General features: G+C 65.8%; 63 protein-coding genes and 3 pseudogenes (1 of these 66 only partly in view). 40 read left to right on the top strand and 26 right to left on the bottom strand.

What is annotated here, in order from left to right; translation table 11 throughout:
* On the top strand, positions 1-1,796 hold the 3' portion of the coding sequence (recB, locus tag VNJ47_10005) for an exodeoxyribonuclease V subunit beta (protein ID HXG29161.1). The gene continues 1,750 nt to the left of window position 1, outside the view; 1,796 of the gene's 3,546 nt are visible here — the last part of the coding sequence; its start codon lies beyond the left edge, outside the window; it ends in the stop codon at positions 1,794-1,796.
* Positions 1,797-1,970: 174 nt separating this feature from the next.
* Here the strand turns inward: recB and VNJ47_10000 are convergent, their stop codons facing one another.
* From VNJ47_10000 to VNJ47_09980, 5 genes are all read right to left on the bottom strand, one after another.
* On the bottom strand, positions 1,971-2,609 hold the full coding sequence (locus tag VNJ47_10000) for a LysE family translocator (protein HXG29160.1): 639 nt from the start codon (positions 2,607-2,609) through the stop codon (positions 1,971-1,973).
* A gap of 119 nt (positions 2,610-2,728) precedes the next feature.
* Entirely contained in the window at positions 2,729-2,974 is a 246-nt protein-coding gene (locus VNJ47_09995) for a hypothetical protein (protein HXG29159.1), read from the bottom strand.
* Entirely contained in the window at positions 2,971-4,887 is a 1,917-nt protein-coding gene (ftsH, locus tag VNJ47_09990) for an ATP-dependent zinc metalloprotease FtsH (protein ID HXG29158.1), read from the bottom strand. The genes VNJ47_09995 and ftsH overlap by 4 nt, the downstream gene beginning before the upstream one ends.
* Positions 4,888-4,930: 43 nt before the next feature.
* Positions 4,931-5,239 (bottom strand): chaperone modulator CbpM, encoded by a 309-nt coding sequence (locus tag VNJ47_09985; protein ID HXG29157.1) that lies wholly within the window; start codon positions 5,237-5,239, stop codon positions 4,931-4,933.
* A 3-nt stretch (positions 5,240-5,242) separates the two neighbouring features.
* Positions 5,243-6,190, bottom strand: coding sequence for a DnaJ C-terminal domain-containing protein (locus VNJ47_09980; protein ID HXG29156.1), 948 nt, complete (start codon positions 6,188-6,190; stop codon positions 5,243-5,245).
* A gap of 171 nt (positions 6,191-6,361) precedes the next feature.
* On the opposite strand from VNJ47_09980, the gene VNJ47_09975 reads away from it, so the two are divergent.
* The 3 genes from VNJ47_09975 to VNJ47_09965 are packed head-to-tail and all read left to right on the top strand — an operon-like array spanning position 6,362 to position 7,764.
* Positions 6,362-6,799: an Hsp20/alpha crystallin family protein gene (locus VNJ47_09975; GenBank protein ID HXG29155.1), complete on the top strand. Its 438-nt coding sequence runs from the start codon at positions 6,362-6,364 to the stop codon at positions 6,797-6,799.
* Between the two features lie 20 nt (positions 6,800-6,819).
* The gene (locus VNJ47_09970) at positions 6,820-7,200 is read left to right on the top strand and encodes an Hsp20/alpha crystallin family protein (protein ID HXG29154.1); all 381 of its coding nucleotides are present in this window, start codon (positions 6,820-6,822) and stop codon (positions 7,198-7,200) included.
* Positions 7,201-7,257: 57 nt separating this feature from the next.
* Positions 7,258-7,764, top strand: a complete 507-nt coding sequence (locus VNJ47_09965; GenBank protein HXG29153.1) for an Hsp20/alpha crystallin family protein — start codon at positions 7,258-7,260, stop codon at positions 7,762-7,764.
* Between the two features lie 99 nt (positions 7,765-7,863).
* Here the strand turns inward: VNJ47_09965 and VNJ47_09960 are convergent.
* From VNJ47_09960 to VNJ47_09940, 5 genes and pseudogenes are all read right to left on the bottom strand, one after another.
* Positions 7,864-8,086 (bottom strand): annotated as a pseudogene (locus tag VNJ47_09960) (GDCCVxC domain-containing (seleno)protein).
* 60 nt (positions 8,087-8,146) lie between these two features.
* Complete coding sequence (alkB, locus tag VNJ47_09955; protein HXG29152.1) at positions 8,147-8,800, bottom strand: DNA oxidative demethylase AlkB; 654 nt, start codon at positions 8,798-8,800, stop codon at positions 8,147-8,149.
* 876 nt (positions 8,801-9,676) lie between these two features.
* Complete coding sequence (locus tag VNJ47_09950) at positions 9,677-9,961, bottom strand: hypothetical protein (protein HXG29151.1); 285 nt, start codon at positions 9,959-9,961, stop codon at positions 9,677-9,679.
* A 566-nt stretch (positions 9,962-10,527) separates the two neighbouring features.
* Entirely contained in the window at positions 10,528-11,145 is a 618-nt protein-coding gene (locus VNJ47_09945; GenBank protein HXG29150.1) for a LysE family translocator, read from the bottom strand.
* A gap of 116 nt (positions 11,146-11,261) precedes the next feature.
* On the bottom strand, positions 11,262-11,885 hold the full coding sequence (locus VNJ47_09940) for an FMN-binding negative transcriptional regulator (GenBank protein HXG29149.1): 624 nt from the start codon (positions 11,883-11,885) through the stop codon (positions 11,262-11,264).
* A gap of 89 nt (positions 11,886-11,974) precedes the next feature.
* On the opposite strand from VNJ47_09940, the gene VNJ47_09935 reads away from it, so the two are divergent.
* The 9 genes from VNJ47_09935 to VNJ47_09895 all read left to right on the top strand — a co-directional run bounded on the left by VNJ47_09935 (position 11,975) and on the right by VNJ47_09895 (position 23,990).
* Positions 11,975-13,465 carry a PLP-dependent aminotransferase family protein gene (locus VNJ47_09935; GenBank protein ID HXG29148.1) on the top strand — a complete coding sequence of 497 codons (1,491 nt, stop codon included), beginning with the start codon at positions 11,975-11,977 and terminating at the stop codon, positions 13,463-13,465.
* A gap of 788 nt (positions 13,466-14,253) precedes the next feature.
* Complete coding sequence (locus tag VNJ47_09930; GenBank protein HXG29147.1) at positions 14,254-16,185, top strand: hydantoinase/oxoprolinase family protein; 1,932 nt, start codon at positions 14,254-14,256, stop codon at positions 16,183-16,185.
* Positions 16,186-16,197: 12 nt separating this feature from the next.
* Positions 16,198-16,599, top strand: coding sequence for an acetone carboxylase subunit gamma (locus VNJ47_09925; protein HXG29146.1), 402 nt, complete (start codon positions 16,198-16,200; stop codon positions 16,597-16,599).
* A gap of 21 nt (positions 16,600-16,620) precedes the next feature.
* Positions 16,621-18,765 carry a hydantoinase/oxoprolinase family protein gene (locus VNJ47_09920; GenBank protein ID HXG29145.1) on the top strand — a complete coding sequence of 715 codons (2,145 nt, stop codon included), beginning with the start codon at positions 16,621-16,623 and terminating at the stop codon, positions 18,763-18,765.
* 110 nt (positions 18,766-18,875) lie between these two features.
* Positions 18,876-21,152, top strand: a complete 2,277-nt coding sequence (locus VNJ47_09915; protein ID HXG29144.1) for a hydantoinase B/oxoprolinase family protein — start codon at positions 18,876-18,878, stop codon at positions 21,150-21,152.
* A gap of 71 nt (positions 21,153-21,223) precedes the next feature.
* Complete coding sequence (locus VNJ47_09910; protein HXG29143.1) at positions 21,224-21,652, top strand: MerC domain-containing protein; 429 nt, start codon at positions 21,224-21,226, stop codon at positions 21,650-21,652.
* A 52-nt stretch (positions 21,653-21,704) separates the two neighbouring features.
* Positions 21,705-22,787 carry an NAD(P)-dependent alcohol dehydrogenase gene (locus VNJ47_09905; protein HXG29142.1) on the top strand — a complete coding sequence of 361 codons (1,083 nt, stop codon included), beginning with the start codon at positions 21,705-21,707 and terminating at the stop codon, positions 22,785-22,787.
* Between the two features lie 262 nt (positions 22,788-23,049).
* Positions 23,050-23,529: a M48 family metalloprotease gene (locus tag VNJ47_09900; protein ID HXG29141.1), complete on the top strand. Its 480-nt coding sequence runs from the start codon at positions 23,050-23,052 to the stop codon at positions 23,527-23,529.
* Positions 23,526-23,990 carry a hypothetical protein gene (locus VNJ47_09895; GenBank protein HXG29140.1) on the top strand — a complete coding sequence of 155 codons (465 nt, stop codon included), beginning with the start codon at positions 23,526-23,528 and terminating at the stop codon, positions 23,988-23,990. The genes VNJ47_09900 and VNJ47_09895 overlap by 4 nt, the downstream gene beginning before the upstream one ends.
* A gap of 180 nt (positions 23,991-24,170) precedes the next feature.
* Here VNJ47_09895 and VNJ47_09890 read toward each other — a convergent pair whose 3' ends face one another.
* Positions 24,171-27,017: a LuxR C-terminal-related transcriptional regulator gene (locus VNJ47_09890; GenBank protein HXG29139.1), complete on the bottom strand. Its 2,847-nt coding sequence runs from the start codon at positions 27,015-27,017 to the stop codon at positions 24,171-24,173.
* Positions 27,018-27,354: 337 nt separating this feature from the next.
* Here VNJ47_09890 and VNJ47_09885 point away from each other — a divergent pair, with 337 nt between their 5' ends.
* From VNJ47_09885 to VNJ47_09860, 6 genes are all read left to right on the top strand, one after another.
* On the top strand, positions 27,355-27,693 hold the full coding sequence (locus VNJ47_09885) for a hypothetical protein (protein HXG29138.1): 339 nt from the start codon (positions 27,355-27,357) through the stop codon (positions 27,691-27,693).
* 11 nt (positions 27,694-27,704) lie between these two features.
* Positions 27,705-27,932 carry a hypothetical protein gene (locus tag VNJ47_09880; protein HXG29137.1) on the top strand — a complete coding sequence of 76 codons (228 nt, stop codon included), beginning with the start codon at positions 27,705-27,707 and terminating at the stop codon, positions 27,930-27,932.
* 117 nt (positions 27,933-28,049) lie between these two features.
* Positions 28,050-28,907, top strand: a complete 858-nt coding sequence (locus VNJ47_09875; GenBank protein HXG29136.1) for a hypothetical protein — start codon at positions 28,050-28,052, stop codon at positions 28,905-28,907.
* On the top strand, positions 28,908-30,938 hold the full coding sequence (locus VNJ47_09870; protein HXG29135.1) for an acetoacetate--CoA ligase: 2,031 nt from the start codon (positions 28,908-28,910) through the stop codon (positions 30,936-30,938).
* A 29-nt stretch (positions 30,939-30,967) separates the two neighbouring features.
* Positions 30,968-32,152, top strand: a complete 1,185-nt coding sequence (locus VNJ47_09865) for an acetyl-CoA C-acyltransferase family protein (protein ID HXG29134.1) — start codon at positions 30,968-30,970, stop codon at positions 32,150-32,152.
* A 29-nt stretch (positions 32,153-32,181) separates the two neighbouring features.
* A complete protein-coding gene (locus VNJ47_09860) occupies positions 32,182-32,295 on the top strand; it encodes a 3-hydroxyacyl-CoA dehydrogenase NAD-binding domain-containing protein (protein HXG29133.1) in 114 nt (37 codons plus the stop codon).
* A 12-nt stretch (positions 32,296-32,307) separates the two neighbouring features.
* On the opposite strand, the pseudogene VNJ47_09855 reads toward VNJ47_09860, so the two are convergent.
* The 3 genes and pseudogenes from VNJ47_09855 to VNJ47_09845 all read right to left on the bottom strand — a co-directional run bounded on the left by VNJ47_09855 (position 32,308) and on the right by VNJ47_09845 (position 33,478).
* A pseudogene (locus VNJ47_09855) lies at positions 32,308-32,474 on the bottom strand (ISL3 family transposase).
* Between the two features lie 431 nt (positions 32,475-32,905).
* Positions 32,906-33,272: pseudogene (locus tag VNJ47_09850) on the bottom strand (transposase).
* 35 nt (positions 33,273-33,307) lie between these two features.
* Entirely contained in the window at positions 33,308-33,478 is a 171-nt protein-coding gene (locus VNJ47_09845) for a hypothetical protein (GenBank protein ID HXG29132.1), read from the bottom strand.
* Positions 33,479-33,574: 96 nt separating this feature from the next.
* Here VNJ47_09845 and VNJ47_09840 point away from each other — a divergent pair, with 96 nt between their 5' ends.
* From VNJ47_09840 to VNJ47_09825, 4 genes are read left to right on the top strand one after another with little or no spacing between them, the layout of a single operon-like run.
* Complete coding sequence (locus VNJ47_09840) at positions 33,575-33,970, top strand: GFA family protein (GenBank protein ID HXG29131.1); 396 nt, start codon at positions 33,575-33,577, stop codon at positions 33,968-33,970.
* Positions 33,967-34,605: a TetR/AcrR family transcriptional regulator gene (locus VNJ47_09835; GenBank protein ID HXG29130.1), complete on the top strand. Its 639-nt coding sequence runs from the start codon at positions 33,967-33,969 to the stop codon at positions 34,603-34,605. Before VNJ47_09840 ends, VNJ47_09835 begins: the two co-directional genes overlap by 4 nt.
* Before the next feature lie 5 nt (positions 34,606-34,610).
* A complete protein-coding gene (locus VNJ47_09830) occupies positions 34,611-35,054 on the top strand; it encodes an SRPBCC family protein (protein ID HXG29129.1) in 444 nt (147 codons plus the stop codon).
* Entirely contained in the window at positions 35,051-35,614 is a 564-nt protein-coding gene (locus VNJ47_09825; protein ID HXG29128.1) for a VOC family protein, read from the top strand. Before VNJ47_09830 ends, VNJ47_09825 begins: the two co-directional genes overlap by 4 nt.
* Before the next feature lie 157 nt (positions 35,615-35,771).
* On the opposite strand, the gene VNJ47_09820 is transcribed toward VNJ47_09825, so the two are convergent.
* On the bottom strand, positions 35,772-36,218 hold the full coding sequence (locus VNJ47_09820) for a hypothetical protein (GenBank protein HXG29127.1): 447 nt from the start codon (positions 36,216-36,218) through the stop codon (positions 35,772-35,774).
* Between the two features lie 203 nt (positions 36,219-36,421).
* On the opposite strand from VNJ47_09820, the gene VNJ47_09815 reads away from it, so the two are divergent.
* The 4 genes from VNJ47_09815 to VNJ47_09800 are packed head-to-tail and all read left to right on the top strand — an operon-like array spanning position 36,422 to position 37,685.
* Positions 36,422-36,616 carry a hypothetical protein gene (locus VNJ47_09815; GenBank protein HXG29126.1) on the top strand — a complete coding sequence of 65 codons (195 nt, stop codon included), beginning with the start codon at positions 36,422-36,424 and terminating at the stop codon, positions 36,614-36,616.
* Positions 36,617-36,637: 21 nt separating this feature from the next.
* A complete protein-coding gene (locus VNJ47_09810) occupies positions 36,638-36,838 on the top strand; it encodes a hypothetical protein (GenBank protein ID HXG29125.1) in 201 nt (66 codons plus the stop codon).
* Positions 36,835-37,464 carry an RNA polymerase factor sigma-70 gene (locus VNJ47_09805; protein ID HXG29124.1) on the top strand — a complete coding sequence of 210 codons (630 nt, stop codon included), beginning with the start codon at positions 36,835-36,837 and terminating at the stop codon, positions 37,462-37,464. Before VNJ47_09810 ends, VNJ47_09805 begins: the two co-directional genes overlap by 4 nt.
* Positions 37,458-37,685, top strand: a complete 228-nt coding sequence (locus tag VNJ47_09800; protein ID HXG29123.1) for a zf-HC2 domain-containing protein — start codon at positions 37,458-37,460, stop codon at positions 37,683-37,685. Before VNJ47_09805 ends, VNJ47_09800 begins: the two co-directional genes overlap by 7 nt.
* Here the strand turns inward: VNJ47_09800 and VNJ47_09795 are convergent.
* From VNJ47_09795 to VNJ47_09770, 6 genes are all read right to left on the bottom strand, one after another.
* A complete protein-coding gene (locus tag VNJ47_09795; protein ID HXG29122.1) occupies positions 37,676-38,470 on the bottom strand; it encodes a YiiX/YebB-like N1pC/P60 family cysteine hydrolase in 795 nt (264 codons plus the stop codon). The genes VNJ47_09800 and VNJ47_09795 overlap by 10 nt on opposite strands.
* Positions 38,471-38,482: 12 nt before the next feature.
* Complete coding sequence (locus VNJ47_09790) at positions 38,483-38,980, bottom strand: DoxX family protein (GenBank protein ID HXG29121.1); 498 nt, start codon at positions 38,978-38,980, stop codon at positions 38,483-38,485.
* Between the two features lie 12 nt (positions 38,981-38,992).
* Positions 38,993-39,760, bottom strand: a complete 768-nt coding sequence (locus tag VNJ47_09785; GenBank protein HXG29120.1) for a DNA-binding domain-containing protein — start codon at positions 39,758-39,760, stop codon at positions 38,993-38,995.
* Positions 39,760-40,656, bottom strand: coding sequence for a DUF692 domain-containing protein (locus tag VNJ47_09780; GenBank protein HXG29119.1), 897 nt, complete (start codon positions 40,654-40,656; stop codon positions 39,760-39,762). Before VNJ47_09780 ends, VNJ47_09785 begins: the two co-directional genes overlap by 1 nt.
* A gap of 66 nt (positions 40,657-40,722) precedes the next feature.
* Positions 40,723-41,028, bottom strand: coding sequence for a DUF2282 domain-containing protein (locus tag VNJ47_09775; protein HXG29118.1), 306 nt, complete (start codon positions 41,026-41,028; stop codon positions 40,723-40,725).
* Positions 41,029-41,154: 126 nt separating this feature from the next.
* Positions 41,155-41,727 carry a carboxymuconolactone decarboxylase family protein gene (locus VNJ47_09770; protein ID HXG29117.1) on the bottom strand — a complete coding sequence of 191 codons (573 nt, stop codon included), beginning with the start codon at positions 41,725-41,727 and terminating at the stop codon, positions 41,155-41,157.
* Positions 41,728-41,935: 208 nt separating this feature from the next.
* Between VNJ47_09770 and arsS the strand changes: the two genes are divergently transcribed.
* The 7 genes from arsS to VNJ47_09735 are packed head-to-tail and all read left to right on the top strand — an operon-like array spanning position 41,936 to position 48,851.
* Complete coding sequence (arsS, locus tag VNJ47_09765) at positions 41,936-42,907, top strand: arsenosugar biosynthesis radical SAM (seleno)protein ArsS (protein HXG29116.1); 972 nt, start codon at positions 41,936-41,938, stop codon at positions 42,905-42,907.
* Entirely contained in the window at positions 42,904-45,063 is a 2,160-nt protein-coding gene (locus VNJ47_09760; GenBank protein ID HXG29115.1) for an FAD-dependent oxidoreductase, read from the top strand. Before arsS ends, VNJ47_09760 begins: the two co-directional genes overlap by 4 nt.
* On the top strand, positions 45,060-45,734 hold the full coding sequence (locus tag VNJ47_09755) for a TIGR04283 family arsenosugar biosynthesis glycosyltransferase (protein HXG29114.1): 675 nt from the start codon (positions 45,060-45,062) through the stop codon (positions 45,732-45,734). Before VNJ47_09760 ends, VNJ47_09755 begins: the two co-directional genes overlap by 4 nt.
* Positions 45,731-46,357: a TIGR04282 family arsenosugar biosynthesis glycosyltransferase gene (locus VNJ47_09750; GenBank protein ID HXG29113.1), complete on the top strand. Its 627-nt coding sequence runs from the start codon at positions 45,731-45,733 to the stop codon at positions 46,355-46,357. The genes VNJ47_09755 and VNJ47_09750 overlap by 4 nt, the downstream gene beginning before the upstream one ends.
* Positions 46,354-46,698, top strand: a complete 345-nt coding sequence (locus tag VNJ47_09745; protein ID HXG29112.1) for a hypothetical protein — start codon at positions 46,354-46,356, stop codon at positions 46,696-46,698. The genes VNJ47_09750 and VNJ47_09745 overlap by 4 nt, the downstream gene beginning before the upstream one ends.
* 20 nt (positions 46,699-46,718) lie before the next feature.
* Positions 46,719-47,759: a methyltransferase domain-containing protein gene (locus tag VNJ47_09740; GenBank protein HXG29111.1), complete on the top strand. Its 1,041-nt coding sequence runs from the start codon at positions 46,719-46,721 to the stop codon at positions 47,757-47,759.
* A gap of 15 nt (positions 47,760-47,774) precedes the next feature.
* Positions 47,775-48,851: an inorganic phosphate transporter gene (locus VNJ47_09735; GenBank protein HXG29110.1), complete on the top strand. Its 1,077-nt coding sequence runs from the start codon at positions 47,775-47,777 to the stop codon at positions 48,849-48,851.
* 127 nt (positions 48,852-48,978) lie between these two features.
* Here the strand turns inward: VNJ47_09735 and VNJ47_09730 are convergent, their stop codons facing one another.
* Complete coding sequence (locus tag VNJ47_09730; GenBank protein HXG29109.1) at positions 48,979-49,158, bottom strand: hypothetical protein; 180 nt, start codon at positions 49,156-49,158, stop codon at positions 48,979-48,981.
* Between the two features lie 248 nt (positions 49,159-49,406).
* Here VNJ47_09730 and VNJ47_09725 point away from each other — a divergent pair, with 248 nt between their 5' ends.
* Genes VNJ47_09725 through VNJ47_09700 form a run of 6 tightly spaced genes read left to right on the top strand, consistent with a single transcriptional unit; the run spans position 49,407 to position 51,994 of the window.
* Positions 49,407-49,670 carry a thioredoxin family protein gene (locus tag VNJ47_09725; GenBank protein HXG29108.1) on the top strand — a complete coding sequence of 88 codons (264 nt, stop codon included), beginning with the start codon at positions 49,407-49,409 and terminating at the stop codon, positions 49,668-49,670.
* Positions 49,670-50,092, top strand: a complete 423-nt coding sequence (locus tag VNJ47_09720) for a heavy metal-responsive transcriptional regulator (protein HXG29107.1) — start codon at positions 49,670-49,672, stop codon at positions 50,090-50,092. The genes VNJ47_09725 and VNJ47_09720 overlap by 1 nt, the downstream gene beginning before the upstream one ends.
* Complete coding sequence (locus VNJ47_09715) at positions 50,089-50,343, top strand: cytochrome c biogenesis protein CcdA (GenBank protein HXG29106.1); 255 nt, start codon at positions 50,089-50,091, stop codon at positions 50,341-50,343. The genes VNJ47_09720 and VNJ47_09715 overlap by 4 nt, the downstream gene beginning before the upstream one ends.
* A 9-nt stretch (positions 50,344-50,352) precedes the next feature.
* Complete coding sequence (locus VNJ47_09710) at positions 50,353-50,751, top strand: hypothetical protein (protein HXG29105.1); 399 nt, start codon at positions 50,353-50,355, stop codon at positions 50,749-50,751.
* 29 nt (positions 50,752-50,780) lie between these two features.
* Positions 50,781-51,098, top strand: a complete 318-nt coding sequence (locus tag VNJ47_09705) for a heavy metal-associated domain-containing protein (GenBank protein ID HXG29104.1) — start codon at positions 50,781-50,783, stop codon at positions 51,096-51,098.
* The gene (locus tag VNJ47_09700; GenBank protein ID HXG29103.1) at positions 51,095-51,994 is read left to right on the top strand and encodes a transporter; all 900 of its coding nucleotides are present in this window, start codon (positions 51,095-51,097) and stop codon (positions 51,992-51,994) included. Before VNJ47_09705 ends, VNJ47_09700 begins: the two co-directional genes overlap by 4 nt.
* A gap of 37 nt (positions 51,995-52,031) precedes the next feature.
* Here VNJ47_09700 and VNJ47_09695 read toward each other — a convergent pair whose 3' ends face one another.
* From VNJ47_09695 to merD, 4 genes are read right to left on the bottom strand one after another with little or no spacing between them, the layout of a single operon-like run.
* Entirely contained in the window at positions 52,032-52,238 is a 207-nt protein-coding gene (locus tag VNJ47_09695) for a DUF3330 domain-containing protein (GenBank protein ID HXG29102.1), read from the bottom strand.
* 2 nt (positions 52,239-52,240) lie between these two features.
* Entirely contained in the window at positions 52,241-53,020 is a 780-nt protein-coding gene (locus VNJ47_09690) for an EAL domain-containing protein (GenBank protein HXG29101.1), read from the bottom strand.
* Positions 53,017-53,250, bottom strand: coding sequence for a broad-spectrum mercury transporter MerE (gene merE / locus VNJ47_09685; GenBank protein HXG29100.1), 234 nt, complete (start codon positions 53,248-53,250; stop codon positions 53,017-53,019). The genes VNJ47_09690 and merE overlap by 4 nt, the downstream gene beginning before the upstream one ends.
* A complete protein-coding gene (merD, locus tag VNJ47_09680; GenBank protein ID HXG29099.1) occupies positions 53,228-53,581 on the bottom strand; it encodes a mercuric resistance transcriptional repressor MerD in 354 nt (117 codons plus the stop codon). Before merD ends, merE begins: the two co-directional genes overlap by 23 nt.
* Positions 53,582-53,745 lie beyond the last annotated feature (164 nt).

Genomic DNA, 53,745 nt, shown 5'->3' with positions numbered 1-53,745 from the left:
TCGAGCGGGTGCTGCTGGCCCTGGCCGAGCCCGGCCGCGAGGCCCTGGTGCGCGCCGCCCTGGCCGGTTCGCTGATGGGCGCTGACGGCGCCAGGCTCTATGCGCTATCCCAGAACGAGTCGGCCTGGGAGGCGGTGCTGGAGGATTTCCACCGCTATCACCGGCTGTGGCGGGAGCGCGGTTTCATGCCCATGTTCCGCGCCTGGCTGGCCGAGCAGGGCGTGGCATCGCGGCTGCTCGCCCATCGCGACGGCGAGCGGCGGCTGACCAATCTGCTGCATCTGGCCGAGCTCTTGCAGAAGCAGGCCAGCGCAGCGCGTCTGGGGCTGGAGGGACTGGTGAAGTGGTTCGCCGACCGTCGCGCCAGCCGCGGCGGCGCCGACGAGGAGGCGCTGCTCAGGCTGGAAAGCGACGAACAGCTGGTGAAGATCGTCACCATCCACAAGAGCAAGGGCCTGCAGTACCCCATCGTGTTCTGCCCGTTCCTGTGGGACGCCGTGGGCAAGGAGGACGAGGACGCGCCGTTTACCTTCCACGAGCGCGACGAGGCGCGCAGCGCGGTGCTGGAGCTCGGCTCGGAACGCGCCGCCGCGTGCCGGCCGCTGGCGCGGGAGGAGGCGCTGGCCGAGGACCTGCGCCTGCTCTACGTGGCCCTGACCCGCGCCCAGTACCAATGCAGCGTGGTCTGGGGCAAGATCAGCCAGGCCCAATACAGCGGCCTGGCCTGGCTGCTGCACGCCCCCGGCGGCCGTCCCGCCGATCCGCTGCAGGCGCTGGAGGAGCGCTACACCGCTCTGGACGCCAATGGTCTGGGCAACGACCTGGAGAAACTGGTGGCGGCGGGGCAGGGCCGTATCGTCTTGCAGGAGCCGCCCGCTACGGGCGAGCCCTACCGCCCGCAGCCCCCGGCCGAGCCGGAGCTGCGCGCCCTGCCGGCGTGGCGCGAACTCACCATGCCCTGGCGCATCGGCAGCTTCACCGCTCTGGTGGCCGGCAGCGGCAGTGAGCTGCCCGACCACGACGCCGGACCCGCGCCGGCCGAGGAGGAGCCGGGACGGGAGCGCGAGCCCAGCGTGTTCACCTTCCCCCGCGGCGCCAAGGCTGGCACCTGTCTGCACGCCCTGTTCGAGCGGCTCGATTTTGCCAGCGCCGATGCGGCCAGCGTCGCCGCCCTGGCCGAGCGGGTGCTGACCGCGCACGGTTTCGACGCCGACCAATGGGGTGGGGCGGTGACGCGGCTGGTGGCCGCTACCCTGGACGCGCCCCTGGGCGAGGACGGCTTGCGCCTGCGCGGCATCGGCCTGAGCCGGCGGCTCACCGAGCTGGGTTTCCACTACCCGGTGCGCGGGCTGGCGGCGCCGGGGCTGGCGGCGCTGCTCGCCCGCCACCTGCCCGAGCCCTACGCCACGGCGGCGCAGCGGCTGGCCTTCCGGCCCCTGGATGGCTTCCTCAAGGGCTTCATCGACCTGGTATTCCAGGGACCGGACGGGCGCTTCTACCTGGCCGACTACAAGTCCAACTGGCTGGGCGAGAGCGCCGAGGACTACGCTCCGGGGCGCCTGCCGCCGGTGATGGCGCGCGATGACTACTACCTGCAGTACCTGCTCTATACCGTGGCCGTGCACCGCTACCTGGGCGAGCGGCTGCGCGGCTACGACTACCGGCGGCACTTCGGCGGGGTCTATTACCTGTTCCTGCGCGGCCTGGACCCGGCGCGACCGGGCCACGGCGTGTTCTTCGACCGGCCCGCGCCGGAGCTGGTGACGGAACTGGACCGCTGGCTGGGCGGGGCTTGATATCGGATAACTGTAATCAGTCGCTCTACAATCCCCACCCCCCCTCGCCCTGGCCCTCTCCCAGGGGAAGAGCGAAGCGAGGAAGCCGGGGACGCGGACTGCCTCACCCTCCGGCAGAGGGGCGGGGTGAGGGAGCAGCGGCTGAGCAGATGGACCGCGGGTAGGAGTGATTGTCTAGGTAGCGGCGTTGGCGCGGCTGGAGAGCAGGAGCAGTACGCCGGCGCCGCATAGGGCCGAGCCGCTCATCCGGTTGAACAGGCGCAGGCCGCGGGCCGAGCGGGTGACGGCCGCCAACTGCCGCCCCGACAGGGCGTAGAGGGCGATGGCAATGAGTTCCAGCGCCAGGAAGGTCACGCCCATCAGCGCGAACTCCACCAGCGGCGAGCCGTCCCGCGACAGGAACTGTGGGAAGAAGGCGGTGAAGATCAGGATGGCTTTGGGATTGCCCACCGCCACCAGGAACTCCTGCTGCGCCAGCGCGAGCACGCTGGTGCCCGTCTGCGCCGCCGACGCCCCCGGCAGGGTCATGGCCGGGGCGCGCCACAGCTTGATGCCCAGGTAGAGCAGATAGGCCGCACCCAGCCACTTGACGATCTGGAAGGCGAGTTCCGAGGCCGCCAGCAGCGTGCCCAGGCCGACCGCGGTCAGGGCGATCATGAGGGCGAAGGCCAGCAGCCGTCCCAGGCCGCCCAGTACCGAGGCGGCGAAGCCGAAGCGGGCGGCGTTGGCCACCGAGAGCAGGTTGTTGGGGCCGGGCGCCATGTTCAGGGCGAAGGCCGCCGGAACGAAGAGTAACCAGGTATCCAGGATCATCGTCGCATTTCCATCCAGAGCGGGCGGGAAAATCATGCTATCAGCCAGTTGATCCCAATGGCGCGGCGGCGCAAAAAAAAGCCGCGCGAGCGCGGCTCAAGGAAGGTAGACGGTAAGGGCTATTGGATGCCGAGAATCTTCATCGCCTTCGCCAGGGTGTCGACCGATTCTTGATGCTTGCCAGCGTTGTGTAGGGTCTCGCCCTCGGCGCGCAGCTTCGTTACCTCGGCGAGTTGCTGTGCGTCCTTGGGGGGATTGCTCTGCAGGGCGGCGTCGATCTTCTTCATGTCCGCCGGGCAGTGGAACGCCCAGGCCGGCGTGCTCAGAGCGAGCAGTGCCCACAGCCAGATTCCGGACCGTTTCATGGTTGCTTCCTCGCATGGTCGGGGATGACCCCGTCTTCAGTATAGGTCCGTGCCACAGCAGCTACGGCCGGTATTCGGGGGCTGTCGCTGCCGGTGTGGCGGTGTAAGCCCCGGGTCAGCTCGCTGAGGGTGGCTTCGTCCAAGGTCTCGTGTCTCAGCAGCTCGGCTGCGCAACTGTCGAGAATGTCGCGGTTGTGCTCGAGGAGGCGGTAGGCACGTTCGAAAATACGCATGATCAGCTCGCGTACTGCTTCGTCGATCTGGCGCGCGGTGGCTTCGCTCATCCGGCTGCCACCCTGGGTCAGACCGGCCGGCGCGCCGAGAAAGCGCGGCGGCTGGGCCTCATAGGCGACATAGCCGAGTCGCTCGTCCATGCCGTAGCGGGTGACCATGTCGCGGGCGATGTCGGTGGCTTTGGCCATGTCGTCGGCAGCCCCGGTGGAGAGCTTGCCGAACACCAGCTTCTCCGCGGCGCGGCCACCGAGCAGTACGGCGATCTTGTTTTCCAACTCCTCGCGGTCCATCAGAAAGCGGTCTTCGGTGGGCCGCTGGATGGTGTAGCCCAGGGCGCCGATGCCGCGCGGGATGATCGAAACCTTGTGCACCGGATCGGTGCCGGGTAAGGCCAGCGCCACCAGAGCATGACCCATCTCGTGATAGGCGACGATCTCGCGTTCCTTGGCATTGAGCACGCGGTTTTTCTTTTCCAGGCCGGCTACGATGCGTTCGATGGCGCGGGTGAAATCCTCCAGCGTGATGGCCGCGGCGCGGCGCCGCGTAGCCATCAACGCCGCTTCATTGACCAGGTTGGCCAGATCGGCGCCGGAAAAGCCGGTGGTGAGCGCTGCGATCTGCTCCAGATCGACATCCGCCGCGAGTTTGACCTTGCGCGCGTGCACCTTGAGGATTTGCACGCGGCCGGCTTTGTCGGGACGGTCGACCAGCACCTGGCGGTCGAAGCGCCCGGCCCGCAGCAGCGCCGGATCGAGAATCTCGGGGCGGTTGGTGGCCGCCAGCAGCACCAGGCCCGAGGTGCTGTCGAAGCCGTCGAGTTCTACCAGCAATTGGTTGAGCGTCTGCTCACGCTCATCGTGCCCGCCGACGCCGGTCAGCGCGCTACGGGCGCGACCCAGGGCATCCAGCTCATCGATGAAGATGATGGCAGGCGCCTTCTGCCGCGCCTGCTCGAACAAGTCGCGCACTCTGGCTGCGCCCACGCCGACGAACATTTCCACGAACTCGGAGCCGGAGATGGAGAAAAACGGCACGCCGGCCTCACCGGCCACGGCTTTGGCCAGCAACGTCTTGCCGGTGCCGGGCGGACCGACCAGCAGCACGCCTTTGGGAATGCGGGCGCCGAGCCGCCCGTAATCCTGAGGCGCTTTGAGGAACTGCACGATTTCCTGCAACTCTTCCTTGGCTTCGTCGACCCCGGCGACATCGGCGAAGGTCACGCCAGTGTCTTTTTCCACATAGATCTTGGCGCGGCTCTTGCCGATGCCCATGAAGCTGCCCAGGCCCTGTTTTTCGGCAAAGCGGCGGAAGAGGAAAAACCATACCGCGAAAAAGACCAGCGCCGGCACGATCCACGACAACAGATCGCGCAGCAAGGTGCTTTCGATCACCCGCGTATAGGGCACGCCGTACTGAGAGAGGCGCTCGGCCAGCGCCGGCTCGACGCGCGTGGCGACGATAACCGTCTTGCCGCTAGCGTCCGGACTTTTGAGCTTGCCGGTCAGCGTCTGGTCGGTGACCACGACCTCGGCCACGCGGCCGTCGGCCAGCGCTTTTTCGAATTCGCTATAGGGTACCAATTCGATGCGCTGGACGCTGTGCAGCCAGTTTTGCAGCATCAGCACGACCAGCACGGCCAGCAACCAATAACCGACGTGCCATTGCGTTTTCTGTTCCATAGGCTGGATCCCCCTTCGGGCGCTGGGTCGGACCGTATGAGCGTCACATCAAACCGGCGCGACGCAGGCGTGCGCGCAGCGCATCGATTTCTTCCAGCAGATCAGCGACCAGGGCCGCCAGTTGCGGATCGGCCTCGAAGTTGCGCTCGATCTCCCGGATGCGGCGCGCCCGCACCAGGGTCGTGCTGGAGAAGCGCCATTCACGGCTGCCCGCGGGTTGCACAGAAAAACAGCCCTGCTCGATGTGGCGAATGATCCAGTCGGGTTCGACGGCGATTGCTGCCGCGAGTTCTTCGAGCGTCAGCGCGTCTTGCTCGATCAGGCTGGCTGTCAGGATGTCGTGTTCAGCCATGGCTTACGTCCTCTCGGCAAGGCGCGGATCGAAGGCCAGCTCCCGCGCCATGGTTTGATAGATCTCACGCGCCTTGGGCGAATCGGCCGGCGGCAACACGACTTGCACCTCCAGCAGCAGATCTCCGGGCGGCTCGCCGGGGATACCCTTGCCGCGCACGCGTAACTGCTGCCCGCTCTGGGCGCCGGCGGGAATGCGCACCTTGAGCGTGCCGGTTGGGGTTTCGACCGGCACGACGGCGCCCAGTGCCGCCTCCCAGGGCGTAACCGGCAGCCGCAGGTGCAGGTCACGACCCTCGACGCGAAACCGGGGATGCGGCTTGAAATGCACCTCCAGCAGCAAGTCGCCAGGCTGGCCCGCGCCCAGTGCCGGTGCGCCTTGTCCGGCCAGACGGATGATCTGCCCCTCTTTGACACCCTGGGGAATTTTCACGTTCAACGTCCGGGTGGCGAGGACCACGCGCCCCTGGCTGTCCAGCCTGGGGACGCGCAGGGTGATCTGTCGCGTACTGCCGAGGAAGGCATCCTCCAGATCGAGCAGGATCTTGGCGTGATGATCCTGGCCGCGTCCCGGCCCAGCCCTGCCGCCGCGCGCCGCACGGGCGGCGCCGAGGTGGCCGAACAGCTCGGCGAAGAAGTCGCTGAAATCGGCCGCTTCGTAAGGCGCAAAGCCGTGAGTGGAGAACTCGAACCCGGCATCCCAGTCCGGCGGAGGATGAAAGTCCTGACCAGGCTGGTAGTTCCGCCCGAGCTGATCGTAGGCGGCGCGCTTCTCCGGGTCCGACAGCACCGCATAGGCTTCGTTGATCTCTTTCATGCGGGCTTCGGCATCCGGCTCTTTGCTGATATCCGGGTGGTATTTGCGCGCCAGTTTACGGAAAGCCTTTTTGATGTCCTCGGCCGTGGCATCGCGTGCCACGCCCAAAGTGGCGTAATAATCCTTGAACTGCATGTGTCCTCCTCTAGCCGTGCTTATCGCGCCATACCACCTTTTTGACATAGGGTCACCAGGCAAAGAATGCAAGCCCTGGGTGCTCTCTTGAAATTCTCGCCCCCCATCCTCAAATCAGGGACTCGGGCATCCCAGGGGATGTCGGATTGGGTTACCAAGGAGATCGTCATCATGTATCGATCCATATTTCCTCAAGATGTACTAGCCGAGCTGGAACGGTTGCAGCGGAGCATGCAGCAGGCGTTCGATATTTCGCCCAATATCCGTGGGCTTACGCGCGGTGGTTTCCCGGCATTGAACGTCGGCAGCACAGCGCAATCAGTAGAAATCTATGCCTTTGCACCGGGCCTCGATCCGGCAACTCTGGAAGTGAATCTGGAGCGCGGTGTGCTGACCATCGCCGGTGAGCGCAAAGCCGATCTGCCCAGCAAAGAGGAAAAAGCCATCATTCACATCAATGAGCGTTTTTCCGGTCGTTTCCGTCGAGTGATCAGCCTGCCCGACGATATCGATCCCAACGCCGTCGAGGCCAAATACCGCGATGGGGTCCTGCACATCAGTATCAAACGCAAGAGCGCGGCGCAGCCGCGGCGTATCGCTATTCAATGAGGCTGGAGGAGACGAATGCCATGAATACGAATACGACTGTGAAACCAAATGCCGATAGTCCGCGGCATGAAGCTTTTTTGTTACCGTCGGTCGATGTCATCGAGGATGCCGCCGGCATCACCCTCTATGCCGATCTGCCGGGCGTGCCAAAAGACAAGCTGCTGCTGCAAATCGAAGATGGCACGCTGCTGATCGAAGGTGAAATGAACCTAGATATCCCGGACGGTCTGGAAGCCGGTCATGCCGATGTGAATCTTCTACGCTACCGGCGCGTATTCAACTTGTCAAAAGAGTTGGATGTCAACCAGATCAATGCCGAGTTCGAGCATGGCGTGCTCAAATTGCGCATTCCCAAAGCTGCGCACACACAGCGGCGCCGTATCGAGGTCAAGGTCGCTTGATTCACCCGCGGCGCTAGCGCAAGGTCGTATATCGGCATCGTGGCGAGGAGGAATCTCATGAAACTCGAAACGCTGAAAGAAAGCGTCAGCTCGTTTTGGGATAATGTGACCGAAGGCTGGCGACATTTGATGCAATCGGCCTCTGGCGCGTTGACGCGTTTCAAACCGAGCGAAAATACCAATTTGCCGAGCAGCGACGAAGTCGACGACGAGTCTTATCTGCCGACGCGCCGCTGGGCGATGCTGGGTGGCGATGTCTTCGAGGACGAGCGGCGGCTGGTGGTGCGTCTGGAACTGCCTGGTATGGCCAAAGAGGACATCGCCATCGAAGTGTGCGACGATGCCCTGGTGGTCAGTGGCGAGAAACGCTTCGCGCGGGAAAGCACGGCAGGTCGCTGGCGCGTCATGCAATGCGCCTATGGCCACTTCCGCCGGGTCGTGCCACTGCCGGCGCCAGTGAATGCCGAAGGCGGCAGCGCAACGTACAAAAATGGGGTGTTGCGCATCGAGCTGCCAAAACGCACTCCGGGTGAGATCAAGGTACGCACCATCGAGGTCTCGTGAGGCGACCGCCGGCGTGCCGAGGGTACGCCCTCGGCACGCTCCTCTGCTGTGTTACTGCAAGGTCCTGGCATAGGAGACGACGATGTGCTGTACCCCCGATCAGCCGCAGCAACCGCCCTTGCCGGCCGTGGGTTTGTACGGGCGGGCAGGGCACCGTGCCGTAGGAGCAGTACACACAGCAGTCACCCGGCTTGGGTCTGAGCACTGCGTGACAGCGCTTGCACTCGTAGAACCACTGGCAGACGTCGGTGGGCAGGGTCTCGTTCTTGACGTGATCGCCCGCCGGGCAGGTCAAAAGCGATTCCAGGATGACGGCAGTCATTGCTCGCTCCTTACTAAGATTGACGGCCCGCTGCGGCTCGGGCAGAGCTGACACGAATCCTCATGTCGCCTTGCGCAAGGTCAGGTTGATGCGGCAGGCGCCAAACTGTTCATGATATCCCGCTTTCACCGGCATCACGCCGTGGTAGCGCAGCCGCGCCGGCCCGCCCCACACCACCACGTCGCCATGCGCCAGCGGCACGCGCGTCACCGGGTCGGCCCTGTTCCAGCCGCCGAACAGGAACATGGCGGGGAGGCCGAGCGAGACGGAGACGATGGGCTGAGCGAGGTCGCGCTCGTCCTTGTCCTGATGCAGCGACATCCTCGCGCCGGGCACATAGCGATTGATCAGACAGGCATCGGGCATGAAGCCGCCGAAGCCGGCCTGCGCGGCGGCGTCCTGCGCCAGCCGGAGAAAGGCCTCCGGCAGCGCCGGCCAGGGGCGGCCACTCGCTGGATCCATGGCCGCGTAGCGATACCCCGTTCGATCCGAGACCCAGCCCCATGCACCGCAGTTGGTCATCGCCACCGACATGCGGAAACCGCCAGGGGTGACCATGTGACGAAACGGCGCTTGTGCGACGATCTCCTGCAGCGCGGCCAGGAGCGCCGCGGTGTTGGCCCGGGCGAAACCGCGCAGCAGCACCGCACCGGGGCCCAGGGAGGTCTGCCGCGCTTCGATAGCATCCAGGTTTTCGAACAAGTCCAGGGTCATCTCCAATGGATGCATCCCTCATACCATCCCCCTCGCCGGGAGAGGGTGCGTGCATCGAGAGGGCCAGAGCGAGAGGAGTAGGGCATTGTAGCGCGATTGCTTGAAGCTCCCCGATCTCCCGCAGCGGCGGCGCTCAAGCCGCTACGTTGATCATCCACCAGATGCCGAAGCGATCGGCCACCATACCAAAGCGCGGGGACTAGAAGGTCTTACCGAGCGGCATCTGCACCTGTCCGCCGTCGGCGAGCGCCGCGAACAGCCGGTCGGCTTCGTCTTCGCTAGCTCGTGGCTCAGGCCGCTGGTCACTTCCCGGCGCACGCCGGGATTAGGCATCGGCAAAGGCAGCGAGGGTGGGGGGCAGCGTGCGTGCAGCAACAAAGTCCTCCCGGCACGCCGAGGCGGATTTCGCCCTGTCCGGCGCTCTGTCGATCGGTGGATTGCCACCGCCAGCGCAACCGGCTGAACCCTTGGCCCGACTTGGTAACGGTCGCAGGAACGACCCTACAACGATATTGAGGCAGATGGGATGTGAACACCACAACACATTCCCGCGGTTCTGGCCCGGAAACTCGGGGTCGACTCTCATCAAGCGGCTGATTGGCTTGTTATCGATAAAGGCGGGGGTGGGCAGCGACCAGAGGAGCCCTATGCCGAGTGACACGAGCGGGCTCGGTGGCGAACGGCCGACACGGTTACAGGTCCGACTTCTCGGTGCAGTCGAGATCATCCTGGACGGCCGGCGTCTTCGCGCCTTCGACTCGCTTCGCTTGCAACGGTTTCTGGCGTTGATCGTGTTGCGCAGAGACTCGCAGCACCGCTCACGACTCGCCTTCGAGCTCTGGCCCGACTCCGACGAACCGCAGGCGCTCACCGACCTCAGAAAGCTGCTCCACGACTTCCGCCATTCCCTTCCCGACATCGGTCGGTTCGTCGAGATCGACAGCGAGATTGTGCGCTGGATTGCTCCAGGTCGAGGCCGCCATCGCGGGCGGCAGCGACTGCGGCCATGACGTCGGCTGCATCCACGCACTGGATGACAGCGCGAGGTCTGCGGTCGTGCATGGCGTTGTAGACGGCGCGAGCGTCGTCGTAGTCGGAATCCGAGGGGGTGATGACGCGATCGCGCACCGCTTCGGTCAATGCCTTGATTGTGTCGCTCATGGGGTGCTCCTCTGCACCGTTTCAAAGGATGGGCAAAGAAGGAGATCGCCCGCATAGAGGCGCGCAGCGAGCTCGAAATCACCGGCGGCCATGGCATCGTGGAACCTCAGCACGTCGACCTCGCTCGGTCCAGTCGCAATGTCGACCATGCGACCTACCCGTTCGGCCTGGCCGCGCCCGGCGGGATCATCTCGACGACCGGGGTGGGGGGCCTGACGCTGGGCGGCGGCATCGGTTATCTGACCCGCGGTTTCGGGCTCTCCATCGACAGCCTGCTGGATCACCGAGCTCAGCGACGAGGCGATCGCGGCTCACGTCGCGTACGGCAGGAAGACATCAAACATCAGCTCGAGCATGCATCTGCATCCGATCAACGGCGCGGCGCATCGGGTCGGCGCCGACGAGACCGCCTTCGGACACCGAGACAAGCGCTTCGCCCCGGTGGTCGTGGGAGTCTGGGACAACCCAGCCGACACCGACATACAGCGAGGAAGATCGACAAAATACGTGATCAATGGCTTTTCTTGTTTTGGAATTTTTCCAAAAATACTCAAGATCATCGGTTGCTACGCTGGACGCCGTGCCAGCGCAAGGAAGGCGCCCAAACCTAACATGGTGATGCCCGACACACGGGTCATCAGTTTGGCTCGCGCAGCACGGGCAGCACTTGACTGAAGCAAGCGATGAGCCGCAAGAACCGCCATGACGTCGACGAGCGTATTGAGCGCCACGCAGATGCATCCAAGGAGCACCAATTGCGGCACCAGGTGCTCAGCCGGCGAAACGAACTGCGGTAGGAACGCCAGGAAGAACAAGGCCGTCTTGACGTTCAAGGCTTCAACCACGATGCCCTCGACCAAGGCGCGGCGCGCACCTTGAGCCGTCACGGCGTCGACCGTGAGCGGCTTGTCCTTACGCAGCAGCATGCGAAGGCCCAGGTACATCAGATAGGCCGCACCGAGGTACTTGAGCAGGTTAAATGCCACAGCGGACTGCGCAATGACCAGCGATATGCCCAACGCCGCCGCGAACACGTGGAGCAGCCCACCGATACCGGTGCCGAAGCACGAGGCCAAGCCTTCCGAACGGCCGCCGGCAATCGTGCGAGCGACAACGTAGGCGATCCCCGGACCGGGCGTGATGGCAAGAACGACGGCGGCAATTAGGAAGGGAATGAATGACATAGTGTTGCTGTTCTTTAGTAGGGTGACGTTGGCAAGCCGGAACTGTTCCGACGTGCGGGTGCTTGACTCGCCTCGTGAGTACCGTCCAGGGGCTCCCAGCACAGTGCATTGATCGCTCACCGGGCCTGGCGCATGGCCTGCGCCATTTCACCTCGCCCCCGCGCCTCCAGCGTGTCGGCGGCGCTGAGGCGATCGCGCGCTTCCTTGTTCTGGCTGAGCTTGACCTTGCCCACCAGCGAAGTGATGGCGATCTCGATGCCCACGATGTTGCGCAGCAGACTGTCGATGTACTCGGGCGCGGCGTCGCCCATCTTCCAGGGCTTGGGTTCGGCCGCCTCATGCCGCCGCGTCAGGCGCGCAACGATGCGGCGAACGAAACGCTCGTCATCGTGCACGGTGAGGGTGCCGTGCGCGTGCACCACTTCGTAGTTCCAGGTCGGCACCTGGCGGTGTGCCTCGTGCTTGCTCGGATACCAGTTGGGCGAGATGTAAGCCTCGGCGCCGCGAAACACGACCATCACCGGCGTGCCCGTCGGACAGCGCTGCCACAGCGGGTTGCCTCGCGCCACATGGGCCGTGAGCACGCCGTGCGGTCCCTCGTCGGCATCGAACTCGAACGGAATGTGGTCGGCGTCCAGTCCATCACTGCCGTGTGTGACCAGCATGCCCAGCGGGTGCGCACGGATGATGCGGCCGAGTTCCTCGGGTCGATTTTCAGCAAAGTGAGCAGGGATGTACATCGTCGGCAGGCGAATGAGAGAAGTACAGAATCCTCGCTACTCTCACTCATAACCGGCACAATGATAAGGTCCAGTTTTGATGATTTTTTATGTGCCAGTTTCACAGACCAACCGGCAACCGCCCTGGTGCCACCGGCGCTGGACGCCGCATCTACGATCTGCTACGCGCGCAGATCGCCGACGGCACGCTGCCACCGGGTGCTCGGGTGCCATCCACGCGCGCCCTGGCGGCCGAACTGGGGGTGTCGCGCACCACCGTCACCGCCGCCTACGAGCAACTCGCAGCCGAGGGTTTTCTCATTACGTCTCCAGGGCGGGTAGCGCGGGTCGCCGGCCGCCCGGTGGCGCCATCTGCACCACAAGAGGCGGTTGCAGGCAGGCGCGCCCAGTCCGCGCCAACCCTGTCCGACTTTGGGCGCCGCGTTGCGGGGATGGGCATGGTCGCACTGCCTCCCGCTGAACCCGCACGCTTCGACTTCCTGTATGGCGCGGTGGCTTCGCGGGACTTCCCTGCTTTGGCTTGGCGGCGCGCCTACCAGGCTGAGTTGCTGCGCCAGCAGCATCGCCTGTACTACGGTCCACCCGAAGGTGACGGGGCACTGCGACGTGCCTTACAGGGCTATCTGCGGCGCGCTCGGGGAATTGCCTGCGAGGTCGAGCAAATCCTTGTAGTGCACGGCTCGCAACAAGCCATCGACCTGTGTGCACGGCTGCTGCTGAATGCAGGTGACGGATTTGTCTTCGAGGACCCCGGCTATCTGATGGCACGGCGCTGTTTTGAAGCCACTGGTGCCCGTCTCCTGGCCAACCCTGTGGACGGGCACGGCTTGGACACACGTCATCTTCCCGAAGATGAGCGTGCCCGCCTGGCGTACGTGACACCGTCGCATCAGTTCCCGCTGGGTGGCGTGCTACCGATCAGCCGTCGTCTGGAATTGCTGCAGTGGGCGCAACGCCACGACGCTTGGATCATCGAGGACGACTACGATGGGGAGTTCCGCTACGGCCAGCGCCCGATCGACGCACTGCAATCGATCGACACCGATGGCCGCGTGATCTATATCGGCACCTTTTCCAAAGCGCTGTCACCGCAGCTGCGACTCGGCTACCTGGTGCTGCCGCCTGAGCTGGTGCCGGTGTTCCAGCAGGCCAAGCGGCTGGTCGACCGCCACGCGCCCGTGCTGGAGCAGCGCGCGCTGGCCTCATTGATCGACAGCGGCGCCTATGAACGCCATGTGCGGCGCATGCGTCGAGAAAACGAGCGACGCCGTGCGGCATTGCTGGACGCTATCGCGCGCCACCTGCCGGCTAACGTTCAAATCAGCGGTACGGCGGCTGGGCTGCATGTGGTGCTGTGGCTGCCTTTCCTGCTACCGCAGGACGAGTCCGCACTGGTGGCCGCTGCCCGCGACCAGGACGTGGGCGTCTACCCGGTGTCGCCGCTGTTTGCCAAGCCAGAGTTGCATTTGCAATCTCGGCCAGCTGGGTTGATCTTGGGATATGCCAGTCTGACGATCGAGCAGATTCAGCAGGGAATATTCACCTTGGCGTCGGTGATTGGGGAGATGGGCTCCAAGTGAGATGGCCATTGCAACGAGCTTCTCACTTATGGTTGTCGCGCCTATTTCCAACGTCGCTTCTCGGTTAGGACAACGACGGCTGCTTCTGTCCGAAAGCTGAAGGTATCTCGGTGCAGTTTATATCTCGGTCGCCAGCGGTAACCTTTCTCCAAACACAACCAGCCGTCTCCAACCCCGCACTAGCCAAGGAAGTGACCTCGCGAACGCTCGCGAGATCACCAGAGAAAAACAGAGAACAGAGAGGCCCGGAAGGGGAGAACCGGCCTATCGGCTGGGCTGCCGCTCGCGAACCCAAGGCGCGAAGCCGCGCTAGGACTGGCGCTGTGGGCAAGAAAAAAGTCCAACCGAGAGTGGTCGGGGCTAGGTGTAAATGGTGGTTCCATCTAGGACCCTTAATGGATTTATGTTTTTTGACTCAAGAAAGCCTGGTTCGACACTCGGGTGATGTTGCGCCACGTGATGCGCAAGGGAAGATCGCCCATGGTGCCCGGCTCAGTCAGGTCGTGGCGCTCGGCGTGCGTGGAGCGGCGGTGGTTACCAAAGACGACGACTGTTTCGTGCCCGTGACGAATCCCTCGCGAACAACGTCGCTGGACAGGGCACCACGCCCATCACTACCCGAACGCCACCCCCCTCTCCACTCCTTTAGGCGGTGATTCAACCCCAAGCCTGCCCCTAACCTATCAACTGTCGCAGCCAATGCGGGACATGCGCGGCGGGGTGCGCATGCACACTCCATATCCCGCAGCAATGCCAATCACCTCGCATGGGATGCAGGAGAATCAACGATGGGGATGCTAATCAGTATCGACAACGGCGGCACGCTGACGGATTTCTGCGTGGTCACCGATACGGCGGTGCATCATGCCAAGACGCTCACCACGCCGTATGACTTGAGCAAGTGCTTCTTCGAGGGGCTGCAGAAGGTCTCCGGTCGCGTCTATGGCAAGGAGGACGTGGGCCGGTTGCTGCGGGAGGCGGAGCACATCCGCTACTCGACCACGGTCGGCACCAACGCGTTGGTGGAGCGCAAGGGGCCGCGGCTGGGGGTGATCAGCACGCCGGACAGCGACGTGAATGCGCTGTCCGCCGGCGAGCACCACGCGCCGCTCTTCGCCGAGCTGGTCGGGGACCGGGTGCGCACGGTCGATGCGGCCCTCGACGCCGCGGCCTTCGATGCGGAGGTCATCAGGGCGGTGAATGAGCTCACCGCCGCCGGTGCCAGCCGGGTGGTGGTGAGCGTCGGCTCGAGCGACTTCAAGAGCGTGGAGGCGCGCATCAAGGCGATCATCCAGAAGCGCTTTCCGTCCCATCTGCTGGGCGCGATGCCGCTGCTGTGCGCCGCCGACCTCACCGACGATGCGCGCTTCGTGCGCCGCAGCTGGACGGCGCTGCTCAACGCCTTTCTCCATCCCGCCATGGAGCGCTTCCTCTACTCGGCGGACTACCGCCTCAAGTCCCAGAAGACCACCAACCCGCTGCTTGTCTTCCGCAACGACGGCGGCTCGGCGCGGGTGGCCAAGACCACGGCGGTGAAGACCTACAGCTCCGGTCCGCGGGGCGGAATGGAAGGCATCCGCGCCCTGGCGGACCACTACGGCTATCGCAAGGTGGTCTCCTATGACGTGGGCGGCACGACCACCGACATCGGCGTCGTCGAGAACGGCGAGATCCGCTGCTCCCGGCGCGGCCGATGCGAGGAGGTGGAGATCGCCTTCCCGCTGGCGGACGTCCATAGCGCCGGCGTCGGGGGCAGCTCCATCATCCGGGCCAACGGCAAGGGCATCGAGGTGGGGCCCCGGTCCGTCGGCGCGGTGCCCGGGCCGGCCTGCTTCGGCCGCGGCGGCAAGGACGCCACCATCACCGACGTGTATCTGCTCCAGGGCGTGCTGGACAAGGCGAGCTATTTCGGCGGCGACCTGGTCCTGGACGAGGAGCGGGCCCGGGCGAGCATCGAGCAGAACGTGGCCGCCCATGCCGGCTGGCACTTGAGTCAGGCGCTCCTGGAAATGGAGAACGCCTGGGTGGAGAAGATCGCGCAAGCGATCACCTATGCTGCCGGGCCACTGGACGGCGCGGTGCTCGCCGGCTTCGGCGGCGCGGGGGCGCTGGCGGCCACGGCCGTGGCCGACCGGCTGGATGTGAGAAGGGTGCTCATCCCGCGCCTGGCGGCCGTCTTCAGCGCCTACGGCATCAACTTCTCCGACGTGTCGCAGGAGTACCAGATGACGCTCGGCGCCAACACCGCCGAGGAGTTGCGGCACGCCTACTTCCACCTCGTGGAGCGGGCGCGACGGGACATGTTCGCCGAGGGCGCCAAGCTTTCCGACTGCACGATACGGGCGTCGTTGCTGCGCGAGCGCGGCGACGAGGAAGCGGTCTTCGATGTCGGCGATGCCGCCATGCTGCCGTGCGAGCTCGTGGCCTCGGATCGGGCGACGCTCTACCTGCGCGCCGTCAAGCCGGTGCGCAAGGCGCGCATCCCCAGCGTGCCGCTGGCGGAGCGGCACGATGCGAAGGCGTCCGCAAGCCGCAAGATCCTCGGCCACGACGGCGAGCGCATCACCGTGCCGCTGTATCGCGTCGAGGAGCTGGCGCCCGGCGCCACCGCCTGCGGGCCGGCGCTGGTGGAGGAGGCCTATTTCACCGGCAAGGTGGGCAAGGGGTGGATGTTCGAAATCACGGCGAGCAGCGACATCCTGCTGACGAAGGGCAACTGAGGAAGATTGAACATGAAGGTCAACATCACGGAATACCTGGGCATCGATCTCGAGACCGAGATGTGGTTCTGCCGTGCCTGCCAGCACGAGCTGATCCCGGCGCGGGACAACTACAAGCGCGGGCTGCTGGTCCATGACCGCGACCCGCAGGAGATTCATCCGCCCTTGATCGATCCGGAGAAATACGAATACACCTTCGCGCCGGATCCCGCCTATACCGCGCTGCTGGAGTACTACTGCCCCCACTGCGGCACCATGATCGAGACGGAATACCTGGTGCCGGGCCATCCGCCGGCCCGCGACATCGAGCTGGATCTGGAATCCCTGCGCGAGAAGGCGCAGAGCTGGGGCGGCGCAACTTCGCCGGCCGAGATTCCGGTGCATGCCCGGCCCAAGCACTGCCATGGGCACTGAGCAGATACACGAGGCGCGCAAATGAACAGGATCTCGGTAGACATCGGCGGCACCTTCACCGACTGCTTCGTCTCCCACAACGGCAAATATGTGCAGGCGAAGGCGCTGACGACCCATCACAATCTGGCCCTGGGCTTCAACGACGCCCTGGACGTGGCCTGCGGCGAGCTGGGCATCGATGTGCCGGAGCTGCTCGCCAATGCCGAATCGGTGCGCTACTCGACGACGCTGGGCACCAATGCCCTGATCGAGCGCAAGGGACCGCGCATCGGCCTGCTATGCACCGCGGGCTACGGCAGCATCGTGCCCATCTCGCGCGGGCGCGGCTACGGCGAAGGGCTGCCTTTCTCCCTGCAGCGCGATCTGCCGCGCGCCCGGCGTCCCGAGCCGCTGGTGCCCATCCCCATGATCCGCACGGTGCGTGAGCGCATCGGCTACAACGGCGAGGTGCTGCTGGCCCTCGATCAGGCGGGGGTGAGGGAGGCGCTGTGGGAATTGGTGGACCAAGGGGCGGAGACGATCGTGGTGATGCTGGCCAACAGCGTCGTCAATCCCGAGCACGAGCTGGCCGTCCAGTCCATCTTCCGCGAGGAGTATCCCGACTATCTGCTGGGCGCCATCCCCATGCTGCTGTCCCACCAGGTGGCCGGACGCAAGGGGGAGTACACCCGTGCCACCTCCACCATCGTGGACGGCTTCCTGCACAACGTCATGTACCACGGCCTCTCCTCGCTGGAGCTGAACCTGCGCGCCAACGGCTACACCCGGCCGATGCTGATCAACCACAACTCCGGCGGGCTGGCCCAGCTCAACTCCACCGACGCCCTGCAGACCGTGCATTCGGGCCCGGTGGCCGGCATCGCCGCCTCGGAGCTGCTGGCCGAGGAGGGGGAGCTGGGCAACGTGGTGGCCACCGACATGGGCGGCACCAGCTTCGACATCGGCATCGTCACCGCCGGCGGGGAGAAGCACTACGACTTCCACCCGGTGATCGACCGCTGGCTGGTGAGCGTGCCCATGGTGCATCTGGTCACCCTGGGTGCGGGCGGCGGCTCCATCGCCAGCTACGATCGTCTCTACGGCGCGGTGAAGATCGGGCCCGAGAGCGCCGGCTCGGACCCCGGCCCGGCCTGCTACGACCAGGGCGGCATGCGCGCCACCGTCACCGACGCGGACCTGCTGCTCGGCTACCTGGACCCGGAAAACTACGCCAACGGCCGCATCAGGCTCAATCCCGCGCGTTCCCGCTTCGCCATCGAGGAGACCCTCGGCGACGATCTCGACATGGATGTCATCGGCATCGCCAAGATCATCAAGGAGACGGTGGACCACAACATGGCCAACGGCATCGCCACCGAGCTGCGCTCCCGCGGCTATGCGCCCGAGGACTTCACCATCCTCGCCTACGGCGGCAACGGCCCACTGCACTGCTGCGGCATCGCCAACGCCCTGGGCGTCTCCAAGGTGCTGGCGCCGCCCTTCAGCTCGGTCTTCTCCGCGCTGGGCGCCGGCAACGTGGACCAGCTGCACATCCACGAGAAATCCACCTACACGGTGCTGTTCCACACCGGTCTGAAGGCGCTGCTCAACGACTACGAACGCCTCAACTCCACCATCGAGGACCTGGAGCGGCGGGGCAGGGAGGACCTGGTGCGGCAGGGCGTCGATCCGAAGAACGTCGCCCACCGGCTCGAGTTCGACATGCGCTACGGCAATCAGCGCGTGGAAACGGCGGTCGCCACCGACCTCAGGCGCATCAACTCGGCCCACGACGTGCTGACGCTGATCCGGCAGTTTCACCAGCGTTACGGCGAGCGCTTCGGCGAGGGCAGCCAGGCCACGGAGTCGGGCGTGCGCATCAACACCATCCGGGTGACGAGCTATGTGCCGCTGGACAAGGTGGACTTCAAGAACATCAAGCCGCTGGAGCGGAAGGTGACGGCGGACAGCGTCGGCGAGCGCCTCTGCCACTACGTCGGCCACGACGGGCCGCTGATGACGCGGGTATACGACGAGGCGGCGCTCGAGCCCGGATCGTTCATCGAAGGGCCGGCGGTGGTGACGACGCGGGCGACGACCTACCTGGTGGAGCCGGGATGGACCTTCCATGCCTCTAACTACGGGGCGGTGTGGTTCGAGCGCAGTCAGGGACGAAGCGCTGAGTGACCGTCATTCCCGCGGAAGCGGGAATCCAGAAGCGTACGCAGAACCCTGGGTTCCCGCTTCCGCGGGAACGACGGAATCGCGGGACACGAAGAATCTCAAGGAGCAAGACAATGGATCTCTCAAACGGAAATGCCGGCAAACTCTCCGTCGCCGACCAGGAGCTGGTCAATCAATTCCTCATCGAGAACCAGCTGTTCTACGCGCCCGACGACGAAATCATGCGCAACCACAGCATCTCGCCCCGCTCGCCGGCCGAGGAACGGCTGCTGAGCAGCGGCGAGCTCGATCTCCATCGCATCAGCCTGGTGCGCGATCGCTTGAGCTCCGCCCTGCAGGAGACCTTCAACATGGTGGAGCAGATGGGCGTGGCTCCCGGCGCCAAATGGGGTGATCTGGTGTCCGCCGTATTCACCGCCTCGGGCGATCTTTCCCAGGTGGGACCCCACGGCATCGTGCCCTTCGCCGCTGTCTGCCACTATCCGGTGAAGTTCATCCTCAAGTACTGGAAGAACGATCCGACGGTGGGCGTGCGCGAGGGCGACGGCTTCATCCACAACGACTCCCGCTACGGCAACATCCACAACACCGACCAGAGCATGCTCATCCCGCTGTTCTACAAGGGGGAGCTGGTGTGCTGGCTGGGATCCACCATCCACGAGGGCGAGAACGGCGCCATCGAACCCGGCGGTATGCCGTCCATCGCCGAGTCGAAGTTCGACGAGGGGCTGAAGATGTGCCCCTTCAAGGTGGTGGAGAACTTCGAGCTCAAGCGCGACCTGGTCAACTTCCTGCAGAACTCGGTGCGCGATCCCAAGCTGCAGCTGGCCGACATGAAGGTGAAGCTGCACGCCGTGCTGCGCCTGCGCGAGCGGGTGCTGGCCATCATCGAGGAGTTCGGCAAGGACTACCTCATCGCCACCCTGCGCAAGACTCTCGAGGATACGGAGGCGGAAGTGCGGCGCCGTGTCGCCGAGCTGCCGGACGGCACCTGCCGCATCAACACCTGGATCGACGGCGACCTGCGCGAGCACATCCTGGCGAAGTTCCCGCTGGCCATCACCGTCAAGGGCGACCGGATGATTTGGGATCTGCGCGGCGCCAGCCCCGAGCTGTCGAACCGCTCCATCAACTCGGCGCTGGCCTCGGTCAAGGCCTGCCTGCTGACCAACCTGGTGCTCTACGTGTGGCCCGATCTGCCGGCCAACCAGGGCGTGCTGAGCCCCATCGAGGTGCTCACCGACCGCAACTCGCTCATCGACGCATCCGTCGATGCGCCCAACGCCATGAGCCTGATCCCCATCTTCCGCGCGCTGTCCACGCCCGGCATGGTGCTGGCGAAGTTCGCCTACTGCCTGCCCAAGCGCTACACCGCCATCAACGCCAACCACTACAACCAGCCGGCGACTTTCGTCTATGGTGGCCTGACCCAGCACCTGGAGGTGACTGGCAACTTCTGCGCCGACATCAATGGCAACGGCGGTGGGGCGCGCGAGAACATGGACGGCGAGCATTCGCTGTCGCCGGTATTCGGCTACATGTCCGACACCGGCGAGTTCGAGGTGGCGGAGGAGGAGCTGCCCTACGTGCGCCTGGTGGCGCAGGAGCTGGCGAAGGACCGGGTGGGCTGGGGCAAGTACCGCGGCGGCATGGGCTACGAGCAGGTCTCCACCGTCAAGGGCACCGACAACTTCGGCTTCATGACCGGCCAGTGCGGCGGCAAGCATCCGTCGGCCTACGGGCTGTTCGGTGGCTACGGCTGCCCCGCCTACCCGCTGGCCAAGATCAAGGGCATCAACATCTTCGACATCCTGAAGAGCCAGCCGGAACTGTTCAAGTTCAGCATGGTGGAGCTGATGAACGAGCAGGCCATCCCCGGCGCCAAATACATCATGCAGGACGCCGGCATGAACTTCGAGCAATGCCACGAGGGCGAGATTTACATGATCTGCCAGGGCGCTGGCGGCGGCTACGGCGACGTGCTGGAGCGCTCGCCCGCCTTGGTCATGAAGGATGTGGAGGAGAAGCTGGTCTCGCCCGAGCTGGCGAGCCGCATCTACAAGGTGGTGTTCGATCCCCAGACCCTGGCGGTGGACGAGGATGCCACCCGCGCCGCCCGCGATGCCGAACGCCAGGCGCGCAAGGCCCGCGGTATTCCCTACGACACTTTTGTCGCCCAGTGGGTGAAGGACGAGCCGCCGAAGGAATTGCCCTACTTCGGCAGTTGGGGCAACGACAGCGAGATCTATGCGACGCCGCCCGGGGGCGAACGGGTGGTCATGAAGGCCAGCGAGCTGCGCGGGGTGAGGATCTCCAATCCCAAGGATCGTCGTATCGCCGCCCTGGAAGCGCAGCTGGAAGCGCTCAGGAAGGAAATGGCGGGGGCCTGAGGCCGTGCATGCCCGGCCATGGGGCGCTGCCCATGGCCGGTATTGATCCCTTTGTCGGCTGAGAAAACACCATGAACGCCAACACTGTACGTGTCGAATGGGATGCCATAGGCATTTCCGCATCGTTGGTCTGTCTGCTCCACTGCCTCGGCCTGCCTTTCCTGATTGCGGCGCTGCCGGCCTTCGCATCCGTACTGCCGGGCAGCGAGGCGACTCACCAGATTCTGGCCATCGGGCTGGTCATCCCTGCTGCACTGGCCGCCTTGCCGGGCTATTGCCTGCATCGCCGATTGGCGCCGCTGCTGCTGATCGTCGGCGGCGTGGCGCAGATCGGGTTCGCCGCCTTCGTCGCTCATGCGATGTTCGGCGAGGAGTGGGAGATGCCGGTGACGGTGGCCGGCAGCCTGTGCTTGGTCATCGGCCATCTCCTCAATCGGAGCTTTTGCCTACGTTGTCCGGAATGCAGTACCGGCCGTGCCTGTGAGGCCCGGCCGGCATGAACGGCCGGCTTTCCGGCCGGCTTGCTTTCGCTAATGCATCGGGGGAGAACAGATGTTTCCGAAGAGAATGAAAGCAGCACGCTTTGTTGGAAAGGGTCGCCTGGTTCTCGACGAGATTCCCATCCCCGAGGTGGGGCCGCTGGACGCTCTCGTCCGCATCACCATGACGACGATCTGCGGCACCGACGTCCATATCCTCAAGGGTGAGCTGCCGGTGGAAAAGGAAGGCGTGGTCTTTGGCCATGAGCCCATCGGTGTCATCGAAAAACTCGGCTCCTGTGTCAAAGACTACACGGAAGGGCAGCGGGTAGTCGTGCCGGCACTCACGCCCAGCGGCTACGGTTATGGCTCGCTTTGTGGTTGCGGTGCGCAGGACGGCGGCCATGCGAAGCATGGCTTGAAGGTGGCGGGCGGCTGGCAGTTCGGCAACAGCATGGATGGCTCACAGGCTGAATATCTCCTGGTGCCCAACGCCATGGTCAACCTGGCGCCGATTCCGGACGGCCTGACCGACGAGCAGGTGCTCATGTGCCCGGACATCATGTCGACCGGCTTCTCAGCCTCCGAGCGGGCGAAGGTCGGCATCGGCGACACGGTGGCCGTCTTCGCCTGCGGTCCGGTCGGCCTGTGCGCCATTGCAGGGGCCAAGCTGAAAGGGGCTACGACCATCATCGCGGTAGATTCGGTGCCGTCCCGCATGGAAATGGCAAAGCGCATGGGGGCCGACATCGTGGTGAATTACAAGGAGGTCGATCCGGTCGCGGAAATCGCAAGCCTGACCGATGGTCGAGGGGTCGATGTTGCCATCGAGGCGCTGGGCACCCAGGTCACCTTTGAGAACGCTCTGCGGGTGCTGCGTCCGGGCGGCACATTGTCCAGCCTCGGTGTTTATTCCGGCAACCTCGTGATTCCGGTGGACGCCTTCGCGGCCGGTGTCGGCGACCACAAGATCATCACGACGCTGTGCCCGGGCGGAAAGGAGCGCATGCGCCGCATGATCAATGTTGTGCAGTCGGGGCGGGTCGACATGACGCCACTGATCACCCATCGCTTCAGACTGGACGATATTGAAAAGGCGTATGAGGTGTTCGGCAACCAGCGCGATGGCGTCATCAAGGTCGCCATCTTGCCTTGAGCGGCTATATTGGAAATGAATATCCCATGGTTAAGGTGAGCATTCCTTAATCCGAATTCCGGAAGACGGCCATCTCGCCGGGCCGCGCTGCAGCGACGTGCCCGTCTACCTCATGCGCGTTTCCGAGTTCAACGCCTCCATGGCGCCCAACGGGGTCATGCAGGTCTGGAGCGGTTTGCTGCCGCGCCGAGAACGAGGCGCAGCTGGCCTACGTGCTCGGACACGAGCTGGGCGACTACCTGCGCCGGCACACCCTCCAGGCGTGGCGCGACGTACGGCGCAAATCCGATCTGTCCACGTACTTCGGCCTGTTGAGTGGCATGGCCGGCGCGCCGGGCTATGTCCAGGACGTCGCGCAGCTCGCCACCCTTGGCAGCATCTTAAGTTCTCTCGGGATGCCGAGCGGGAGGCGGACGAGATTGGTTTCGATCTTGCCACCGCGGCGGGCTACGACGCGCGCGAGGCGGCCAAGCTCTGGCAGGCGCTGCTGCGGGAAAGGGATCAGGAAGAGCTCTACCGCCTTCGCGGCAAGCCGGGGGACGACGAGCAGGCCAAGGCGGCATACCGCAAAGCGCTGCCGTACGCCGACGTTTCTGCCGAAGCCTACCGCGCCCTCGGCCTGCTGGCCTTGAAATCCGGTGAAAGGCAGGAGGCGCGGCGGCTCCTGGGGCGCTACCTGGAGCTCGAGCCCGATGCCGAGGACCGGGCGATGGTGCGCAGCTATCTGGAGCGCTCCCCATGACGACCGCGATGCCTCGGCATGCCGCAGCGCTCATGGTTCTCGCTTTGTCGGCGGGGTGCGCCGCCCCGAACGGGACGAAACCCGGGCGCGTCGGACTGGGCGATCCATACACCGTGGATCCGCAAATTGCGTGGAGCCGGTTCCGGCGCGGCAACATCGAGACCTGGACCGCTGACGGTCCCGCGTTGCAAGCGCTTTACTTCATCAAAGGGATCCGCAAGGGCGCGCCGCTGGAGGCGGCCGCGAGGGACCAGAGGCAGCGGCCGCTGTTCAGCCCGGAAATGACCCCGCACGAAATCATGGAGTTCACGCTCGACAGCCTGGCACACGCCGGATACACGCAGCTGCAGGCGCACAACCTGCGGCCCGCCGACTTCGGCCGGCTGCCCGGTTTTCGCTTCGAACCCGATTTCCTGTACCGCGACGGGCTCGAAGGGCGGGGCTCGTTGCGGGCGCAGTGATCGCGCAGCGGCTGCAGCTGATCATGTACCTGGGCACGCGCGAGCACTATTATGGGAAACACCTGGAGGACGTGGCGAGGATCATCCGGTCGATTGACGTTGGCGGGTAGGCGGCTGCGGCGCAGGACGCCGCTCAAAATGCAAGGAGAGGCCTTCTCGGGAACCCGATCCGCCCCTGCCTCACGGCTCATCCAGCAACCGCAACCGCCGCGCCTCGGCGATGGCCTGGCCGCGACGGGCCACGCCCAGCTTGCAGAAGATCGCCTTCAGGTACCACTTCACCGTATCGACGCTGATGCCCAGCGCGCGGGCGATTTCCTTGTTGGAACGGCCCTGGTCGAGGAAGCGGATGATGTCGATCTCGCGCCGTTTCAGGCTGTCGTCGAACGGGGCGCGGGTGCGGGCGCCGTATTCCGTTGAAGTTGCGGGTGCTCGCGAGGCGACGAGCAAGGGCAGTCCGCGGTCCGGGTGGCGGCTGGTGGTGACCAGCAGATTGGCCGAGGCGCCGAACTCCGGCAGCCCGCCGGCGGCCGCCTGATGGCGGCGCGCCTTCTCGCGCAGGCGTTCCAGGATCACCACCACGCGCGGTCCCTCGTCGAGGAAGGTGCGGATGATGCCGCGCGGGACCGCGTCGGCGACGGTGCGCGCCAGCGTCTCCTCCGCGTCCGCCCCCTGGCCGGCCACATCCAGGGCAATGGCCAGCAGGACATTGATGGCGACCTCATGGTACTTGCGCCCGCTGTCCTGGGCGCGGCGCGACTGGGTGCGCAGGATGGTCACCGCCTGTTCCGGATATCCCTGTTCGCACAGCAGCCGCGCCCGGGCCATCTCCCGGTAGTCCCAGATCTGGGCAGCGATGCCGGCGACGGGGGGCTCCGCGCCGGCGAAACGCCCGTCGAAGTCGGCTAGGGTACGTTCCGCCCCACGGATGTCTCCGACCAGTAGGCTGAGCCGCACGCGCTCGCCGGCCACCGCCATGGCCAGGCGGTCGAGGCGCAGATGCCGGGCCGTATCCTCGCCCTCCTGCAGGATAGCGCTGGCCTCGGCGTAGTCGCCCTTCTGCACCATAAGCCGGCAGGTGGAGATGAAGGTCGCCAGATAGAAGTCCACCACGCCGCCCTCGAATCCCAGGATGCGGCTTTCCTGCAGGAGCTGCTCTGTCTCCTCCAGCTCGTTGGCTTCGTACTTCAGTTGCCCGAGCAGGGCGCCGGCGAGCCGGGCGGCGTGGGATTGCCGGCCGGCGGTGTCCCGGGCCAGCACCAGCGCGTCGAGAAAGTGCTTCTTGCCCAGCGCCAGGTCGCCGGCCCAGCAGGCGGCGATGCCGGAGAAGCAGCGGCCATAGACGCCGCTGAACAGCCCCTGGGCGCGGTCCTGGTAGTCGCGTGCCCAGGTCTGCAGCGGTGCCACCTTGTCGAACTGGTAGGTGTGGATGTGGCGGTAGGTCAGGATGTTGGCCGCCACGCCGACGACCCAGGGCGAATAGATGGCGCTTTCGTTGAGGCAGGGCCTCACCATGGTCTCCACGTCGTCGATGCGGTCAGCATAGACGCCGTTGCAGGCGCGGATGACGTTGGCCTCGCCGAGGAGCAGCTTCTGCGTCTGCGGGGGTTGCGTCGACGCCACGCGGATCACGTGGGCCAGCGCCTCCTCGGATTCGTGCGGGTGGTGGGTGAGGCAGTGGGCCCAGGCGACGGCGGTCTGCAGGATGGGCCGGTCGAACAGCCGGGCCTGGGGCAGCTGCGCCACCAGGCCGAGCAGGGTGGACATGTAGCTGTTCTGCATCAGTGCCATGGCGTCCTTCTCCACCAGGGCGATGGCCCGCTCCACCTCATCTGCCGCCAGGGCGTGGGCCAGCGCCTCCGCCGTCTGGCCGTGGGCGGCGAACCAGTCGGAGGCGGCGAGATGCAGCTTGGGCATCAGGCCGGGGTGCTCCCTTTCCAGCCGGCGCTGCAGGAAGCGGGCGAACAGGTGGTGGTAGCGGAACCACTGCCGCTCCTCATCGAGCGGCAGCAGGAACAGCTCCTGCCGCTCCAGCGCATCCAGGAACTGGGCGCTGGCCGCCTCGCCGGTGACGGCGCGGCAGAGCTCGCCGGAGAGCCGTCCGAGGATGCTCGTCTTGAGCATGAAGTCGACGAGGTCCTTCGGCAGGCTGTCCAGCACGTTCTCGGCGAGATATTCGCCGATATCGTGGGGCGTGCCCGCCACCCAGCGCAGGATGCGATCCCGGTCGCCGGCGCTGCGCAGGGAGATCGAGGCGAGCTGCAGCGCGGCGACCCAGCCCTCGGTGCTGCGCCACAGGACCTCCAGGTCCTCGGCGCCCAGCTGCAGCGCCTTCGCGTCCGAGAGGAAGGTGCTCGATTCCGTGTAGTCGAAGCGCAGGTCCGCGGCATTGATCTCCACCAACTCGTTCTGCACCCGCAGGCGCGCCAGAGGAATGCCGGCCCGGCTGCGGCTGGTCACCACCAAGTGGAAATTGGGCGGCACGCGCGAGAGGAACAGCTCCAGGGCCTGGTGGATCTTGGGCTCATGGATCAGGTGCCAGTCGTCGAGGAACAGTACGAACTCCTTGTCATAGAGCTCGAACTCGTTGATGAGGTCCCCCAGCACGAACTCGGCGGCGTTGCCGGGATTGGACTCGATCACCTCCGTGAGGCCCGCGCCGATGTCCGGCTCGGCGGCGCGGATCGCCTCGACGACGTAGGCGAGGAAACGCTCCAGGTCGTTATCGGCGGCATCGATGGCCAGCCAGGCGACCGTGATGCCCGTGGCGTGAAGCCGGTCGTGCCACTGCGCGGCTAGCGTCGTCTTGCCGAAGCCGGCAGGCGCGTGGATCAACGCCAGCTTGCGCGACAGGGTGTGGCCGAGGATCTCCATCAGCCGCGGGCGCTCGATCAGGTTCGCCTTGTTGGTGGGCGGGCGCAGTTTGGTGGTGACGAAGAGCTTCTGGCGGACTGGGGTGGCGCTCTGGGTGGGTGGATTATCTGTCGCGGGCACCGGGCGCAGTTGCTTGGGTACGGATTTGGTCATGGCGGGTCCCCGAGCGCTGCCCGTTTTGGGAAAAGCGGCGCAGCATTGGCTTGTCTGTCTCCAATATCGTTTGTCTTGTGAGTCACTCCGGCCTGAAGGCCGGAGCATCCTCGCCACACATCGGGGGATCGATGCTGCTGCGTTGCAGCACCGTGGCGCGGATCACGTTTGTAGTTTATGCCCAAATGTTTCCAAAGTCCTGCCGCCCGGCGCCACTACCCGACTGTCCCCCCATCGGTTGCGCCCCTTCTACCCGCGCGAGTGGTGAAACCCCTTCCCAAGGAAAAGTAGAGTTCAGACAGAAGCAACGTAGGATGGCAGTGAGCGGAGCAAGCAGATGAATCGAGTCATGACCGGGCAGGTGCTGGAACAGGAAACCCGAACCTTCCGCGGCAGCGGCGGCGTCAGCGCCGAGAACCGCAGCCATGGTTTCCAACCCGCGTTCCACGACACCCAGACCGACATCGTCTACCTCTCCCGCTTCGCGGACGGGCGACAGGCGCCCTGTCATCTGCTGGATGGCCTGCCCGACGAGCTCGTGGTGGCGCGCGACGCCGCCGGTCGCGTGGCGGCGATCAAGGCTTCCGTCACCTCGGGCTTCGTGCGCGACGGACGCTTTTATACCCGGGAGGAGGCGGCACGGCAGGTCAGCGCGGAATGCGTCGCTGCTGCGTGACGAGAGGCGAGATGGAAAGCGTCCTCTCGCGCAGCCGTCGCGCATTCCTGCGGCGATCGCTACGCCGGATCGCCGGCGCCGGACTGCTGTCCTCCCCCTGGGCCGCCTTCATGCGAACGGAATCGGTCGCCAGCGCCTATGCCGTCTATGACGACGGCCGCGGTCGGGTTCGTGATGGACGAAACGCCTATTGGTCATGGACCACGGTGCATGCCTTCAACGGCAGACCAAGCGCATGACGCGTATCGAGCAGGTTTGGGAAGTGGCGGGCGGGCACGCCATGAAGGTCAATGACCCGGGCGTGTATGAGGACTACCTCACGCCGTCGGCACTGCAGCGGCTGGGGAGTTGAAGGAGTGAAAGAGAACATGGGAACCACGATTCAGGATTTCACAATGAACGCCCGGCCTGCGCTGTGGCTGGACTTCTACGACTACGCGGCGACGCTGCTGGAGAACGGCAGCGTTCCGTGGCTCGATCAGGCGCGCTTCTCGGCTTTCCACGGCAGGGCCCAGGCGCTGCTGAAATCCGGTGTGGTTCACCTGCCGGTGGAGCCCATTGCCGACGCACTGCTCGCCGCGAATCCCGCCCTGGTGGACGCGATGAGGGCCAAATCCAGGACGGGCTATCCGTTGCGGCGCCTGCTGGAGGAGCCGGCCCTGCGCGAGGCGGTCGCCCGGCTGCTGGAACCGCTGCGCGCGGCCAATGCCGATCGGCCGCTGGCGCTGATGGTGCCGTCGCCGCGGCGCTGGCTTGCGCTCGCCTACCGGGCGGCCCGCGGCCAGGCCCTGGCGGCGGAGGTCGCCGGCAACGGCGACGAGATCGGCGCGGCGGCGGTGTATGTCGCCGACTTCCTGCGGGCATTTGCAGACTGCGGCCTCGATGCAGTGGTGCTCGTCGAATCGCCCGGCCAGGCGCCCGCCAGCGCGCAGGAGCTTTCCTGGTACGACCCGGTCATCAACAAGGCGCACCACTACCGTTGGGAAGTGGGGCTGCTCGATGCCAGCCCGCAGGAGCCGGTGAGCGCGGGCGGCGTAGATTTCCACATCGCGCCGACCCTGCCGGAGGGCATGGCGGGCGGCATCATGCTCGGCCCCGACTTCTGGATGGGGACGCGCCCCCCGGCGCCCGGCGCCGGCTGCTTCCATTACGCGGTGGTGCCCGCCGCTGCGGTGCCGGAAACGGTGCTGCAACGCCTTACGGAGATGGCCTGAATGCCGACGCGAGTGAACGAGTTGCCGCCGGTCAAGGAAGGGGATTTGCTGTGGACACCCTCGCCGGAGCGGGTGGCAGGCTCCGCCATGATGCACTTCATGCGCTGGGTCGAGCGCGAGCGCGGGCTCCGCTTCGACGGCGACTACGAAACCCTGCGCCGCTGGTCGGTGGACCATCTGGAGGAATTCTGGGGCGATTGCTGGCGGTACTTCGACGTCATGTCTGACACGCCCTTTTGCAGCGTGCTGTCGTCGTCCGCGATGCCCGGTGCGACGTGGTTCGAAGGCGCCACGATCAACTATGCGGAGCACCTGCTGCGGCCGGGCGCCGCGGACGAGACGGCGATCGTCCATCTCTCGGAGCTGCGCGAGGCGGCAGGCACTTCGCGGGAGGCGCTGCGCGCCGCGGTCCGAATCATGGCGAGCCGGCTGCGCGAACTCGGCATCGGTCCCGGCGATCGGGTGGTGTCCTACATGCCCAATGTCATCGAGACCGTCATCGCCTTTCTGGCGACGGCTGCCGTGGGTGCGGTATGGTCGTCGGCGGCGCCCGAGTTCGGCGTGCAGACGGTGCTGGACCGCTTCGCCCAGATCGAGCCGAAGCTGGTGTTTGCGGCGGACGGTTACCGCTTCGGCGGCAAGGACTTCGACCGCAGCGACGAGGTGCGCCGCATTGTCGCCTCGCTGCCCGGCGTGGAGCACGTCATTTGGCTGCCCTACCTGAATCCCACGGCCGCGGCGCCGATCGCGGGGGCGCAGCGCTGGTCCGAGGTGATGGCGGGGACGGATCCCGGGCCGGAGGAATTTTCCTTCGCTCGCGTGCCCCCCGATCATCCGCTGTGGATCGTCTACTCGTCCGGCACCACCGGGCTGCCCAAGCCCATCGTCCATGGCCACGTGGGCGCGCTGCTGGAGGCCTGCGTGCTGCTGCGCCTGCATTCCGACCTGGGGCCCGGCAAGCGCATGTTCTTCTACACCACCACCGGCTGGATCATGTGGAACATCACCGTGGCGGCGCTGGTGACCGGCGCCTCCATCGTGCTCTACGACGGCCATCCCTCCCAGCCGCAACCGGACCTGCTGTGGAAGATGGCCGCCGAGCAGGAAGTCACCCTGTTCGGCGCCAGCCCGACCTATGTGCAGATGATGCAGAAAGCTGGACTCCGACCCAAAGAGACTTTCGACCTGACCAGGCTCGACACCGTGATGCTGACCGGATCGCCCGCCACGCCTGAAACCTTCGCCTGGTTCTATCGCGACGTGAAGGATGACCTGTGGATCGCTTCCGTCAGCGGCGGCACCGACATTGCCGGCGGCTTCGTCGGCTCCTCGCCGACGCTTCCGGTCTACGCCGGCGAGATCCAGTGCCGCATGCTGGGCAAGGACATCCAAGCCTGGAACGATGCCGGCAAACCGCTCATCGACGAGATCGGCGAGCTGGTCTGCACCAATCCGATTCCCTCCATGCCGGTGTACTTCTGGGGTGATGCGGAAAACGCCCGCTACCGCGAGTCCTACTTCGACCACTTCCCCGGCGTCTGGCGCCACGGCGACTTTCTCAAGATCAACGCGCGCGGCGGCTGCCACATCTACGGCCGCTCGGATTCGACCCTCAACCGCTACGGCGTGCGCATCGGCACCGCGGAGATCTATCGCGTCGTGGAGCAGGTCGAGGGTGTCGTGGACAGCCTGATCGTCTGCTGCGACCTGGAGGACGGAAAGTTCTTCATGCCCATGTTCCTCGTCCTCAGGGACGGCGTGGTGATGGACGAGGCGTTGCGAAGACGGATCGAGTCACGCTTGCGCAGCGACTGCTCGCCGCGCCACGTGCCCGACAGCTTCTATGCGGTGGACGCCATTCCCTACACGCTGACCGGCAAGAAGATGGAAGTCCCGGTGCGCAAGATCCTCATGGGCTGGCCGGCGGAGAAGGCGGCCAACCGGGATGCCATGCGCAATCCGCAGGCCCTGGAGTATTTCGTCCGCTTCGCGCGGGAGTGCCCGGACTACGAAGCGCCCGGGCGCCGGTAACCGTTTCCAACAAGACAGGAGCAAGGAAAATGTCGCAACGGGAAGTCCTGCTGGTGGGCGCCGCCCGCACGGCGATCGGCAGCTTCGGCGGATCACTCAAGGACGTGCCGCTGACCGGCCTCGCCACTACCGTGGTGCGGGCGGCGCTCGAACGTTCCGGCATCGATGCGGCCGAGGTGGGCCAGGTCGTCCTCGGCAACGTCATCCCCACCGAGCCGAACGATGCCTACCTGAGCCGCGTCGCGGCCCTCGACGCCGGCATACCCAACCCGGTATCCGCCTACAACGTCAATCGCCTTTGCGGATCGGGCCTGCAGGCGATCCTCTGCGCCGCCCAGGCGATCCTTCTGGGGGAGACTGATGTCGCCGTCGGCGGCGGCGCCGAGTCCATGAGCCGCAGTCCCTATCTGCTGCCCGCCGCACGCTGGGGCGCACGCATGGGCACGGCCGAGATGGTCGACTACATGGCGAGCGCCCTCCATGATCCGTGGCACAAGATTCACATGGGCATCACCGCGGAGAATGTCGCGGAACGCCATGGCATCACGCGCGCCATGCAGGACGAACTGGCACTGGAAAGCCAGCGCCGGGCCGCCCGGGCGATCGCCGAAGGGCGCTTCAGGGAGCAGATCGTGCCGGTGGAGGTTCCCACGCGCAAGGGGCCGGTTCTGTTCGATACCGATGAGCACGTCCGCGCGGACGTGACGGCCGAACAGCTGGCGAAGATGAATCCGGTATTCAAGAAGGACGGTCGGGTGACGGCGGGCAACGCCTCCGGCATCAACGACGGTGCGGCCGCCGTGGTGCTGATGGAGGCACGGCGCGCTAGCGCGCTGGGGCTGCGGCCGCTGGCGCGCCTGGTGTCCTGGGGCCACGCCGGCGTCGAGCCGGCGTACATGGGCATCGGCCCGGTGCCGGCCACGCGCTTGGCCTTGCAGCGCGCGGGGCTCAGCGTGGACGATCTGGACGTCATCGAGTCCAACGAGGCCTTCGCCGCCCAGGCTTGCGCTGTGACGCGCGAGCTGGGGCTGGATCCGGCGAAGGTGAACCCGAACGGCTCCGGCATCTCCCTCGGCCATCCTTTGGGCGCCACCGGCGCCATCAATACCGTCAAGGCGATTCATGAGCTGCTGCGCACTGGGGAGCGCTACGCGTTGGTAACCATGTGCATCGGCGGCGGGCAGGGCATCGCTGCAGTCTTCGAGCGAGTCTGATCGCGATTGCGCGGGTGGAGGCGATGAGCATGCAGAAGATCGGCGTGATCGGCGCCGGGACGATGGGCTGCGGCATCGCGCAAGCGTGCGCGCTGACCGGGCTGGATGTGATGCTGGTCGATGTCTCCGAGGGGCTCTTTTGAAAGGCGAGTGGGTCAAGCGTCATGCTGATTGACTTTTCCGAAGTCCAGCTTGCCGGCAAGGAGGAAGACGACGGCGCGGATGGTGGAGAAGCCCGCATAGCCGCGGGCCTTGCGCTTGGTGGCCTAGAAGAGGCGTTGAAGGCCTCCAGGAAGCCGTTGGTCTGGCGGATGCGGGTCCAGTCGAACTCGACAATGCTGGCTGCGATTTTGGTCACCTGGGCGTCGGAGTGCGTGCGCGGGTTGCGGGCGTAGGGGATCAGCGTCTCGGCCTTGGATGCCGATATTGGCAACTAGTTGCTGCCAATGGAAACTGGTTGTCAATTTCTTCTTCTCGGTCGACCCATGCGAACACAGGCAGCTGAGTTGCTGACCGAAATCATCCTCGCCGTCTTTCGGACGAACGGTCGTCTGCTGAGCGCCGGCCTGAACGCAGGATTGAGTCTATAAACTGCTGTAAATCGGATGGCGAGTAGCCACCGCTTCGGTTCGGTACGATGACGTTATCGAGACGTTGATCAACCGAAGGAGAGAAGCGATGGCTGGATATGAGGTTAGCGTAGGCAAGGATTTGTTGCCAGGGCTGTGGGGTGGCCAATTCTGCCGGGGATTGCCCGGCAATGAGACCTTCGATCATCCGCTTGGCCGAGACGCCGTTGATATCCGAAACGACCCCACCGCTTGATGCCGGCATCATCGAGGAGCTTGTGCATCCGGTTCTTCTCCCCAGCCAGCACCCCGGACAGTTTCTTCCGGTAGCGCGATACCAGGCGCAACTCCCGCAAATCCTTGGGCGGGATGAAGCTGCCGCGCACCAGGCCGAAGCGCCCCAACTGGGCCAGCCATTCGGAATCAGCGATGTCGGTCTTGCGCCCCGGCACGTGCTTGACGAGGTGGGCATTGACCACCCAGGCCAAGATGCCCGCCGCTTCCAGATGTGCAAAGACACTCTTCTAGTAAATCCCCGTGCTCTCCAGGAGCGCCAACTCGACCTTGAAGGCCAAGAGTCAAGCGATCAGCCGGCACGGTCGACGCTGCGCGCCTGCGCCTGCCAGCTCTCCAGCCCATCGCGCACGGCGCTGATCTCGAGGGTCACGCGATCGCCCGCGGCACCGGCGTCCGCGGCGGCCTCGGCCACCGTCCAGGTCCAGGTGTTGCCGGTGAGGCCGGTCTCACTGCGCGCCAAGGTGCCGTTGCGATCCCGAACATCAGTCGGCCGTCTTGACCATACCTATTAGTCGGTTTAGCATCAAAAAAACCAACCAATCGGTATGCAACCACCATGGCCCTGGATGCCTACACCGGCAGCTGCCACTGCGGCGCCGTGCGTTTCGAAGTCGAGGCCGATCTCGAGGCCGGCACGGTGCGCTGCAACTGCTCTATCTGCGCCAAGACCCGCTTCTGGCTGGCTTTCGTGCCGACAGCGCAGTTCCGTTTGCTGCAGGGCGAAGAGCATCTCGCCGACTACCGCTTCGGTGCGGGCCGCATCCGACACCGCTTCTGCACCCGTTGCGGCGTCAAGCCCTTCGGTCAGACCACCGATGGGCAGGGTGTGGCGATCAACGTCGCCTGCCTCGAGGGGCTGGCGCCCGAGCGCCTGGCCGCGCTGCCGGTGACCTACGTGGACGGCGCGCACGACCGCTGGGACGCGGCACCTGCGGTGACGGCCCACCTATGAGCCAGGCCGCCCCCACCGCCCGCGGGCAGGAGTCGCGTCAGCGTATCTTGGAGGCTGCGCTCGGCGTGTTCCGCACCAAGGGCTACACCGCGACGACGGTGGACGATCTGTGCGCGGCCGCCGGCGTCACCAAGGGCAGCTTCTTCCACCACTTCGACAGCAAGGAAGCGGCCGCGCTGGCCGCGATCGCGCACTGGAACGACACCACCGGCACGCTGTTCGCCACCGCCCCGTACTGGCGGGTCGAGGATCCGCGCGAGCGCCTGCTCGCCTATCTCGACTTCCGCGCCGAGCTGGTGCGCGGGGCGATGCCCGAGTTCACCTGCCTGCTCGGCACCTTGGTGCAGGAGACCTTCGCCAGCCACCCAGCGCTGCAAGCCGCCTGCGGCGCCGGCATCGAGGCGCATGCGCAAACCCTCGTGCCGACGATCGAAGCGGCCAAGGCGAAGTACGCCCCGGATGCCGAGTGGAGCGCCGAGAGCCTGGCGCGCCACACCCAGGCCGTGCTGCAAGGCGGCTTCGTGCTCGCAAAAGCCATGAACAACCCGCAGGCCGCGCTCGACGCGATCGCGCATCTGAAGCGCTACGTGCAGGCGCTGCTTCCCCTTCCATCCACCCAGCGCAAGAGGAGATGAGCGCCATGCCCTACACCCTGACCCAAGTTCGCGTGTTTCGCGCCCCGGCCGAGCGCCTCTGGCGCGCGCTGACCGAACCGGCCGCCATCGTCAAATGGAACCCGCCCGACGGCTTCGTGGCCGAGGTGCACGAGTGCGACCTGCGCGTGGGCGGCCACTACCGCATGAGCTTCATCAACCTGGGTAACGGCCAGCGCCACAGCTTCGGGGGCAGCTATCGCGAGATCGTGCCGAACGAGAGGCTCGTCGCCACCGACCGCTTTGAGGATGACCAGCTGCCCGGTGAAATGCTCACCACCTACACCCTGCGCGCCGTGTCCGTCGGCACCGAGTTGACGGTGGAGCAGGCCGGGCTGCCCGATGCCATCCCGGCCGAGGCCTGCCGCTTGGGCTGGCAGCAGTCCTTCGATCTGCTCACCCGCCTGGTGGAGGCGGAGATTCCCTCATGAAGCCCCTCCTTCCCTGTCTGGCCTTTGCCAACGCCGAGCAGACCGAACAGGCGGTCCGCACCTATATCGAGCTCTTCCGCGCCGTGTTCGGCCAGGCGGGGGAGTTGGCGCGCAGCACGTTCTCGCAGGCCGAGATCGACACCGTGAAGCAGCTACACGGCCTGCCGAGCGAGCAACTGCCGGGGCCGGCCGGTGCGGTCAAGACCATTCGCTTCCAGCTCAACGGCATGGAACTCCTGGCGCTCAACGGCGGCGGCTATTTCGGCAAGTTCCACGAGAGCTTCTCGCTTTACGTGAACTGTGACACCCAGGCGCAAATCGATCGCTTACACGAAGCCCTGTCCGAAGGGGGCCAGGTGCAGCCCTGCGGCTGGGTCAAGGACCGCTTCGGCGTGTCCTGGCAGATCGTCCCGGAGTTCGTGCTGGCCATCGACGAAGGCCCCGACCGTGCCGCCGCCGAGCGGATGAACGTGGCGATCCTTGGCATGACCAAGTTAGATCGCCACTCAGTGCTTCGCTTCAGCAACCTTGGCCCCGATGCGCCGCATTCTCGTGGGTGAGAATCCTACGGTGAATGGTTGGCTATTCCAGGACAGCTGGTGCCGCGGAGCACGCTATCGTGCAAACGCCGCGCGGTCGCAGGCAGCGCGTTGCGGTGCTCAGTCACGACACGGATAGCCCTGTTCGACACGCTTCCGTGTCGGAGCGAGTTGGCGCTCACGACGCACCAGAACCTCGTGTCCCATCGATCGTCGCGGGAAACGGGTAGAGCCAGCACGCAACCACGCCGTAAAGGCAGAACTCGATCAGCCCGAAGACGAACCAGGCCGCGGCCAGCGACGCCGGGATCGGATAGAGAACGTACTGGTTCAGATCGACGAGAAGTCCCGTCAGCAGCGCGAAGAAGACGCCGTGGCCGAGCGCGCGTTTGACCCCGGGCGTGCGCACGAAGGCTGCGTACGAGTAAGCGAACAAAACGGCGATGCCTACGGTGAGCGCGAGGCCGAGCGCCAACGGGCGCTGCGCCAGCGGGCGCGCCACGCCGTCCAGAGCCTCGTTCGCATCGCGCAGCACGAGGCCATGAATGAGGCCGTTCCACGCCAAACCGATCACGAAGATCGTCGCCGCGGTGAGGGAAAGACGTTTCCAGTTCATGATGTTCATGATGTCAACCTTGGTCGCGGGCCGTGGCGAGGTTCTTACAGGTCGTCCATACCGACCTGTAAGAAACGGGCCCGTCGCATCGACCAATAGACATTGGTCACCCCAAACGGGAGCGCTCGTATGATGGGGTTCATTCCATGCCAGCGCGTGGTCATCGCACCGGCACGCCGCCAACTCGCCCGTCGCGGTAGCGAGTCGAGATCATGAAACGTCTTCACCGGGCGGAGCAATGCCGCATTGAGCTGCGCCCTTTGTGTGCCGAAGCCCGCGTACGTCTCGTCGAGGGCCGCGTGGCCGCCATGGATGCTGATCGGCGCTGTGTGCTCCTGCCCGACGAGCGGCATCTGGAATACGATCTGCTGTCACTGGATGTCGGCAGTGACACCGACACCGTTTGACTGGAACTGGCCGGTGTGCGCTTGCTGCCGGTCAAGCCGCTGGAGCGCTTGTTCGCCGCCTGGCCCGAGGTGATCGAAGCGGCGCGGTGCACGCGGCGATTTCGGCTGGTGGTGGTCGGCGCCGGTGCGGCGGGAGTGGAACTGGCGTTGGTGGCACGCCATGCCTTGAGACGGCAGGCATCGGGGGCCGAGGTGTGGATTGAGGAGGGAACAAGACGATGAACCATGAGGCGTCGCCCAGCGTGACGACACCCGCAGCCGAGTCAGGCGTATCTCCCTTGGAGGGCGCGTTCCTGGAGGACTTGCGTCGGCAGATGCTCAAGTTCGCCACGCTGCAACTATCGGATCCGCACGCGGCCGAAGATGCCGTGCAAGAGGCGCTGATTGGCGCGATGAAAAACGCCGCTTCGTTCGGCGGACGCTCAGCCTTCAAGACCTGGGTGTTTACGATCCTCAAGAACAAGATCGCCGACGAGCTGCGCCAAAGACAGCGCCTGGTGGATGCCAGCAGCCTGCTGCAGGCGGCACAGGATGACGAGGACTTTTCCGAATTGTTCGACCGGCGCGGCTTCTGGCACGCCGATGAACGGCCGCAGCGCTGGGCGGACCCGGAAGGCGCGCTGCACGATGCGCAGTTCTGGCGGGTGTTCGAAGCCTGTCTGACTCAGCTCCCGGCTCGACAGGCGCAGGTGTTCATGATGCGGGAATTTCTCGAACTGGAATCACCGCAGATTTGCGCCAGTGTCGGCATCACCGTGAACAATCTGAACGTCATGCTGCACCGGGCCCGCCTGAGATTGCGCGAGTGCCTGGAAAACCGTTGGTTTCTGGAGGGCAAACCATGTTGAACTGTGTCGAGGCCACCCGCTTGATGTCCGAGGCGCAGGAGCGGAAGCTGACGCTCAGGGAAAAGCTTCCGCTCAAGATGCACGTGATGATGTGCTCGGGCTGCCGCAACTTCCATGCGCAGATGCACGCACTCAGACGCATTACACGCGCTTATGCCCGCGGTGAGAACGAGCGTGCCGAGAGCCCGTTTGCCGGGGATGAGGATGCCGGTCAGGACTGACGTGGCTGCATGGCGGGTGGGGTCGGTGACTCGCCCCAATGCAAGGCGGTGTAATCGAAGCCAGCGGCCAAGGTGGGTTTGACCACCTCGAAATAGGGGGACACGTCAAAGTCGCGCGGTGTAAACAGGCTGTGGTGGCGCACGTGCAGGATTTCTTCCAGGCATCCAGGGCAGTCTGCCGCTTCCGTTTGTCGTTGCTCAATGATGGGCAGAATGGGATAGCGGATGGACTGGAAAGCCTGCGCGATCAGCGTGGAGCAGATGGCGCGCGTGGGCTCGCCGCTGCCCAGGGCCAGCAGGCGTCGCCGCCAGCGGGTTGGCACGGGTGGGGTCGGCAGCAGGTAACGCGCCAGATCGATCACATTGCGCAAATCGTACTGGTGGCCCAGGCGGGCGATCACGTAGGCGATGAGCCGCTCACGATCGGCCTCACGCAAGCCCACCGGACGGCAGATGCGGGTGTGCAAGCCCGCAAACGCATCCACCCCAACGCTGCGTACGCCATCGACGATGTCGGCCTCGACGAAGCAATGCGAGGGATCGCGCCCCACCGCGGTCAACGGGGCAAAGCCCACAAAGAGCGCGGCGTGCGACCAGGTGGACTGGGTCAGGTACTTGATCGCCGTGCTGACGCGGCTGTTGCCTTCCACCAGCAGCACGTCCCCCGGTTGCAGACAGGCCAACAGGCGCTCGGGCGGTACCGGCGGTGCCGTGCCATGCACATGCACGGGCCGTGCGAGATACCGAGCGAGCCAGCGACCGACACGGTGCAGGCCTGCGTTCATGGCACACCCCACTCAGCCGTGGCGGCAACGACGCGCGATGACATGATCCATCGATAACGTCCCCGGCCCATACACCATCAGGTAGAGCAGCACCGCCGCCCAGGTGCCGTGGGTCGGGTAGGCGCCGGGGTAGACCAGAAACTGGATCACCGCGGTCATGCCCAGCAGGGCCAATGCGGAAAAGCGCGTGGCCAGTCCGACGAGCAGCAGCAGCGGGAACAGATGTTCGGCAAACGCCGCCAGCAGCGCCGCCAGTTCCGGCGGCAGCACGGGCAGTTGGTACTCGCTGCGAAACAGCTCCACGGCGCTGTCGGACAGATGCGGCCAGCCGAGCTGCCACTGCCCGTCAATGAGGTCGATAGCCAGCCCTTCGATCTTCGTCTGGCCCGATTTCCAAAACACCGCTGCGATAGAAAACCGTGCGAGCAGCGCGATGGCGCTGTGCGGAATGCGCTCGAACAGGGCGATGATGCGGCGCGGCCATTGGGTCCAAGGGGTGCAGGTGTTCATGATGGGGTCTCCTTACGCATCATCGGTGGGTGTCAAGCTCAGTGCGCTCAGCCCTTGCACCCGCAGCAGCAGGCCCAGCCATTCGCCCAGATCGAGCGGGGCATCGCGCGCGGCCAGGCGCTCGAACACGGCGCCCAGGGGCAAGCCCGCGGCCAGGTCATCCAGCACGGCGACGGCGCCATCCGCCACGGGAATCACTTGCACGGAGAGGTCGGTGCGCACGACCACGGCGTTTTCCGCGCGCCCAGGGTCGATCGCCTCCAGCGCACCCTCCCCGTGGTGCGCTGCCCAGATCGACACGGCGGCGTGGCGCAGCCGCAAGCCGTGCAGCGAGGGGTGCAGATGGAGGCGCAGCGCGGGCAGGCGTTCGGGATCGGCGAGCGCCGCCTGCAGGGCCGCCGGGGTCAGCACCGGCGCATCCGGGGCGTGCAAGGCCTGCAGGTAGGCCCACTCCAGCCGGGCCACGTCCGAGAGATACGGCACCGACGCCGCCGGGGCAAAGGTGTCGATGAACGTGGCGAAATCACCGCCGTACTGCGCGAGCACGGGCGAGGTCGGCAGATGCGCGCGCACGTATTCACGCGCCATCGCGCGGAAAAACGCCTCGCCTACCAACTGCACCACCACCGGATAGGTATCGGCCAGGGCGTCGATGAGCGAGACGACGACGTTGTTGCGGTACACCGCAAAGCGGGTGGCCACCTCCGAGCCGTTCCACGCGACCAGACCGGGCGGCGGTGGCAGAGAAGGATCGAGCAGCGCTTGCCTCCAGGCGTGCATCACACCACCTCCTGCAGCATCGGAATCGTTGCTGCCGCCTCGGCCAGCAGCGCGTCGGCGGCATGCGCTTCTGCCAACAGCACCTCGAAGGGCGGCAGGTTCTGGTCGCGCTCGATCAAGGTCGGCACCGGGCCGGTGTAGCACAGCGCCCGCCGGTACAAGGCCCACACGGCATCGTCCACCGGCGCACCGTGGCTGTCGATCAGCAGTCGCGCGCCCGCACCATCCACGTCCTCGGCAAAGCCAGCGAGGTGGATTTCCCCCACCGCGTGCAGGGGCAGCCGCGTCAGATAGGCGTCAGGGTCACGGCCGTGGTTGGTGCAGCTCACATACGCGTTATTGACGTCGAGCAGCAGGCCACAGCCGGTGCGGCGCACCACCTCGGCGATGAAGTCCGCCTCGTCCCAGGTGGAAGCGGCGAATTCGACATAGGTCGCGGGGTTTTCCAGCAGCAGGCGGCGGCCCAGCGTCTCCTGCACCTGGTCGATGTGGGCGCACACGCGCTGCAGGGTGATGTCGGTATAGGGCAGCGGCAGCAAGTCGTTGAGGAAATGCCCGCCGTGGCTGGACCAGGCCAGATGTTCCGAAAACGCCTGCGGTTGGTAGCGCGCCAGCAAGGCTTTCAGCGCCGCCAGATGCGCGCGGTCCAGCAGCCCCGCGCCGCCAATGGACAAGCCCACCCCGTGGATGGAGAGGGCGTAGCGCTCCCGAATGCGGCCCAGAGAGTGGTGCATGGGGCCGCCTGCGACGAAATAGTTCTCCGCATGGATCTCGAAGAAACCTACATCCGGCACCTGATCGAGGATCACGCGGTAATGCTCGGACTTGAGTCCCAAACCGGCACGCAATGGCAATACCGACAAAGTCTGGAATGTCGTGGGCGGTGGCCATGCCATGGCACTCTCCTGACGAATGCCGGGCCTATGGCGGCATGCCATAGGCCCGATTGCAGTAGCGATGCCTTAAGCCTTCTTTTCTTTGAACTCCTTGAGCTGACCGAAACCCGTGGGCGAGGTCGGTGAAGCGGTCTTTTCGCACGTGCCGGCGGGGACGAACTTCCAGGCGTTGCCTTGATAGTCCTTTGCCGCGGTTCCGGCACAGGTCGTGCCTGGACCAGCCTTACAATCGTTTTTGCCCTTCAGGGCGACGCCATAGCATTTTTCCTTCCCCCCCATCCCCATGTCCTGCGCCGTGGCGGTGGTCGCGGCAGTGGCCAACACGGTACCCAGCGCCAGCGTGAGAGCGGCAGCGGACAGTTTCTGGTTCATGGCAAATCTCCTGTGCGGTCGAGGCCCCTGGATGGCGTCGGCGTCGCTGGGGCCGCAAAGGCGACGTGACGGGTGTTTGGTCGTGTGAGCGGCGTGGTTCTTACACACCCGATGCATGTCACGGGATCAGTCCGACCAGGCATAGGCCTGGAAGGCTGCGTCCACGGGGGTGTGCAACACGTGGTTGCTGTAGTTGCTCAGCGTCTTGACCGCGATGGCGAGGATGATCTCGAGCACCTGGCGGTCGGTGTAGCCCGCGGCGCGAAACGCCTGAACCTGCTCGGGCGTGGGCGCCCCGCGGCTTTCCACCATCGCGTGGGTGAAGGCGGACAAAGCCGCGAGCTTGGCGTCGGGAATGGCCGTGCCGTCACGCAGCGCCTGCAGCACCGGGGCGGGCACCTTCGACACCTTGTCGGCGATCATGCTGTGTGCCGCCATGCAGTAGGTGCAGCGATGAAAGCGGCTGATGGTCAGGAACACGACTTCCTGCTCGGCGGGGGTGAAGCCACTGTCCTGCCGGAAGCGCTCGTACCCCATGAGATAGGTTTCCAGCAAGCCGGGTGAGTTGACCATGTTGGCGTACATGTTGGGCACGAAACCCAGCCTGGCCTGGGCGGTTTCGAGCATCTCACGCGCCTTTCCGGAGGTGGACTCCAAGGTCTGGGCAGGCAGGTCGAGTTTGGCAATGGCAGCGGTCATCGAAGGTCTCCTGATGAATTGGGGGGCTTGTGGGCCAGTGCCGTGCCCAAGCGCACGGTGGTGATTGGTCGTGACGAGCGGCGCTTTCATTACAGGGAACCCAGCAGACTGACGGGTGCGCATTGGGTGTAAGAAACTCGCCACAGCCTGCGACCAAGCCGCATGCATCGCTGTCTCCATCGCGCTGCCCCATCACCAGGAGCTTTCCATGCACGCCACCTTGCCCTTGCTCGAGGCCACCGACTTTCCATCGCTCACGCGCCGTCGTACCAGCACCTTGCAGGTCAATCTGGGCTACCGCTGCAACCAGTCCTGCGTGCATTGCCATGTCAATGCCGGCCCGCATCGCAAAGAGATGATGGAGGCCGACACGCTGGCGCTGATCCCCAAGGTGCTGGTGGCGCGCCGCATCGAGGTGCTGGACCTTACCGGCGGCGCACCCGAGCTGCATCCGGGCTTTCGGACACTGGTGCAGCAGGCGCGCGCGTTGGGCGTGCGCGTGATCGACCGTTGCAACCTCACCATCCTGTTCGAGCCGGGGCAGGACGATTTGGCCGAGTTCCTGGCCGCGCAGCAGGTGGAGGTGGTGGCCTCGCTGCCCTGTTATTCGGCCGACAATGTGGATCGGCAACGTGGTGATGGCGTGTTCGACAAAAGCATCGCCGGCTTGCAGCGGCTCAATGCCTTGGGCTACGGACAGGAAGGTTTGGGGTTGGTGCTCAACCTCGTCTACAACCCGCAAGGCCCCAGCCTGCCGCCGGAGCAGACGAAACTGGAAGCCGCCTACCGGCGCGAGCTGGGCGAGCATTTCGGCATCGTCTTCAACCGGCTCTATGCGCTGGCCAACATGCCGATCAACCGCTTTGGCTCGTGGCTGATTTCCAAAGGGCAGTTCGCGGGCTATATGGATTTGCTCAAGGCCAACTTCCGCGCCGACAACCTCGAGGGCGTGATGTGCCGCGATCTCGTCAGTGTGGACTGGCAGGGGTATCTCTACGACTGCGACTTCAACCAGCAGCTCGGCCTGCCGCTCGGTGCGCGGCCTGGACGCGCCCATCTGCGGGATCTGCTGGCGCAGGATGTGGACGGTGGGCCGGTCTGCGTGGCCGACCACTGCTACGGCTGCACCGCGGGCCAGGGCAGCAGTTGCGGCGGAGCCCTGGCAGGAGATGCCCGATGAATGCGCGTAAAGCGCTCGTACTGGCCGCGATCGCGCTGGCGCTGATCGCATTCTTTGCCGCTGGGGGGCCGCGCTGGCTGAACCTGGCGGCCGTGCAGGCTGGCTTGGCCGATTGGCAGGCCTGGCGCGCTGCCCACCCGGTCGCGGCGGTGCTGGGGTTTTTCATGCTGTATGTGGCGGTCACGGCGCTGTCGCTGCCCGGCGCGGCAGTGCTGACGCTGGCCGCGGGGGCCTTGTTCGGCCTGTGGCAGGGCACGCTGATCGCGTCCTTTGCCTCCAGCGTGGGGGCGCTGCTGGCGTTTGCGGTTTCGCGCTACCTGCTGCGCGACGGGGTGCAGCGTCGCTTCGGTGAGCGCCTTTCGGCCATCGATGCGGGCATTCGGCGCGATGGCGCGTTGTATTTGTTCACGCTGCGCCTGGTACCGGTGGTGCCCTTCTTCCTCATCAATGTGCTGATGGGCCTGACCGCGATGCGTGCCTGGACGTTCTACTGGGTGAGCCAGCTCGGCATGCTGGCCGGCACGCTGGTGTACGTGAATGCAGGCACCCAGATCGCGCAGTTGCGCAGCCTCTCGGACATCGTCTCGCCCACGCTGCTCGGCGCGTTTGCGCTGCTGGGCGTGTTTCCATGGCTGGCCCGTGCACTGGTGCGCGCACTGCAGCGGCGGCGTCTGTATGCACGCTGGCAGCGACCAGCCCGTTTCGATCGCAACCTGATCGTGATCGGTGGCGGTGCAGCGGGTCTGGTCACGGCCTATATCGCGGCTGCGGTCAAGGCCAAGGTGACGCTGGTGGAAGCGCACAAGATGGGGGGCGATTGCCTCAACTACGGCTGCGTGCCCAGCAAGGCCTTGATCAAAAGCGCCAAGGCCGCGCATCTCATCCGCCATGCCGACCATTACGGGCTGACCGCCAGTGAGCCGGCCTTTTCCTTCCAAGCGGTCATGCGGCGGGTGCACGCGGTGATCCGCGCGGTCGAACCGCATGACAGCATCGAGCGCTACACCAATCTGGGCGTCGATGTGGTGCAGGGTTACGCGAAGATCGTGGATCCGTGGACGGTGGAGATCCAGCGCAACGATGGCAGCCAACGCCTGACGGCTCGCAGTATCGTCATCGCTGCCGGGGCACAACCCTTCGTCCCGCCCTTGCCCGGTCTCGACGCGGTGGGTTACCTCACCTCGGATACCTTGTGGGAGACCTTGGCACAGCGCGATGCGATGCCCGGCCGCATGGTCGTGCTGGGTGGCGGGCCGATCGGCTGCGAGCTGGCACAGGCGTTTGCGCGACTGGGGGTGAAGGTCACCCAGATCGAAATGGCGCCGCGCTTGCTGATCCGCGAAGACGCGGATGTCTCGGCGCTGGCCGAGGAGGCACTGGCCCGCGACGGCGTCGAGGTGCTCACGGGCCACCAGGCGCTGCGTTGCGAACGTGAGGGCGAACGCAAGCTCATCGTCGTCGAACACACGGGCCGTGAACAGCGCATCGAATTCGATGAACTCATCTGCGCCGTGGGCCGGGTGGCCCGGCTCAAAGGCTATGGTCTGGAGGAGCTGGGTATCGAAACGCAGCGCACCGTCGTCACCAACGCGTATCTGGAAACGCTGTATCCGAATATCTACGCCGCCGGTGATGTCGCCGGGCCCTACCAGTTCACCCACACGGCCTCTCACCAGGCCTGGTATGCCGCCGTCAATGCGCTGTTTGGCCGCTTCAAGAAGTTCAAGGTGGATGACTCGGTGATCCCGTGGACGACGTTCATCGATCCGGAAGTGGCCCGTGTCGGTCTCAACGAGCAAGACGCGCAAGCCAAGGGCATCGCCTATGAGGTGACCCGCTATGGGCTGGATGATCTGGATCGCGCGATCGCCGATGGCGCGGCCCATGGCTTCGTCAAGGTGCTGACCGAGCCGGGGCGCGATCGCATTCTGGGCGTGACCATCGTCGGGGAACATGCTGGCGACCTGCTCGCCGAGTTCGTGCTGGCAATGAAGCACGGGCTGGGGCTGAACAAAATCCTCTCCACCATCCATACCTACCCCACCTGGGCGGAAGCCAATAAATACGCCGCGGGCGAATGGAAGCGCGCCCATGCACCCCAGCGGCTGCTGGCGTGGGTGGAGCGCTACCACCGCTGGATGCGAGGAGCGGCATGAAGCTGTCGATCATCGTGCCGATGCTCAATGAAGCAGCCCAGTTGCCTGCCTTGCTGGCACAGCTCGATGTGCTGCGGCGACAGGGGCACGAGGTGCTCCTGGTCGATGGCGGCAGCCACGATGGCTCGCCTGCGCTGGCGCAGGCCGCGGGCTTTACGGTGCTCACCGCCACGCGCGGCCGCGCCACGCAAATGAACGCCGGTGCGGCGGCAGCACAGGGCGATGCGCTGCTGTTTCTGCATGCCGATACACGGCTGCCTGCGGGGGCCGCCGTGGCCATCGAAGCGGCGCTGCGCGACGGCCGCCATGTCTGGGGGCGCTTCGACGTCCACATCGACGGCCGCAGCCACTGGCTGGGAGTGGTGGCCGCGCTGATGAATGGGCGTTCGCGGTTGAGCGGCATCGCCACCGGCGATCAGGCCCTCTTCGTCTCCCGCGCAGCCTTTGCACAGGTGGGGGGCTATCCCGCCCAGGCGCTGATGGAAGACATCGAACTCTCGCGCCGGCTCAAGCGCCTGTCGCGCCCGGCCTGCCTGCGTCTGCGCGTGACCACCTCGGGCCGCCGCTGGGAGAGTCGCGGTGTGTGGCGCACCATCGTTCTGATGTGGTGGCTGCGCGCCCGTTATTTTTTCGGGGCCGATCCCGACGTGTTGGCGAGGGCGTACCGATGAGGCCCGTGCGCGTGCTCGTGTTCGCCAAAGCGCCGCAGCCCGGTGTGGTCAAAACGCGGCTGATCCCGGCCCTGGGGCCAGAGGGTGCGGCGCGGCTGGCACAGCGCATGCTCACGCACACCGTGCAGCAAGCGCTGGCGTCCGCGGTGGGCGACGTCGTGCTGTGCACCAGCCCCGCGCCGACCCACCCGGCCTGGCAGGACGCTCTGCCCGCTGCGCTGGCGCAACAGTTGTGCTGGGTGGATCAAGGCGCGGGCGATTTGGGCGAGCGTCTGTGGCGCATGGCCGAACACCATGCGGCAGCAGGGCACGCGCTGCTGTTCATCGGCACGGACTGCCCGGCGCTCGACGCTGCAGCCCTGCACGCCGTGGTGCAAGGGCTGCACACGCACGATGCCGTGCTCGTGCCCAGCACCGATGGTGGCTATGTGGCCTTGGGCGTGCGCGAGCCGCACCCCCGCTTGTTTGCCGACATGCCCTGGAGCACACCAGAGGTGGCCGCGGTCACCCGCGCACGCATGGCGGCGCTCGGCTGGCACTGGGCCGAAGCGCCGGCCCTCACTGACATCGACGAACCCGAACATCTGGCCGCGCTGCCCGCGGCGTGGCAGGAGGCGGCATGAACGCACGTCTGTGGACCCTGGCGCTGGGCGTCCTGACCCTCTCGGCGGCCCAGGCGCAAACCCCATCGCCCCCCATCCCAGCAAACCATCCCTCCGCCGCCACCTCCGCCCCCGTGCATTGGGTGGGGCGCTTTGCCGGGGTCACAACGGACGTGCCCCCGGCACCGTGGCGTGTGGTGCGCTTGTCGGACAGGGTGCCGCCCACCCGTTACCGCGTGCGCGAGTGGGACGGCGTGGCCGCCGTCGAAGCCGAGGCGATGGCCAGCATGGCTCTGCTTGCGCGGCCGCTGGAGGTCGATCTGCATTTCGTGGCGCGCGAAGCGCCCTGTCAATTCCCCTGACGCCGTGGAGGCCACTTCCCATGCATGCCCTGGTCCAAGATTATTACGGCAAACAGCTTCAGCACTCAGACGACTTGAAGACCAGCGCCTGCTGTGACCCCAGCCAGGTGCCCGAGTGGCTCAAACCGCTGCTGGCCAACATCCACCCCGAGGTGCAGGCGCGCTACTACGGCTGCGGACTGGTGTGCCCGCCGTTGCTGGAGGGCTGCCGCGTGCTCGATCTGGGCTGCGGCAGCGGCCGCGATGTGTATTTGCTCGCGCAACTGGTCGGCCCCCATGGCGAGGTGGTGGGTGTGGACATGACCGACGAGCAGCTCGCGGTGGCGCAGCAACACCGCGACTGGCACGCCGAGCGCTTCGGCTACGCCAATGTGCGCTTCGTCAAAGGCTATATCGAACAGCTCGACGCGCTCGATCTGCCCCCCGGCAGCTTCGATGTCATCGTCTCCAACTGCGTGGTCAACCTCTCACCGGACAAACCGGCCGTGCTGGCGGGCGTGCAGCGGCTGCTCAAGCCGGGCGGCGAGTTCTATTTCTCCGATGTCTATGCCGACCGGCGTTTGCCGCAGGCGGTGCGCCACGATCCGGTGCTCTACGGTGAATGCCTGGGCGGTGCGCTGTACTGGAACGATTTCCTTCGACTGGCGCAGGCGGCAGGGTTTGCCGACCCGCGCCTGGTCAGCGACCGGCCGCTGGCCGTGACGGACCCGACGTTGGCGGCCAAGCTGGGCAGCGCGCGCTTTTTTTCGGCCACTTACCGGCTGTTCAAGCTCGACGCACTGGAGAGTGCCTGCGAAGACTACGGTCAGGCCGTGATCTACCGTGGCAGCATCCCGCAGTGCCCGGATCGCTTCACGCTCGACAAACACCACGACATCGAAACCGGGCGTGTCTTTCCGGTGTGCGGCAACACTTGGCGCATGCTCCACGAGACGCGCTTTGCCCCGCACTTCGATTTCATCGGTGACTTCTCCCGCCACTATGGCCTGTTTGCCGGCTGCGGTGGCGGCTTGCCGTTCGATGTCGGGGCGACGGGGGCGGCGGCATCGAGCTGCTGCTAAACCACGAGGCCAGCCATGGAACTGCTCACCCTCGTGGCCGTGCTGGTGTTGGCGCTTGGCAACGGCGCCAACGACAACTTCAAAGGCTTTGCCACGGTCTGGGGAGCGCAGATCCTGGACTATCGCCGGGCGCTCGCCTGGGCCACGCTGGCCACGGTGGCCGGCAGCCTCGCATCCTGGGGCCTGGCCGCCGCGCTGGCGCAATCCTTCACCGGCAAAGGGCTGGTGCCCGATGCGGTCGTTGGGGATCCTCGCCTGATGACCGCGGTGGCCAGCGGCGCGGCCATGACGGTGCTGATGGCCACCCGACTCGGGCTTCCGGTCTCCACCACGCATGCCTTGATCGGCGCGCTGGTGGGGGCGAATCTGGCGCAGAACAGCGCTGTGCACCTCGACCGGCTGGTGGTCATGTTCTTGCTGCCGCTGCTGCTCAGCCCCTTGCTCGCAGCCCTGTTGAGCGCGGTGGCGTATCGTGTGTTGCGGCCGCTCACCGGCGCCAGGGATTGCCTATGCGTCGTGCCGTTGGAACCGGCAACGTCTGCGCCGGGCGATCGGGCAGCAGTGGTGCGTTTGGCGGTCCCTGCGGTCATCGTGGCGGGGGCTGCGGACTGCGAGCGGCTGGACGCGCCAGTGCGCTGGTCGGTGTCTCGGAGCATGGACCGCCTGCACGTGCTGTCCGCGATGTCGATCTGCTTCGCCCGGGGCGTCAACGACACCCCCAAGCTGACGGCGCTGCTGCTCGCCGCGCAGCTCGTGGATGCGCCCCTGTCGATCCTGATGATTGCGGCCGTGATGGCGGCCGGTGGCTGGCTGTTCGCGCGTCGCGTCGCGCAAACGATGAGCCAGCGCGTCAGCCGCATGGACCCCACGCAAGGCATGAGCGCAAACCTGATCACCGCTGCCTTGGTGCTGTGCGCCAGTCCGCTGGGGCTGCCGGTTTCGACTACCCACGTCTCGGTGGGCGCGATCGCCGGTGTCGGGGCGAACGCGGGCACCCTGGACTGGAAAGCCCTGGGCAACATCCTGCTGTCCTGGGTAGCGACCTTGCCGCTGGCGATGGCAGTCGCCTGGATGATCGGCCGGCTGCTTTAACGGACGGCGCGGTGCGCCCACCACCAGGCGCAGGCGATCACAGCCGGCCATTGCAGCAAGGGTGACAGCCCGATCTCGATGCCGGGCACGATGGGCATCCAGGGCGCATAGGCCCAGTTGCCTGCCGTCAGGCTGAGCCGCTCGCGGGTGCCATGTAGAGCATGGCGAGCAGGATTGCGGTCAGGGGTACCGCCCTGCGCAGCCACTCCCGGAAAGTGCCCGCCCGCTGCGCCAGCAGGGCGAGCACGACTGCCGTCATGCCGATGAGCAGGTCGCCGGCCGTGCAGTGGGCGACCGCGAAGGCCATGCGTCCTACGCTCGGTTCGTTACACAGCGTGTAGAGCGGCAGCTGTGCGATTTCCCAAACCAGGCTGCAGCCTCAGCCTGCGGCGCAGCAGAAAGCCGGCCATGACGGCTTCTCGTTGCCAGCAAGGCATCCGCAGGCTGAAATCCGGCTTGACCTTGGAGTGCACTCAAAGGTTTAGAGTGGTGTTGTGAAGAGGTGGCCTGCGACCACGCAGGCGTGTTCTTCATGAGTGTGGAAGGAGTTTGAACATGACTGCCAAGCGCAAAGTCGAGGTGTTCAGCGCCGGCTGCCCGGCCTGCACCGATGTCGAAACCCTTGTAAAAAGCCTGGCCTGCTCCTCGTGCGAAGTCGATGTGCTCGACATGCGCGACTTGGCCGTCGCACAGCGCGCGAAGGCGCTCGGCGTGCGCTCGGTGCCAGCCGTGGCGATCGATGGCCGGCTCGCCGGCTGCTGCGTTGATCGCGGTGTCGATGAGGCGAGCCTGCGCGCCGCCGGCCTCGGCCAGCCCTGATGCTGACCATCGGCAAGCTGGCAAAGGCTGCCGGTATCAGCCCCGACGCGCTGCGCTATTACGAGCGCGAGGGGCTGCTCATCCCGGCAGGCAAGACCGATAGCGGCTATCGCCTCTATGGCGAGGATGCGGTGCGGCGGGTGCGCTTCATCCAGCACGCCCAGGCTTGCGGCTTCACGCTCGCAGAGATTCGTGACCTGCTGCACCTGCGCCAGGCCGACGGCGCATGCTGCGACGACATAAAGAGCCGCGCCATCGAGAAGAAACTCCAGCTCGCCGCCAAGATTCGCGCCATGCAGGCGATGTCGGCCGCGCTCGACGTGCTGATCGCCGAGTGTTCGGGTGGGGCGCTGCCTGTCGATGACTGTCCGATCCTGGCGGCCCTGGAAGCGGTCAGCTTTGAGGCCAAGCGCGCGCCATGAGGATCGAGCTGTTCTACACGCCGGCAGCCGGCGGCTCGCCGCTGTTCGGCGCGGCGATGTTGACCAGTTTCGCCATCGGCCGCGCGATTCCCCTGGCTCTGGCGGCCGCCGCGCTGGAGCGGATCGAGCATATGAAACCGCTCGGACGCTACCAAAGGGCTTTCGAGTTGACCGGCAGCATCCTGCTGATGCTCACCGGCCTGTATCTGCTCAATGGCTGGTTCGCCTTTTTCCCCTGGCTGACCTGGTAGGAGCACACAATGAAAACCAATCCCTCACCACTTCCGCAAAGCGTCGTCAGTTGGCTGACGCTGTTCACCTCGACCGGCACGCTGATCTGCTGCGCGCTGCCGATCCTGTTCGTCACGCTGGGCCTGGGCGCCGCCGTGGCGGCCGTCACCAGTGCCGTGCCCTTCCTGGGCACGCTGGCCCTGCACAAGGCTTGGGTGTTCGCCGGCTCCGGGCTGATGCTGCTGGTCTCCGGCTGGCTGCTCTACCGGCCGGGTCGCACCTGCCCGAGCGATCCCGAGCTGGGGCGCTTGTGCGAGCGCGCCCAGCGCTGGAACCGGCGGATTCATGGTGTCTCGGCCGCCCTCTGGGGCATCGGCTTCTTCGCCGCCTATCTGGCGCTGCCGATCCGTATCTGGCTCGGGGTCTGAGCCTCCCATCCTCGCAGGAGATCATCGTCATGCAAAAAAGACCCTATCTGAAACACCTGGCAGCCGCCTTGGCGCTTTGCCTGCCACTCATGGCCTTCGGCGCGGAGCGCCAGGTGGTGGACATTGCCGTCAAGGGCATGACCTGCCCGTTCTGCGCCTATGGGCTGGAGAAGAGCCTCGGCAAGGCGAGCGAAGTCGATAGTGCGAGCGCGAGCCTGAAGTCGCAAAACGTCCACATCGTGCTCAAGCCCGGCGCGCAACCCGACCTCGAACGCTACAAGCAGTTGATCCATGACGCCGGCTTCACGCCCGGTGACGCGAAGGTTTCCAAGGAAGAAGCCAAATGAACGTCCCGCCCGGAAACATCCTGGCGCTGGCCGTGCTTTGCGCCTGGGCGGGGGCCGTCAACGCCGCGCCGTTGACCTTCAACACGGCCCTGCCCATCTCCAAGGACGAGTGGATTCTGCGCGAGCAGCTCGTCTACGTGAAGAGCGCCGACGATCCATCATCGATGAACCGCCGCATGGAGGTTTCCGGTCTGATGTCCGTGCTGGGCTACGGCGTCACCCGTGACATTGCCGTGTTCGCGGTGCTGCCTTATGCCGACAAGCGGCTGTCGATGAACGTGGGTGGGGCGGACGCGACGCGCAGCCAGTCGGGCTTTGGCGATGCGATGTTCATGGGCCGCTACACGGTCTACGAGGACAACGCGACGGGGCATACCTTCCGCATCGCGCCGTTTCTCGGCGTCAAGGCGCCGACCGGCGATGACCACGCCTCCGATCGCCTGGGACGGCTGCCGACTATGCTCCAGCCGGGTTCGGGCTCCTGGGACTGGCAAGGCGGCGCGGTGGCGTCTTTCCAATCCCTGGATTGGGGATGGGACGTTCAACTCGCCCATCAGCGCAACGGCGAGGCCAACGGATTCCGAGCCGGCGCGGTCAGCCGCCTCGATCTGTCGGTCCAGCGCCGGCTGTGGCCCGGCACGTTGGGCGAAGGCGTCCCCAGCTTTCTCTACGGCGGGCTGGAGGCCAACCTGATCCATGTAGCCAAGGATCGGGTCGATGGGGCTGACGCTCGGAACTCGGGCGGCACGACGCTGTTCCTGACGCCGACCGTGCAGTATGTGACCCGCAAATGGGTGCTCGAAGCGGGCGCTCAGATACCGGTCTCGCAGCACCTGAACGGCAGCGCGCTCAGGAACAATTTCATCCTGACCACCGGCTTTCGCCTCAATTTCTGACGCAGTGGCGTACCCACGGGGCGCGGCGTGACCTGACTCAGAACGGATCAGGCTGCCGGCCCGGCGCTTGCTCGGACTCGGGCTCGCCCTCGCCGGCCTTGGCGCGCGCCTGGAAGCGCTGATAGCACTCCAGCCCGCAGAAGTGCTCGACGTACTCGGCGCCTTCCGGCGTCAAGGCGGCGTCGAGCGGGATTTCCCTGCAGCAGACGCAGCAGGCGACCGCCCCAGGTTCGTTGTTCATCATGTCTACCTCCTCTGATGGGCGAAGCGGATGAACTCGTCGGCCGGCAGCGGCTTGGCGTACAGGAAGCCCTGTACCGCGTCGCAGCCGGCCTGGCGCAACCATTCGAGGCTGGTTGAGGTCTCCACGCCCTCAGCCACCACGTCCAAGCCCAGCCCGTGCGCGAGCCGGATCACGGTGTCCACGATGGTCCGATCGCGGGCGTCGGCGGCGAGGCCGGCGACGAACGATTGGTCGATCTTGAGGGTGCCGATGGGGCAGCACTTCAGGTGTTGGAGGCAGGAATAGCCGGTCCCGAAGTCGTCGGCGGCGAAGCGCACGCCATTGGTGCGCAGTGCGTCGAACAGGGCGAACAGCGTCGGATCGCCGAACGCAGCCGATTCGGTCAGCTCGATCTCCAGCCGCTCGCCGGGCAACGGCGTGGCGGCCAGCACGTGCCGCAGAGCGGTGTCGAAGTCCGGCCCCACCTGACTGGCGGCCACGTTAACCGCCAGGCGGAACGACGCCGGAACGTGTTCCTGCCAGTCATGCATCTGCCGGCAGGCTTCCCGCAATACCCAGTCGCCGATCGACGGCATCAGCCCGGCGGCCTCGGCCATCGGCAGGAAACGCACAGGAGCCAGCAGACCGAGGTCGGGGTGCACCCAGCGCAACAGCGCCTCCGCGCCGATGAGCGCGCCGCCGTCTACGGCGATGATCGGTTGGTAGTGAAGAACCAGTTCCTGCCGCTGCGCCGCTTGCGCCAATTGCGCGGTGGTCGGTTCATCGGATGGCGTCGCGATCATGACCGGCTCCGGAAGGCCCGTAGCGCACGCGTCAGGGCCAACAGGAACAGGGCCGCCAGGGCGAGCGCCGCGATTCCAAAATGCTCGCTGAGGAACGCGCCGGCGGTCGTGCCTGCCAGGACGGCGGCCAGGATCGGCAAGTGGCACGGGCAGGTCAGCGCGGCCAGCACACCCCAGGCGTAAGCCCGCCAGCCCGGCGCTTGATCGTTATCCATGACGGCACTCCGCATGGGCATCCACCATGCCGGCAAGCTGCCGGTCGAGGGACTCCAGCCGCTCGCGCCGTGCCGCGAGCCATGTGCGCAAGCGGGTCAGGCACGCGGCGGCATCGCCGTCCGCATCCAGGGCATGGCACAGGCGGGCCAACTCGTCGAGGCCGATCCCGGCCTCGAACAGCGCCCGCACCAGGCGCAGCCGCGTCAGCGCCTGCTCGTCGTAGAGACCATAGCCGCCCGGCGTGTGACGCACCGGATGCACCAGCCCGCGCAGCACGTAGTCGCGCACGACATGGACGCTGACACCGGCCGCGCTGGCGAGCCTGGAAGTGGTGTAACCGTCCATCGCTTCCTCCCTTCCGTTACCCGGCGCAGCAGGACAACGCCTTCACGTCCTTCTTGAAGGTCTGCGCCGCGAGTTTCAGCCCCTCGACCATCGTCAGGTAGGGGAACAACTGGTCGGCCAGCTCCTCCACCGTCATCCGGGCACGGATCGCCAGCGCGGCCGCC

The organism is Nevskiales bacterium, from assembly GCA_035574475.1.
In the GTDB taxonomy this organism is placed as follows: Bacteria; Pseudomonadota; Gammaproteobacteria; order Nevskiales; family DATLYR01; genus DATLYR01.
Note: the sequence above shows the minus strand (reverse complement) of the source record. Positions and strands in the feature narration are given on the sequence as shown.

Coding starts and splice junctions, on each gene's coding strand:
- VNJ47_10000 (HXG29160.1), bottom strand. CDS start 2,609: ATGATCCTGGATACCTGGTTACTCTTCGTTCCGGCGGCCTTCGCCCTG.
- VNJ47_09995 (HXG29159.1), bottom strand. CDS start 2,974: ATGAAACGGTCCGGAATCTGGCTGTGGGCACTGCTCGCTCTGAGCACG.
- ftsH (HXG29158.1), bottom strand. CDS start 4,887: ATGGAACAGAAAACGCAATGGCACGTCGGTTATTGGTTGCTGGCCGTG.
- VNJ47_09985 (HXG29157.1), bottom strand. CDS start 5,239: ATGGCTGAACACGACATCCTGACAGCCAGCCTGATCGAGCAAGACGCG.
- VNJ47_09980 (HXG29156.1), bottom strand. CDS start 6,190: ATGCAGTTCAAGGATTATTACGCCACTTTGGGCGTGGCACGCGATGCC.
- VNJ47_09975 (HXG29155.1), top strand. CDS start 6,362: ATGTATCGATCCATATTTCCTCAAGATGTACTAGCCGAGCTGGAACGG.
- VNJ47_09970 (HXG29154.1), top strand. CDS start 6,820: ATGAATACGAATACGACTGTGAAACCAAATGCCGATAGTCCGCGGCAT.
- VNJ47_09965 (HXG29153.1), top strand. CDS start 7,258: ATGAAACTCGAAACGCTGAAAGAAAGCGTCAGCTCGTTTTGGGATAAT.
- alkB (HXG29152.1), bottom strand. CDS start 8,800: ATGACCCTGGACTTGTTCGAAAACCTGGATGCTATCGAAGCGCGGCAG.
- VNJ47_09950 (HXG29151.1), bottom strand. CDS start 9,961: ATGAGCGACACAATCAAGGCATTGACCGAAGCGGTGCGCGATCGCGTC.
- VNJ47_09945 (HXG29150.1), bottom strand. CDS start 11,145: ATGTCATTCATTCCCTTCCTAATTGCCGCCGTCGTTCTTGCCATCACG.
- VNJ47_09940 (HXG29149.1), bottom strand. CDS start 11,885: ATGTACATCCCTGCTCACTTTGCTGAAAATCGACCCGAGGAACTCGGC.
- VNJ47_09935 (HXG29148.1), top strand. CDS start 11,975: ATGTGCCAGTTTCACAGACCAACCGGCAACCGCCCTGGTGCCACCGGC.
- VNJ47_09930 (HXG29147.1), top strand. CDS start 14,254: ATGGGGATGCTAATCAGTATCGACAACGGCGGCACGCTGACGGATTTC.
- VNJ47_09925 (HXG29146.1), top strand. CDS start 16,198: ATGAAGGTCAACATCACGGAATACCTGGGCATCGATCTCGAGACCGAG.
- VNJ47_09920 (HXG29145.1), top strand. CDS start 16,621: ATGAACAGGATCTCGGTAGACATCGGCGGCACCTTCACCGACTGCTTC.
- VNJ47_09915 (HXG29144.1), top strand. CDS start 18,876: ATGGATCTCTCAAACGGAAATGCCGGCAAACTCTCCGTCGCCGACCAG.
- VNJ47_09910 (HXG29143.1), top strand. CDS start 21,224: ATGAACGCCAACACTGTACGTGTCGAATGGGATGCCATAGGCATTTCC.
- VNJ47_09905 (HXG29142.1), top strand. CDS start 21,705: ATGTTTCCGAAGAGAATGAAAGCAGCACGCTTTGTTGGAAAGGGTCGC.
- VNJ47_09895 (HXG29140.1), top strand. CDS start 23,526: ATGACGACCGCGATGCCTCGGCATGCCGCAGCGCTCATGGTTCTCGCT.
- VNJ47_09890 (HXG29139.1), bottom strand. CDS start 27,017: ATGACCAAATCCGTACCCAAGCAACTGCGCCCGGTGCCCGCGACAGAT.
- VNJ47_09885 (HXG29138.1), top strand. CDS start 27,355: ATGAATCGAGTCATGACCGGGCAGGTGCTGGAACAGGAAACCCGAACC.
- VNJ47_09880 (HXG29137.1), top strand. CDS start 27,705: ATGGAAAGCGTCCTCTCGCGCAGCCGTCGCGCATTCCTGCGGCGATCG.
- VNJ47_09870 (HXG29135.1), top strand. CDS start 28,908: ATGCCGACGCGAGTGAACGAGTTGCCGCCGGTCAAGGAAGGGGATTTG.
- VNJ47_09865 (HXG29134.1), top strand. CDS start 30,968: ATGTCGCAACGGGAAGTCCTGCTGGTGGGCGCCGCCCGCACGGCGATC.
- VNJ47_09860 (HXG29133.1), top strand. CDS start 32,182: ATGCAGAAGATCGGCGTGATCGGCGCCGGGACGATGGGCTGCGGCATC.
- VNJ47_09840 (HXG29131.1), top strand. CDS start 33,575: ATGGCCCTGGATGCCTACACCGGCAGCTGCCACTGCGGCGCCGTGCGT.
- VNJ47_09835 (HXG29130.1), top strand. CDS start 33,967: ATGAGCCAGGCCGCCCCCACCGCCCGCGGGCAGGAGTCGCGTCAGCGT.
- VNJ47_09830 (HXG29129.1), top strand. CDS start 34,611: ATGCCCTACACCCTGACCCAAGTTCGCGTGTTTCGCGCCCCGGCCGAG.
- VNJ47_09825 (HXG29128.1), top strand. CDS start 35,051: ATGAAGCCCCTCCTTCCCTGTCTGGCCTTTGCCAACGCCGAGCAGACC.
- VNJ47_09820 (HXG29127.1), bottom strand. CDS start 36,218: ATGAACATCATGAACTGGAAACGTCTTTCCCTCACCGCGGCGACGATC.
- VNJ47_09815 (HXG29126.1), top strand. CDS start 36,422: ATGAAACGTCTTCACCGGGCGGAGCAATGCCGCATTGAGCTGCGCCCT.
- VNJ47_09805 (HXG29124.1), top strand. CDS start 36,835: ATGAACCATGAGGCGTCGCCCAGCGTGACGACACCCGCAGCCGAGTCA.
- VNJ47_09800 (HXG29123.1), top strand. CDS start 37,458: ATGTTGAACTGTGTCGAGGCCACCCGCTTGATGTCCGAGGCGCAGGAG.
- VNJ47_09795 (HXG29122.1), bottom strand. CDS start 38,470: ATGAACGCAGGCCTGCACCGTGTCGGTCGCTGGCTCGCTCGGTATCTC.
- VNJ47_09790 (HXG29121.1), bottom strand. CDS start 38,980: ATGAACACCTGCACCCCTTGGACCCAATGGCCGCGCCGCATCATCGCC.
- VNJ47_09785 (HXG29120.1), bottom strand. CDS start 39,760: ATGCACGCCTGGAGGCAAGCGCTGCTCGATCCTTCTCTGCCACCGCCG.
- VNJ47_09780 (HXG29119.1), bottom strand. CDS start 40,656: ATGGCATGGCCACCGCCCACGACATTCCAGACTTTGTCGGTATTGCCA.
- VNJ47_09775 (HXG29118.1), bottom strand. CDS start 41,028: ATGAACCAGAAACTGTCCGCTGCCGCTCTCACGCTGGCGCTGGGTACC.
- VNJ47_09770 (HXG29117.1), bottom strand. CDS start 41,727: ATGACCGCTGCCATTGCCAAACTCGACCTGCCTGCCCAGACCTTGGAG.
- arsS (HXG29116.1), top strand. CDS start 41,936: ATGCACGCCACCTTGCCCTTGCTCGAGGCCACCGACTTTCCATCGCTC.
- VNJ47_09760 (HXG29115.1), top strand. CDS start 42,904: ATGAATGCGCGTAAAGCGCTCGTACTGGCCGCGATCGCGCTGGCGCTG.
- VNJ47_09755 (HXG29114.1), top strand. CDS start 45,060: ATGAAGCTGTCGATCATCGTGCCGATGCTCAATGAAGCAGCCCAGTTG.
- VNJ47_09750 (HXG29113.1), top strand. CDS start 45,731: ATGAGGCCCGTGCGCGTGCTCGTGTTCGCCAAAGCGCCGCAGCCCGGT.
- VNJ47_09745 (HXG29112.1), top strand. CDS start 46,354: ATGAACGCACGTCTGTGGACCCTGGCGCTGGGCGTCCTGACCCTCTCG.
- VNJ47_09740 (HXG29111.1), top strand. CDS start 46,719: ATGCATGCCCTGGTCCAAGATTATTACGGCAAACAGCTTCAGCACTCA.
- VNJ47_09735 (HXG29110.1), top strand. CDS start 47,775: ATGGAACTGCTCACCCTCGTGGCCGTGCTGGTGTTGGCGCTTGGCAAC.
- VNJ47_09730 (HXG29109.1), bottom strand. CDS start 49,158: ATGGCCTTCGCGGTCGCCCACTGCACGGCCGGCGACCTGCTCATCGGC.
- VNJ47_09725 (HXG29108.1), top strand. CDS start 49,407: ATGACTGCCAAGCGCAAAGTCGAGGTGTTCAGCGCCGGCTGCCCGGCC.
- VNJ47_09720 (HXG29107.1), top strand. CDS start 49,670: ATGCTGACCATCGGCAAGCTGGCAAAGGCTGCCGGTATCAGCCCCGAC.
- VNJ47_09715 (HXG29106.1), top strand. CDS start 50,089: ATGAGGATCGAGCTGTTCTACACGCCGGCAGCCGGCGGCTCGCCGCTG.
- VNJ47_09710 (HXG29105.1), top strand. CDS start 50,353: ATGAAAACCAATCCCTCACCACTTCCGCAAAGCGTCGTCAGTTGGCTG.
- VNJ47_09705 (HXG29104.1), top strand. CDS start 50,781: ATGCAAAAAAGACCCTATCTGAAACACCTGGCAGCCGCCTTGGCGCTT.
- VNJ47_09700 (HXG29103.1), top strand. CDS start 51,095: ATGAACGTCCCGCCCGGAAACATCCTGGCGCTGGCCGTGCTTTGCGCC.
- VNJ47_09695 (HXG29102.1), bottom strand. CDS start 52,238: ATGATGAACAACGAACCTGGGGCGGTCGCCTGCTGCGTCTGCTGCAGG.
- VNJ47_09690 (HXG29101.1), bottom strand. CDS start 53,020: ATGATCGCGACGCCATCCGATGAACCGACCACCGCGCAATTGGCGCAA.
- merE (HXG29100.1), bottom strand. CDS start 53,250: ATGCGGAGTGCCGTCATGGATAACGATCAAGCGCCGGGCTGGCGGGCT.
- merD (HXG29099.1), bottom strand. CDS start 53,581: ATGGACGGTTACACCACTTCCAGGCTCGCCAGCGCGGCCGGTGTCAGC.